This window comes from Pseudarthrobacter sp. NIBRBAC000502771 (assembly GCF_006517215.1).
Taxonomy (GTDB): domain Bacteria; phylum Actinomycetota; class Actinomycetes; order Actinomycetales; family Micrococcaceae; genus Arthrobacter; species Arthrobacter niigatensis.
Genome location: NZ_CP041187.1, coordinates 1,235,498 through 1,291,342, shown reverse-complemented (window position 1 = coordinate 1,291,342; position 55,845 = coordinate 1,235,498). Strand labels below are relative to the sequence as shown.

Annotated in this window: 55 protein-coding genes (2 of these 55 only partly in view); 23 read left to right on the top strand and 32 right to left on the bottom strand. The window is 66.4% G+C overall.

Going from position 1 to position 55,845, the window contains the following annotated elements; translation table 11 throughout:
- Both NIBR502771_RS06150 and gluQRS read right to left on the bottom strand, forming a co-directional pair.
- On the bottom strand, positions 1-275 hold the beginning of the coding sequence (locus NIBR502771_RS06150) for an HD domain-containing protein (protein ID WP_141158965.1). The gene continues 340 nt to the left of window position 1, outside the view; the window shows 275 of its 615 coding nt (coding positions 1-275); the start codon lies at positions 273-275; its stop codon lies off the left edge, out of view.
- Between the two features lie 9 nt (positions 276-284).
- Positions 285-1,181, bottom strand: coding sequence for a tRNA glutamyl-Q(34) synthetase GluQRS (gene gluQRS, locus NIBR502771_RS06145; RefSeq protein WP_141158964.1), 897 nt, complete (start codon positions 1,179-1,181; stop codon positions 285-287).
- Between the two features lie 326 nt (positions 1,182-1,507).
- On the opposite strand from gluQRS, the gene NIBR502771_RS06140 reads away from it, so the two are divergent.
- The gene (locus tag NIBR502771_RS06140) at positions 1,508-1,966 is read left to right on the top strand and encodes an Lrp/AsnC family transcriptional regulator (protein WP_210411392.1); all 459 of its coding nucleotides are present in this window, start codon (positions 1,508-1,510) and stop codon (positions 1,964-1,966) included.
- 14 nt (positions 1,967-1,980) lie between these two features.
- Here NIBR502771_RS06140 and NIBR502771_RS06135 read toward each other — a convergent pair whose 3' ends face one another.
- Positions 1,981-2,436: an Lrp/AsnC family transcriptional regulator gene (locus NIBR502771_RS06135; RefSeq protein ID WP_141158962.1), complete on the bottom strand. Its 456-nt coding sequence runs from the start codon at positions 2,434-2,436 to the stop codon at positions 1,981-1,983.
- Positions 2,437-2,543: 107 nt separating this feature from the next.
- Between NIBR502771_RS06135 and NIBR502771_RS06130 the strand changes: the two genes are divergently transcribed.
- Positions 2,544-3,185 (top strand): LysE family translocator, encoded by a 642-nt coding sequence (locus NIBR502771_RS06130; protein ID WP_141158961.1) that lies wholly within the window; start codon positions 2,544-2,546, stop codon positions 3,183-3,185.
- 19 nt (positions 3,186-3,204) lie between these two features.
- Here NIBR502771_RS06130 and NIBR502771_RS06125 read toward each other — a convergent pair whose 3' ends face one another.
- From NIBR502771_RS06125 to NIBR502771_RS06105, 5 genes are all read right to left on the bottom strand, one after another.
- A complete protein-coding gene (locus NIBR502771_RS06125; RefSeq protein WP_141158960.1) occupies positions 3,205-4,182 on the bottom strand; it encodes a hypothetical protein in 978 nt (325 codons plus the stop codon).
- A gap of 76 nt (positions 4,183-4,258) precedes the next feature.
- Positions 4,259-4,762, bottom strand: coding sequence for a DUF456 domain-containing protein (locus tag NIBR502771_RS06120; protein WP_141158959.1), 504 nt, complete (start codon positions 4,760-4,762; stop codon positions 4,259-4,261).
- A 93-nt stretch (positions 4,763-4,855) separates the two neighbouring features.
- Entirely contained in the window at positions 4,856-6,055 is a 1,200-nt protein-coding gene (locus NIBR502771_RS06115; protein ID WP_141158958.1) for an NADP-dependent malic enzyme, read from the bottom strand.
- A gap of 289 nt (positions 6,056-6,344) precedes the next feature.
- Positions 6,345-6,953 (bottom strand): TetR/AcrR family transcriptional regulator, encoded by a 609-nt coding sequence (locus NIBR502771_RS06110; protein ID WP_141158957.1) that lies wholly within the window; start codon positions 6,951-6,953, stop codon positions 6,345-6,347.
- 137 nt (positions 6,954-7,090) lie between these two features.
- Positions 7,091-8,377 carry an MFS transporter gene (locus NIBR502771_RS06105; protein ID WP_141158956.1) on the bottom strand — a complete coding sequence of 429 codons (1,287 nt, stop codon included), beginning with the start codon at positions 8,375-8,377 and terminating at the stop codon, positions 7,091-7,093.
- A 119-nt stretch (positions 8,378-8,496) separates the two neighbouring features.
- On the opposite strand from NIBR502771_RS06105, the gene rraA reads away from it, so the two are divergent.
- From rraA to NIBR502771_RS06090, 3 genes are all read left to right on the top strand, one after another.
- Positions 8,497-8,994: a ribonuclease E activity regulator RraA gene (gene rraA, locus NIBR502771_RS06100; RefSeq protein ID WP_210411338.1), complete on the top strand. Its 498-nt coding sequence runs from the start codon at positions 8,497-8,499 to the stop codon at positions 8,992-8,994.
- A gap of 119 nt (positions 8,995-9,113) precedes the next feature.
- Positions 9,114-10,778 (top strand): MDR family MFS transporter, encoded by a 1,665-nt coding sequence (locus NIBR502771_RS06095; protein WP_141158955.1) that lies wholly within the window; start codon positions 9,114-9,116, stop codon positions 10,776-10,778.
- A gap of 224 nt (positions 10,779-11,002) precedes the next feature.
- On the top strand, positions 11,003-12,445 hold the full coding sequence (locus NIBR502771_RS06090) for a sugar porter family MFS transporter (RefSeq protein ID WP_141158954.1): 1,443 nt from the start codon (positions 11,003-11,005) through the stop codon (positions 12,443-12,445).
- Positions 12,446-12,556: 111 nt separating this feature from the next.
- Here the strand turns inward: NIBR502771_RS06090 and NIBR502771_RS06085 are convergent, their stop codons facing one another.
- The 6 genes from NIBR502771_RS06085 to NIBR502771_RS06060 all read right to left on the bottom strand — a co-directional run bounded on the left by NIBR502771_RS06085 (position 12,557) and on the right by NIBR502771_RS06060 (position 19,022).
- On the bottom strand, positions 12,557-13,783 hold the full coding sequence (locus NIBR502771_RS06085; RefSeq protein WP_141158953.1) for an MFS transporter: 1,227 nt from the start codon (positions 13,781-13,783) through the stop codon (positions 12,557-12,559).
- A gap of 46 nt (positions 13,784-13,829) precedes the next feature.
- A complete protein-coding gene (locus NIBR502771_RS06080; RefSeq protein WP_141158952.1) occupies positions 13,830-14,270 on the bottom strand; it encodes a MarR family winged helix-turn-helix transcriptional regulator in 441 nt (146 codons plus the stop codon).
- Positions 14,271-14,312: 42 nt separating this feature from the next.
- Positions 14,313-14,834, bottom strand: a complete 522-nt coding sequence (locus NIBR502771_RS06075; protein WP_168225722.1) for a GNAT family N-acetyltransferase — start codon at positions 14,832-14,834, stop codon at positions 14,313-14,315.
- 147 nt (positions 14,835-14,981) lie between these two features.
- Positions 14,982-16,145 (bottom strand): mannitol-1-phosphate 5-dehydrogenase, encoded by a 1,164-nt coding sequence (locus NIBR502771_RS06070; RefSeq protein ID WP_141158951.1) that lies wholly within the window; start codon positions 16,143-16,145, stop codon positions 14,982-14,984.
- On the bottom strand, positions 16,145-18,205 hold the full coding sequence (locus tag NIBR502771_RS06065) for a PTS mannitol transporter subunit IICBA (protein ID WP_141158950.1): 2,061 nt from the start codon (positions 18,203-18,205) through the stop codon (positions 16,145-16,147). Before NIBR502771_RS06065 ends, NIBR502771_RS06070 begins: the two co-directional genes overlap by 1 nt.
- An 88-nt stretch (positions 18,206-18,293) precedes the next feature.
- Positions 18,294-19,022, bottom strand: a complete 729-nt coding sequence (locus NIBR502771_RS06060) for a TetR/AcrR family transcriptional regulator (RefSeq protein ID WP_141158949.1) — start codon at positions 19,020-19,022, stop codon at positions 18,294-18,296.
- Between the two features lie 160 nt (positions 19,023-19,182).
- On the opposite strand from NIBR502771_RS06060, the gene ptsP reads away from it, so the two are divergent.
- Genes ptsP through NIBR502771_RS06045 form a run of 3 tightly spaced genes read left to right on the top strand, consistent with a single transcriptional unit; the run spans position 19,183 to position 22,164 of the window.
- Complete coding sequence (ptsP, locus tag NIBR502771_RS06055; protein WP_141158948.1) at positions 19,183-20,868, top strand: phosphoenolpyruvate--protein phosphotransferase; 1,686 nt, start codon at positions 19,183-19,185, stop codon at positions 20,866-20,868.
- A gap of 43 nt (positions 20,869-20,911) precedes the next feature.
- Complete coding sequence (locus NIBR502771_RS06050; protein WP_141158947.1) at positions 20,912-21,334, top strand: helix-turn-helix domain-containing protein; 423 nt, start codon at positions 20,912-20,914, stop codon at positions 21,332-21,334.
- Between the two features lie 59 nt (positions 21,335-21,393).
- Positions 21,394-22,164: an alpha/beta fold hydrolase gene (locus NIBR502771_RS06045; protein WP_141161431.1), complete on the top strand. Its 771-nt coding sequence runs from the start codon at positions 21,394-21,396 to the stop codon at positions 22,162-22,164.
- Here the strand turns inward: NIBR502771_RS06045 and NIBR502771_RS06040 are convergent.
- Positions 22,127-23,347, bottom strand: a complete 1,221-nt coding sequence (locus NIBR502771_RS06040; protein ID WP_141158946.1) for a CdaR family transcriptional regulator — start codon at positions 23,345-23,347, stop codon at positions 22,127-22,129. The genes NIBR502771_RS06045 and NIBR502771_RS06040 overlap by 38 nt on opposite strands.
- 235 nt (positions 23,348-23,582) lie before the next feature.
- Between NIBR502771_RS06040 and ald the strand changes: the two genes are divergently transcribed.
- Entirely contained in the window at positions 23,583-24,701 is a 1,119-nt protein-coding gene (gene ald, locus NIBR502771_RS06035; protein WP_141158945.1) for an alanine dehydrogenase, read from the top strand.
- Between the two features lie 72 nt (positions 24,702-24,773).
- Here ald and NIBR502771_RS06030 read toward each other — a convergent pair whose 3' ends face one another.
- The 6 genes from NIBR502771_RS06030 to NIBR502771_RS06005 form a co-directional block, all read right to left on the bottom strand.
- The gene (locus tag NIBR502771_RS06030) at positions 24,774-25,838 is read right to left on the bottom strand and encodes a Gfo/Idh/MocA family oxidoreductase (protein WP_141158944.1); all 1,065 of its coding nucleotides are present in this window, start codon (positions 25,836-25,838) and stop codon (positions 24,774-24,776) included.
- Positions 25,839-25,944: 106 nt separating this feature from the next.
- Positions 25,945-27,660, bottom strand: a complete 1,716-nt coding sequence (locus NIBR502771_RS06025) for an ABC transporter family substrate-binding protein (protein ID WP_141158943.1) — start codon at positions 27,658-27,660, stop codon at positions 25,945-25,947.
- 50 nt (positions 27,661-27,710) lie between these two features.
- Positions 27,711-29,909: an ABC transporter ATP-binding protein gene (locus NIBR502771_RS06020; RefSeq protein ID WP_141158942.1), complete on the bottom strand. Its 2,199-nt coding sequence runs from the start codon at positions 29,907-29,909 to the stop codon at positions 27,711-27,713.
- Positions 29,906-30,895, bottom strand: coding sequence for an ABC transporter permease (locus NIBR502771_RS06015; protein WP_141158941.1), 990 nt, complete (start codon positions 30,893-30,895; stop codon positions 29,906-29,908). Before NIBR502771_RS06015 ends, NIBR502771_RS06020 begins: the two co-directional genes overlap by 4 nt.
- 2 nt (positions 30,896-30,897) lie before the next feature.
- The gene (locus NIBR502771_RS06010; protein WP_141158940.1) at positions 30,898-31,881 is read right to left on the bottom strand and encodes an ABC transporter permease; all 984 of its coding nucleotides are present in this window, start codon (positions 31,879-31,881) and stop codon (positions 30,898-30,900) included.
- 257 nt (positions 31,882-32,138) lie between these two features.
- Positions 32,139-32,762, bottom strand: coding sequence for a TetR/AcrR family transcriptional regulator (locus tag NIBR502771_RS06005; RefSeq protein ID WP_141158939.1), 624 nt, complete (start codon positions 32,760-32,762; stop codon positions 32,139-32,141).
- Between the two features lie 120 nt (positions 32,763-32,882).
- On the opposite strand from NIBR502771_RS06005, the gene NIBR502771_RS06000 reads away from it, so the two are divergent.
- The 4 genes from NIBR502771_RS06000 (at position 32,883) to NIBR502771_RS05985 (ending at position 35,844) form a co-directional block, all read left to right on the top strand.
- Entirely contained in the window at positions 32,883-33,440 is a 558-nt protein-coding gene (locus NIBR502771_RS06000) for an NAD(P)H-dependent oxidoreductase (protein WP_141158938.1), read from the top strand.
- 126 nt (positions 33,441-33,566) lie between these two features.
- On the top strand, positions 33,567-34,859 hold the full coding sequence (locus NIBR502771_RS05995; protein ID WP_141158937.1) for a PLP-dependent aminotransferase family protein: 1,293 nt from the start codon (positions 33,567-33,569) through the stop codon (positions 34,857-34,859).
- Between the two features lie 44 nt (positions 34,860-34,903).
- Positions 34,904-35,332: a universal stress protein gene (locus NIBR502771_RS05990; RefSeq protein ID WP_141158936.1), complete on the top strand. Its 429-nt coding sequence runs from the start codon at positions 34,904-34,906 to the stop codon at positions 35,330-35,332.
- A gap of 176 nt (positions 35,333-35,508) precedes the next feature.
- Positions 35,509-35,844, top strand: a complete 336-nt coding sequence (locus NIBR502771_RS05985; protein WP_141158935.1) for a hypothetical protein — start codon at positions 35,509-35,511, stop codon at positions 35,842-35,844.
- Between the two features lie 29 nt (positions 35,845-35,873).
- Here NIBR502771_RS05985 and NIBR502771_RS05980 read toward each other — a convergent pair whose 3' ends face one another.
- From NIBR502771_RS05980 to NIBR502771_RS05960, 5 genes are all read right to left on the bottom strand, one after another.
- Entirely contained in the window at positions 35,874-36,491 is a 618-nt protein-coding gene (locus NIBR502771_RS05980) for a phosphatase PAP2 family protein (protein ID WP_141158934.1), read from the bottom strand.
- Between the two features lie 16 nt (positions 36,492-36,507).
- The gene (locus NIBR502771_RS05975; RefSeq protein ID WP_141158933.1) at positions 36,508-37,965 is read right to left on the bottom strand and encodes a dihydrolipoamide acetyltransferase family protein; all 1,458 of its coding nucleotides are present in this window, start codon (positions 37,963-37,965) and stop codon (positions 36,508-36,510) included.
- Positions 37,966-37,972: 7 nt separating this feature from the next.
- Complete coding sequence (locus tag NIBR502771_RS05970) at positions 37,973-38,953, bottom strand: alpha-ketoacid dehydrogenase subunit beta (RefSeq protein WP_141158932.1); 981 nt, start codon at positions 38,951-38,953, stop codon at positions 37,973-37,975.
- Positions 38,953-40,185 carry a pyruvate dehydrogenase (acetyl-transferring) E1 component subunit alpha gene (gene pdhA / locus NIBR502771_RS05965; RefSeq protein ID WP_141158931.1) on the bottom strand — a complete coding sequence of 411 codons (1,233 nt, stop codon included), beginning with the start codon at positions 40,183-40,185 and terminating at the stop codon, positions 38,953-38,955. The genes NIBR502771_RS05970 and pdhA overlap by 1 nt, the downstream gene beginning before the upstream one ends.
- 149 nt (positions 40,186-40,334) lie before the next feature.
- Complete coding sequence (locus NIBR502771_RS05960) at positions 40,335-41,453, bottom strand: histidinol-phosphate transaminase (RefSeq protein WP_141158930.1); 1,119 nt, start codon at positions 41,451-41,453, stop codon at positions 40,335-40,337.
- Positions 41,454-41,558: 105 nt separating this feature from the next.
- On the opposite strand from NIBR502771_RS05960, the gene NIBR502771_RS05955 reads away from it, so the two are divergent.
- Together NIBR502771_RS05955 and NIBR502771_RS05950 are read left to right on the top strand one after the other, a co-directional pair.
- On the top strand, positions 41,559-41,984 hold the full coding sequence (locus tag NIBR502771_RS05955) for a phage holin family protein (protein WP_141158929.1): 426 nt from the start codon (positions 41,559-41,561) through the stop codon (positions 41,982-41,984).
- Between the two features lie 216 nt (positions 41,985-42,200).
- Complete coding sequence (locus NIBR502771_RS05950) at positions 42,201-43,100, top strand: hypothetical protein (RefSeq protein ID WP_141158928.1); 900 nt, start codon at positions 42,201-42,203, stop codon at positions 43,098-43,100.
- Positions 43,101-43,127: 27 nt separating this feature from the next.
- Here the strand turns inward: NIBR502771_RS05950 and NIBR502771_RS05945 are convergent, their stop codons facing one another.
- Both NIBR502771_RS05945 and NIBR502771_RS05940 read right to left on the bottom strand, forming a co-directional pair.
- Positions 43,128-44,504: a hypothetical protein gene (locus tag NIBR502771_RS05945; RefSeq protein WP_141158927.1), complete on the bottom strand. Its 1,377-nt coding sequence runs from the start codon at positions 44,502-44,504 to the stop codon at positions 43,128-43,130.
- Entirely contained in the window at positions 44,501-44,791 is a 291-nt protein-coding gene (locus NIBR502771_RS05940; RefSeq protein WP_141158926.1) for a hypothetical protein, read from the bottom strand. Before NIBR502771_RS05940 ends, NIBR502771_RS05945 begins: the two co-directional genes overlap by 4 nt.
- A 178-nt stretch (positions 44,792-44,969) precedes the next feature.
- Between NIBR502771_RS05940 and purB the strand changes: the two genes are divergently transcribed.
- Together purB and NIBR502771_RS05930 are read left to right on the top strand one after the other, a co-directional pair.
- Positions 44,970-46,412, top strand: coding sequence for an adenylosuccinate lyase (gene purB, locus NIBR502771_RS05935; protein ID WP_141158925.1), 1,443 nt, complete (start codon positions 44,970-44,972; stop codon positions 46,410-46,412).
- 140 nt (positions 46,413-46,552) lie between these two features.
- Positions 46,553-47,227, top strand: a complete 675-nt coding sequence (locus NIBR502771_RS05930) for a histidine phosphatase family protein (RefSeq protein ID WP_141158924.1) — start codon at positions 46,553-46,555, stop codon at positions 47,225-47,227.
- Here NIBR502771_RS05930 and NIBR502771_RS05925 read toward each other — a convergent pair.
- The 3 genes from NIBR502771_RS05925 to NIBR502771_RS05915 all read right to left on the bottom strand — a co-directional run bounded on the left by NIBR502771_RS05925 (position 47,224) and on the right by NIBR502771_RS05915 (position 49,086).
- Complete coding sequence (locus NIBR502771_RS05925; protein ID WP_141158923.1) at positions 47,224-48,183, bottom strand: serine/threonine-protein kinase; 960 nt, start codon at positions 48,181-48,183, stop codon at positions 47,224-47,226. The two genes, NIBR502771_RS05930 and NIBR502771_RS05925, sit on opposite strands and share 4 nt — an antisense overlap.
- Complete coding sequence (locus NIBR502771_RS05920) at positions 48,180-48,455, bottom strand: hypothetical protein (RefSeq protein WP_246839825.1); 276 nt, start codon at positions 48,453-48,455, stop codon at positions 48,180-48,182. Before NIBR502771_RS05920 ends, NIBR502771_RS05925 begins: the two co-directional genes overlap by 4 nt.
- Before the next feature lie 118 nt (positions 48,456-48,573).
- Positions 48,574-49,086, bottom strand: coding sequence for a MarR family winged helix-turn-helix transcriptional regulator (locus NIBR502771_RS05915; protein ID WP_141158921.1), 513 nt, complete (start codon positions 49,084-49,086; stop codon positions 48,574-48,576).
- Between the two features lie 154 nt (positions 49,087-49,240).
- Here NIBR502771_RS05915 and NIBR502771_RS05910 point away from each other — a divergent pair, with 154 nt between their 5' ends.
- The 5 genes from NIBR502771_RS05910 to NIBR502771_RS05890 all read left to right on the top strand — a co-directional run bounded on the left by NIBR502771_RS05910 (position 49,241) and on the right by NIBR502771_RS05890 (position 54,425).
- Positions 49,241-49,744 carry a GNAT family N-acetyltransferase gene (locus tag NIBR502771_RS05910; protein WP_141158920.1) on the top strand — a complete coding sequence of 168 codons (504 nt, stop codon included), beginning with the start codon at positions 49,241-49,243 and terminating at the stop codon, positions 49,742-49,744.
- A gap of 67 nt (positions 49,745-49,811) precedes the next feature.
- The gene (locus NIBR502771_RS05905) at positions 49,812-50,246 is read left to right on the top strand and encodes an acyl-CoA thioesterase (RefSeq protein WP_141158919.1); all 435 of its coding nucleotides are present in this window, start codon (positions 49,812-49,814) and stop codon (positions 50,244-50,246) included.
- 170 nt (positions 50,247-50,416) lie between these two features.
- On the top strand, positions 50,417-51,493 hold the full coding sequence (locus NIBR502771_RS05900; RefSeq protein ID WP_141158918.1) for an extracellular solute-binding protein: 1,077 nt from the start codon (positions 50,417-50,419) through the stop codon (positions 51,491-51,493).
- Between the two features lie 47 nt (positions 51,494-51,540).
- The gene (locus NIBR502771_RS05895; RefSeq protein WP_141158917.1) at positions 51,541-52,605 is read left to right on the top strand and encodes an ABC transporter ATP-binding protein; all 1,065 of its coding nucleotides are present in this window, start codon (positions 51,541-51,543) and stop codon (positions 52,603-52,605) included.
- Entirely contained in the window at positions 52,602-54,425 is a 1,824-nt protein-coding gene (locus tag NIBR502771_RS05890; protein ID WP_141158916.1) for an iron ABC transporter permease, read from the top strand. Before NIBR502771_RS05895 ends, NIBR502771_RS05890 begins: the two co-directional genes overlap by 4 nt.
- On the opposite strand, the gene NIBR502771_RS05885 is transcribed toward NIBR502771_RS05890, so the two are convergent.
- Positions 54,426-55,481, bottom strand: a complete 1,056-nt coding sequence (locus NIBR502771_RS05885; protein WP_141158915.1) for an FAD-dependent monooxygenase — start codon at positions 55,479-55,481, stop codon at positions 54,426-54,428.
- A 57-nt stretch (positions 55,482-55,538) separates the two neighbouring features.
- Between NIBR502771_RS05885 and NIBR502771_RS05880 the strand changes: the two genes are divergently transcribed.
- Positions 55,539-55,845, top strand: the 5' portion of a protein-coding gene (locus NIBR502771_RS05880) for a TetR/AcrR family transcriptional regulator (RefSeq protein ID WP_141158914.1). 233 nt of this gene lie beyond the right edge of the window; only the first 307 of its 540 coding nucleotides appear in the window; its start codon is at positions 55,539-55,541; its stop codon lies off the right edge, out of view.

Genomic DNA, 55,845 nt, shown 5'->3' with positions numbered 1-55,845 from the left:
CGCTCGATGATGTCCACCGAACGCTCCGGGACCCCCATGTCCAGCAGTGCCTGGCGGGTGATAGGTGTGTCCTCGGCGATGTCGTGGAGATACCCGGCGATCCGGATCTCGTCGTCGAAGTCCGCCAGGGCATCGCCCACGGCAAGGACGTGCTCCCGGTACGGGCGCTTCAGCTTGTCCTTTTGCCTGTTGTGGGCCACTTCGGCCAGGACCTTGGCTGTTTCCACCGTAAACCTGGGTGCGGGGTTCTGCTCCGGAAAGTGCTCGCGTGACATGCACTAAGCCTAGGGCGTGGTTGCCGCCTTGGGTGTCCACACCCAAGGTTCCCGGGGCAGGGCTCCGGGGCGGAAGGCCGGCAACGCCTGCCCCAGCGTCCCGCCCGGCAGTCCGACGGACGCCAGCAGCCTGTCCCGGACCTCCCCTGCCGCCACCCCGGTCTTCGCCAGGTCAGCGAGCGTGACCGCACCGTCACGCTTGGCCAGCCGCACGCCGTCTTGGTTCACCACAAGGGGAACATGCGCATATTCCGGTATTCGAATATTCAACAGGCTTGCGAGATACGCCTGGCGGGGGGTGGACGGGAGCAAGTCATCACCGCGGACCACCTGGTCTATGCCCTGTTCGGCATCGTCCACCACCACGGCAAGGTTATAGGCCGTGACGCCGTCGTTGCGCCGCAGCACAAAGTCGTCCACCACCCCCGTGAACTGTCCGCGGAGGACATCCGTCACGGTGAACTCCGCGACGCCGGCCCGCAGGCGGAGGGCGGCGGGCCGGACGGAACGCTTGAACTCCAGCTCCGCGCGGTCCAGGTTTCGGCAGGTTCCCGGGTAGGCGCCCTGCGGGGCATGCGGCGCGGACGCCGCCTCCTGGATCTCCCGGCGGGTGCAAAAACACTCGTACGTGAGGCCCGCCCGCGTGAGCCGGGTGATTGCCTCGGCATAGAGGGGCCCCCGGGCCGTCTGCCTCACCACGTCGCCGTCCCAGGTGACGCCGATGGCGGCCAAGTCCCGTAACTGCTCCGCCTCCGCCCCCGCGCGGGCACGGTCGAGGTCCTCCACCCGCAACAGGAAGGCCCGGCCGGTGGAGCGGGCGAAGAGCCAGGCGAGCATGGCGGTGCGGAGGTTCCCGATATGTAGTTCGCCGGAGGGGCTGGGGGCGAAGCGGCCGGCGGACGTCATGAACCAACCCTAGACCGAACGACACAAGAGCCCCTCAGCTACCGATGACAGCGGAATTCCGACGTCGGTAACCCAGGGGCTCTTGCCGTGTTTGCAGAGTGAGCATGGTGTGAACAAGCCTCATTCAGCGGCGGCCTCCTTGCGGGAAGCGGTGTCCAGGGTGCGGGTGGTGTGCCGGGAAACCTGTAAGCCTGCGGGTTCGAGCGGTAGCTCTTGCCCTTATTGCCACCATTCCAGCAGACCACCTACAGTTGGTACAACAAGCAGGACTTTGGTTAGTCATACTGATCAATTCCTTACGCGGAAGCAGGCAGGAAGTGATCAGATTGCAGGAACTGGACGCAACAGACAAGCGGATCCTGAATGCACTGGATCAGGACCCGCGGATCCCGGTCATGGTGCTCGCCCAAAAGCTGGGCCTGGCACGCGGAACCGTGCAGTCACGGATGGAGCGGATGGCGGCGTCGGGCGCCCTCCGGCCCAACAGCAGCCGCGTCCTGCCATCGGCCCTGGGGCGCGGCGTCGCGGCGGCCGTGAGCGCAGAACTTGACCAAAGCCACTTGAATGAGGCCATCGATGCACTGCGGCGGATCCCCGAAGTCCTGGAGTGCCACGCGCCGGCCGGGGACACCGACCTCCTCATCCGCGTGGTGGCCAAAAGCCCTGACGACCTCTACCGCGTCTCCGAGGAAATCCGTCTCTGCCCCGGCATCGTCAGGACGTCCACGAGCATGTTCCTGCGCGAGGTCATCCCGTACCGCACCACCGGATTGCTCGAAGGGTAGCCGTTGCCCAGCTGCTACACCGGCGGCCCGGCGTTGGATTTCAGGTTCTTCATGACCAGCGTTGACGTCAGCCGCTCCACCCCGGGCAGGGACGTGAGCTCGGTGTCGTAGAAACGCTGGTAGGCCGGCAGGTCTTCGGCGATGATCTTCAGCAGGTAGTCAGGCGAGCCGAACAGCCGCTGGGCCTCGATGATGTTCGGGTTCCCTGCCACCCGGTTCTCAAAAATCTCCATCGTGGACCTGTCCACCTGGCGGAGCGTGACGAACACGATCGCCTCGAACCCCAGGCCCACCGCAGCCGGGTCGACGTCCGCCTTGTAGCCGCGGATGACTCCGGACTGTTCCAGTTCCCTCAGTCTCCGGTGGCATGGTGCCACCGTCAGCCCCACCTTGGCAGCAAGCGCCGTGGCCGTCATCCTGCCATCCTCCTGGAGGTGGCGCAAAATATTCCTGTCGATACTGTCGATCACGCAATAAACATATCGGTTCGGCGGTGAGTCGGGCGAAAACCGGACAGCACTTTTGGCTGAATTCTCCCTATGGTTGCTCCTGAGAGTATTCCCGACAGGAGAAAACCATGAATCCGCAGCTGTTCCTGGCCTTTTTGGTGGTGGCCGCCGCCCTGGCGTGCACGCCGGGAGTGGACTGGGCCTACACCATCGCAGCGGGACTGAGGCAGCGCAGTTTCGTTCCGGCGGTGGCAGGACTATGCGGCGGATATATCCTGCACACGGTCCTGCTGGTGGCAGGACTGGCCGCGGTGCTGGCCGGGTTGCCCGGCGTCCTGGGCTGGATCACCCTGGCAGGTGCCGGCTACCTGCTGTGGCTCGGGGTGGGAACCCTCCGGTCCTGGCGGAGGGCCACCTTCAGCGCCCATGCCGACGGCGGCTCCGGCACCCAGCTGCGCACCTTCCTGCAGGGCATGGGCACCAGCGGGATCAACCCCAAGGGCCTGCTCTTCTACGTGGCGCTCATCCCACAGTTCATCAGCGCCGATGCTTCCCTGCCCGTGCCAGTGCAGTCCGGACTGCTCGGCATGACGTTCGTTGTCCTGGTGGGCGTGGTCTACACCGTGGTGGCCCTGCTCTCACGCACGCTGCTGCGAAGCAGGCCCGGCGCCGCCCGGGCGGTGACCCTCGCCAGTGGCATCATCATGGTGGTGCTGGGGGCCGTGCTGCTCGGTGAGCAGCTGGTGCCGTTTCTGGCCGCCCGGGCGTAGCACCGGGTCAGGGGGGCTCCTAGTCCCCGTTGAGTTCCTTCCAGTCCTGCTCCCAGATCCGCCGCATCTCCTCGTCCTTGCGGATGGGTACCGGCGCCCCAAGCTCGCGCTGCGGTTCCGGGTCCGGGCGCCGGCGGCCCCAGTCACGCGGGTTCAGCGTCCGGCGGCTTGATTCCAGCACCAGCAGCGCCCGGTCAGTCAACGCATCATTGCGGAGCGTCAGGTGGGTCTTGCGACGGCGGAGTACCTCAGCGATGGCTTGGTGTGCGGCGTCCAGTCGGCCCTCCCTGCGCAAGGCACGGGCGCGGACCAGCAGCAGGGCGGCGGAAAGATCGTCCGCGTTCAGCAGTCCGTCGGTCCAGTCGATGACGGTCCGGGTTCGACCCAGCGCAAGGGCCAGAGAGCAGCGCGCCAGGGCCATGGGCAGCGACGGCGGCAGCCCGGTGAGCGCATCGAGAGCAGCTTCCGTGCGGCCCGTCTCGCGGAGCGAGTGGGCGAGGGCCAGGAACACCGATTCCTCACTGAACAGGACGGGGATCTCCACCCGCTCGGCCAGTTCTATCCTGGTGACGATCCGGGTGAGGTAGGTGGAGGAGTAGCGGTTCGCCTCGTCATCGTTCCTGGTGGTGAGGCCGCGCTGGAGGAGCTCGGAAGCCCTCAGGTAGCCGCCATGCTTGTATATCAGCAGTCCGGCCATCAGGTAGCAGAGACCGGCCCAGCCGGGGTAGGCGCGCGCCAGGGTGATCAGGCGTTCCGGTTCGCGGCTCGTGAAGACAGCCTCGTGGACCGCCTTGGCCGGCTTGGGCATCAGCCGCTTGAGCCGGGGCACCTCGCCGTCGACGGACAGCAGGGCGGGATTGCGCCCGCCCAGGACGCCGGTCAGCAGGCCGCCCACACCTCCAGCAAGGTCGTGGACCGGAGTGCGCAGGTATGGCTGGCCGAAGGGAGTGAGGTCGCGGCTGTCCCAGTAGATCGGTGCAGTTTCCCCGGAGCCCATCCTTCCATGCTAACCGCGGCCGGCCGGAGGCGGACGCCCATCCCGGAAGGCGGCGCCGGGCTGGGGGCCTGGGACTCTAAGCGCCGGCCGCGGCTATCCACACCCCGATCACCCAGGTACTGGCAGCCAGGCAGGCGAGCCCGAATTCGGCGAGCATTCCCAGACCCGTGGCCTTCAGTGCCGCCCAGCTGGATCGCGCCGCCGTCGACATGTTCCGGGTGCGGAGGAACTCGCTGGCCAGCAGCCCGGCGGCGAAGCCAACGAAGAGTCCCACTACCGGGATGATGAACATTCCCGCCACACCCGCCACCAAAGCCACCACGACGCTGCGGCTTGGAATGGCGTGCTGCTTCAGTTTCCGGCCGGTGAGGACGGCGCCAGCTGTCATTCCTGCGGCCACAAAGATCATGGCCACTGCGAATACCACCCATCCCGCCGCTCCGGCACCGCCCCAGATGGCCCACGCCAGCAGGCTCACGCCGATCAGGACGCTCCCGGGCAGAACAGGAATGATGGTGCCGGCCACCCCCACCAGGATCGCCAGGCCGCACAGGATGGTCACCACGGTTTCGGAGCTCATGGTGCCCAGTCTAGGGTGCTGCCTTAATGCCCGACGGCGGTACCTCCTTCAGGAAAGGAGGCACCGCCGTCGTGGTTTCCGGGGAAGGAAGCCCTACCCTGCTTCGACCGCTGCGGCGACCGCGGCGGTGACTGCCGGGGCCACGCGGGGGTCCAGGGGGCTGGGCACGATGTAGTCGGCCGACAGCTCCTCTTCGGCGAGCTCGGCGATGGCGCGTGCCGCCGCAAGCTTCATGGCAGGGGTGATGCGGCGGGCGCCGGCGTCGAGGGCACCGCGGAAAATGCCGGGGAACGCCAGGACGTTGTTGATCTGGTTCGGGAAATCACTGCGGCCCGTGGCCACAACGGCGGCGTACTTCACGGCGACCTCAGGCAGGACTTCGGGGTCCGGGTTGGACAGCGCGAACACGATGGCGTCCTTGTTCATGGTGGCCAGGTGCGCCTCGTCCAGCTTGGAGGAGGAGACGCCGATGAAGACGTCGGCACCGGCCAGTGCCTCGGCGGGTCCGCCGGAGATGCCGCGGGGGTTGCTGCGGCCGGCGATGTCCGCTTTCTTGCCCGCGGGGCTGGCGGCGAGGTCGGCCCGGTTGCTGTTGATGACACCGCGGGAATCGAGCAGCACCACGTCGGAGATGCCGGCTGCCAGCAGGATTTCGGCGACGGCGATTCCGGCCGCGCCTGCACCAGACACCACGACCTTGAGCCCTTCGAGGCCGCGGCCGGTTACCTTCGCGGCGTTGGTGAGGGCAGCAAGGGCCACCACGGCGGTGCCGTGCTGGTCGTCGTGCATGACCGGGCAGTCCAGGGCTTCGATGAGCTTTTCCTCAAGCTCGAAGCAGCGCGGTGCCGAGATGTCCTCAAGGTTCACGGCGCCGAAGCTGGGGCGGAGGCGGACCAGGGTCTCCACGATCTCGTCCACATCGGTGGTGTTGAGGACCAGCGGGATGGAGTCGAGGTCGCCAAAGGTCTTGAAGAGGGCGGACTTGCCTTCCATCACCGGAAGCGAGGCGCTGGCGCCAATGTTGCCCAGGCCCAGGACGGCGGTGCCATCGCTGACCACGACCACCAGGCGTTCCGCCCAGGTCAGTGTGCGGGCGAGTTCGGGCTTGGCATGGATGGCACGGCTGACCTCGGCGACACCCGGCGTGTAGGCGATGGACAGGTCCCGCTTGTTGGACAGCGGAACAGTACTGGTGACGGACAGCTTGCCGCCCTGGTGGGCGCCGAAGATCTCTTCTTCGGTCAGGGCAGTGGCTGCTGAGTTGTCGGTGGCGGTGATTGCGTCAATGGACACGTCGTTGTCTCCTGGTGCTTGCCGTGGGCGCACGGCACATGGGGCTGGAGCCCGGCAGCGGGCCCAGCATGGAAAGTAGTGCGACAGGAAACCCAGGGGTGGCGGGTCCGTGGGGAACGCCGGGGATGTTTCCGCCCTGCCGCTCCTGTGCCTCCATGGTAGGCAGCCCCAGGGGTGCGGTCCGGCCACCCTTGACACGAAGCAACCCTGCTAAAACGCTTACGCAGGATATCTTGTGGTCCGCATCACGTGATTATGGCGGATTTAATGCCGTTTTGGTCTAGACCAGTTACGCGGTTTTGCCCACTGTGAACCCTGATTCAGCACCGGGGGACAGCCGTCCGCAGGCCTTTTTGAGGTCCTCCTCGGCTTCGAAGAGCGAGAGGCGGCGGTTGCGCACTGACTGGACCAGACCAGTGACGGTCAGGAGCAGGACCCGGGCGCCAACGGCATCACCGCAGGCTCCGGCCACAAGCTTCTCACTGAGCGCGTCGATCTCGCGCAGCAGATCCGTGGTGTCCTTCTCGGGGAGGTAGACGCCCCGGCTGAGGCACTGCTCCACCGCGGGCTGCATGACGCGCATGTGGAAGATCTCCATCAGCAGGCCGGAAAGCGCCCGGCCGCGGAAGCGCGGGGACGAGCCGCGGGACCCTGCCTGCAGCTCATCCAGCTGCTGGCGGTACAAGGCGAGCATCAGGTGCGTTGGGGAGGGAAAGTACCGGTAGAGCGTGCCGAGCGGAACGTCCGCTTTTTCCGCGACCTCGGAGAGTTCCACGGCGTCAAGCCCGGTCCGGGCAAACCCTGCAGCGGTGTCGAGGATCCGTGCATAGCGGAGCCGCTGGCGCGGAGCGGAAGGCCTGGCGGCCATGGGCGGATGGTCTGAAAAAGTCTCGGGCATCAGCATTCCGGGGTTGTGTTTTAGCGACTGCGGCCAGGAGCGCCCCCACTTCCGTACCGCCCTGCAGCCGGTTCAACTATACGGCACAGGTCCGTGCCCTAATTCGTCAGCCACCCTTACTATCAAGGGCCGCAAGGTCAGTCGACGCCCTTGATCTTCACCACGAAGACGGCGCCCAACAGTCCGATGACCGCCGCCGTGAGGAACAGTGTCCGGTAGCCGCCGCAGTAGGCCACGGCCAGCAGCGCCAGCCCCGGGGCAACCACCTGCGGCAGCGAGTTGGCCACGTTGATGACCCCCATGTCCTTGCCGCGGCTGACCGCGAAGGGCAGGACCTGGGTCAACAGTGCGAAGTCAACGGCAAGGTAGGCGCCAAACCCAATGCCCAGGACGGCGGCACCGGCCAGGGCTCCGGGCCACACGGGAAAGAACGCCATGATGGCACCCGCCATCGCGATGGTGGCGGAGGAGGCGATGACGAAGGGCTTCCGGCGCCCCACCCGGTCGCTCCAGGGCCCAGCGGCCACGGCGGTGATCATCACCATGACGGCGTAAATGCCCGTCAGGACCAGCACTCCCGCGGCGGGGTCCTCATGGTGGATGACGTCCCGCAGGAAGAAGAGCAGGTAGACGATGGTCAGTTGGTTGCCAACGTTCACCAGGAACCGTGTCAGCCAGGCCCAGGCGAAGTCCGGGTGGCGCCGGGGGCTGATCCAGAAGCCCCTGATGAATACCCGGGGGCGGAAAGCCTCCAGTTCCGACTTGGGCAGAGCGGGGTCATTGCGGTGGAACAGGTACGGCAGAACGGACAGCAGCAGGGCCCCTGCGCAGAGCCAATAGCCCACCAGGAAGTTTCCCGAGACCACGGCTCCGAAAACCGCCCCGGTGAGGATGCCGAGGGTCTGGCCCATCGCTGCGAGGCCGCCCACTCCTCCGCGCTGGACCACGGGGACCCGGTCGGGGACCGCAGCGGTGATCGCTGCGTAGGCGGCATTTGCGCCCAGCTGCACCAGGCACCAGAAGAGGACCATCAGGGCCACGGCGCCCGAGAAGGACATAGCCACAAGCGCCGCAGCAGCAAGCACTGCCCCGGCCAGCACCCACGGAGCCCGGCGGCCGAAGCGCGACGTTGTCCGGTCCGAGAACGCGCCGGCCAGGGGATTGGCCACCAGGGAAACAGCCGCGCCGCAGGCCGTGACCAGCGAGAGGATGGCTTCCTTGCTGGGCGCGTCGATGCTGATGGCCTGTTGGCCGATGAAAACGTTAATCGGCCCGAAAAATGCCGCGTTGATACCCACGTTCACCAGCACCAGGCCGGTCACCCAGCGGGCGGTGACCTTTCGCACCGGCTCGGCGAGCGCCGCCCCGGTGCTCTCCTCTTCCGCGGGCGGCCCCGAGGGCGCGGGAGTGTTGGACAGGCTCATTGCGTGGCTCCCCCCGGTGCGGCCGTTTGGCAGTGGGATCAGACTATCGTGGGCGGTATCGCGCCGCCCGTCCCAAGGCGCCGCATGTGCATAATCCACCACCAGGCGAGGAGAGCCACGTGACCACACCAGCAGGAACCGGATCCGCCCCGGCCGTGAACACCGCCGATCTTTATGATGAGCGCGGCGACGGGCTGGCGTCCGTCTCGCTGCAGTTCCAGTCCCTGGGCGGCCGCTCCCACTTCAGCGGCCCGGTCCGGACCATCCGCTGTTACCAGGACAACGCCCTGGTGAAGTCCACGCTCGGCTCCCCGGGGAACGGTGCGGTCCTGGTGGTGGACGGCGGCGGCTCGCTGGGGACTGCCCTGATGGGGGACATGATTGCCGAAAGCGCCGTGGCCAACGGCTGGGCCGGCGTCGTCATTAATGGCGCCATCCGCGACCGGCTGGCCATCGCGGAACTGGATCTTGGCGTCAAGGCGCTCGGCAGCAACCCCCGCAAAAGCCAGAAGGCCGGAGCCGGCGAGGTTGACGTGGATGTAGTGATCGACGGCGTGACCTTCCGCCCCGGAGCCACCGTCTGGTGCGACCCGGACGGCATCCTCGTGGAGCCGTGAGGAAGGGCGGGCAAAACTTCTTCGGTAAAAATCCGAGGACGGGGAATAGAAAGAACCGGTAAGATAGTTACTGAAAGCAACTATCGCTGCTTATATCCTTTTCTTTCCTTGGAGCACCCATGTCCAAAGCCCCTTCCGCGCCCCGTGCCGGAGAAGCACTGACGCAACGACAGATCGTCACGGTAATGGTGGGCCTGATGCTGGGCATGTTCCTGGCGTCGCTTGACCAGACCATCGTCTCCACGTCCATCTACACCATCGCCAACGACCTCGATGGGCTCTCGCTGCAGGCCTGGGCCACCACCGCGTACCTCATCACGTCCACCGTCAGCACGCCGCTGTACGGCAAGTTGAGCGACATCTTCGGGCGTCGGCCGCTGTACCTGACGGCGATCCTCATCTTCCTGGTGGGCTCGCTGTACGCCGGCTCGGTCCACTCGATGACCGAACTCGCAGCTGCCCGCGGCATCCAGGGCCTGGGCGCCGGCGGCCTGCTGGCCCTGGCGCTGACCATCATCGGCGACATCGTCTCGCTCAAGGACCGCGCCAAGTTCCAGGGCTACTTCATGTCGGTGTTCGGCATCTCCTCCGTCCTGGGCCCGGTGGTGGGCGGCGCGTTCGCCGGTTCCGCCAACATCCTCGGTTTTGACGGCTGGCGCTGGGTGTTCTTCATCAACATCCCCATTGGCCTCGCCGCGCTCACGGTGGTCTTCCTGTTCCTGCACCTGCCCGCCAAGCACCTGAAGCAGAAGATCGACTACTGGGGCGCAGCCGCGATCACCGTCGCCATCGTTCCGCTCCTGCTGGTGGCCGAACAGGGCCGCACCTGGGGCTGGACGTCGCTGAACTCCTTCCTTTGCTATGGCCTGGGCGTGGTGGGCATTGCGTGGTTCCTGCTGGCGGAAAAGCGTGCCGGCGACTACGCCCTGATCCCGCTCCGGCTCTTCCACAACGTCACGTTCGGGCTGTCTTCCCTGCTGAACTTCATCATCGGCATCGGGATGTTCGGCGCCATCGCGATGCTCCCCATGTACCTCCAGCTCGTGAAGGGCCTCACCCCCACCGAGGCCGGCCTGATGATGATCACCTTCACCGTGGGCATCCTGTTCGGTTCCATCACCGCCGGCCGCACCATCTCCGCCTCCGGGACGTTCCGCATCTTCCCCATCATGGGCACCGGCATCCTGACCGCGGCCGCCCTGGTGATGGGCTTCTCCCTGGGCGTTGACACCGGGCTCTGGGTGCCGGGCGTCATCGCGGTCTTCTTCGGCGTCGGCCTGGGCTTCTGCATGCAGCCGCTCACCCTGGCCATGCAGACCTCGGTACCGCCGCGGGACATGGGCGTGGGAACCTCCTCCGCAGCGTTCTTCCGCTCCATGGGCGGCGCCGTGGGCACCGCCGTCTTCATCTCCATGCTCTTCAGCCTGGCGGCCAGCCGCATTGCCGACGGCATGAAGGCCGCCACCACGGACCCCGCCTACCTGGCCGTCCTGAAGGATCCCGCCGTCGCGTCGGACCCCGCCAATGCCAAGCTGTACGACTTCTTCAAGAACGGCGCGTCCAACGACTCCCTGAACGACACCAGCTGGCTCCATACCGCCAACAGCACGCTCACCAGGCCCATTACCGAAGGCTTCGCCACGTCCATTGACACGGTGATGCTGACGGCCGCGGCCCTGACTGGCCTGGCATTCCTCATCAGTTTCGCCCTTCCCCGCAAGAAGCTGACGGACCAGAAAGCATCCCCGCAGGACGACGACAGCATGCAGATCCCGGCGCACTGACGCCGGGCACCCTGCCGGGGTGAGCGGGACAGTGGGATGAGACGACGACGGCGGCACGGCCCGCCGTCGTCGTCGTTCCTTAAGGCCCGGGCAGACCCTGCCAAGTGGAACCTGCGGCGGTGACGTGCCACACTGTTTAGCGCGTGTGCGCCGGCCCCTCCGGCCGGTACCGCAGCCGACGACGTCCGCACCGCATCCATAAACCCCCAAACCCAGGGAGAACCATGCCCACTGCACAGGAGCAGACCAATACCGGGATACCGCGGCGGGTGATCTGGCTGGCACTTGCGGGGGCGGTGGGCGGATTCCTCTTCGGCTTCGACTCGTCCGTGGTCAACGGGGCCGTGGACGCCATGAAGGAAGAATTTGCCCTGTCCGAGGCAGTGACCGGCTTTGCCGTGGCCATCGCCTTGCTGGGCTGCGCGGCCGGAGCCTTCTTGGCCGGCAAAGTGGCTGACCGCTACGGCCGCATTCCGGCCATGAAGCTGGGCGCGCTGCTGTTCCTGGTCAGCGCCATCGGTACCGGGTTCGCGTTCGGCGTCTGGGACCTGGTCTTCTGGCGCCTGGTAGGCGGCCTGGGCATCGGCCTGGCGTCCGTAATCGCACCGGCATACATATCCGAGATTTCACCGCGAAAGGTCCGCGGCCGCCTCGCATCCCTGCAGCAGCTTGCCATCACCACGGGTATCTTCGCTGCCCTCCTCTCCGACGCGCTCTTCGCCACCAGCGCAGGGGGCGCAGACCAGGCCTTCTGGCTGGGCATTGAGGCGTGGCGGTGGATGTTCCTCGGTGCTGCGGTGCCGGCCATCGTGTACGGCTGGGTTGCCTTCACCCTGCCCGAATCCCCGCGGTTCCTGGTCTTCCAGGGCAAGGAGGACGAGGCCCGGACGATCTTCGACTCGATCGCACCCGCGGAGGACACGGAGCGCCATATCCGCGATATCCGCGAAGCCATCGAGGAGGACAAGGTGGCCGGCCAGAAGGGATCGCTGCGCGGCAAGACCCTGGGCCTGCAGGCAGTGGTCTGGGTGGGCATCATCCTCTCCGTGCTGCAGCAGTTTGTTGGGATCAACGTGATCTTCTACTACTCCACCACCCTGTGGAAGGCTGTGGGGTTCCAGGAGAAGGACTCCCTGGCCATCTCGGTGGCAACGTCCATCACCAACATCCTGGTCACCCTGGTGGCCATTGCGCTGGTGGACCGTGTGGGCCGCAGGCCCATCCTGCTGGCCGGCTCCGTAGGCATGGCCGTGTCCCTGGGCGCCATGGCCCTGGCCTTCTCCTCCGCCACCGGCTCGGGCGAGGACATCAGCCTCCCCGGCGCATGGGGTCCGGTTGCCCTCGTGGCCGCCAACATCTTCGTCATCAGCTTCGGCGCCTCCTGGGGTCCGCTGGTATGGGTGCTCCTGGGCGAGATCTTCCCGTCCCGGATCCGCGCCCGCGCGCTGGGCCTCGCTGCGGCGGCGCAGTGGGTGGCCAACTTCGCGATCACGCTCAGCTTCCCGGTCATGGCCTCGGCGTCCCTGCCGCTGACGTATGCCATGTACGCCCTGTTCGCTGCCGCGTCCTTCTTCTTCGTCATGTTCAAGGTGCCGGAGACCAACGGCATGTCCCTGGAGCAGGCAGAGACGCTGTTCGTGCCGAAGGGTTCAGCGAAAGCCAAATAACACCCCATCACATCCTGCGGCCTTTCCGGGGACGCCCCATCGGCTTTCGCCGGAAAACAACAAACCCTCCATCACCTGGTGTGATGGAGGGTTTGTTCGTTGTCCGGATATCTACACGACGTGCGGTTCGTGCGAGGACAGGTAGGCCCGGCCACCGAAGGCGATCAGGATGGCAATCACCATGGCCACGGCACCGGCGAAGAACGGAACCTGCGGACCGAAGTGTTCACCGAGCTGGGCTGCCAGGAAGGGGGCCAAGGCTCCGCCCATCCAGCGGACGAAGTTGTAGCCGGAGGACGCCACGGGCCGGGGCGAATCGGAAACGCCCATGGCCAGTTCGGTGTAGATGGTGTTGTTGACGCCCAGCAGGGCACCGGCAACGATCACCAGGACGACGACGGCCGGAACCGAGTGCCCGGCGGCCAGTCCCAGCCCGGCCAGGTCCAGCATGAGCAGGAACAGGGTGCCGGTCAGGACCTTGACGGCACCGAAGCGGGCCTGCAGGGGCGGGGCAACGAAGACGGAGAAGACCGCCACGGCTACGCCCCAGCCGAAGAACACGCCGCCGATGCCGTAGGCGTTCATGCCCAGGATGAAGGGGGTGAAAGCCAGGATGGTGAAGAAGCCGTAGTTGTAGAACAAGCCGCTTGCCGCCGTCGTACGGAGGCCCTTGTGGCCCAGCGCCAGCAGCGGGTCGCGCAGCCGCACCTTGCGTTCGGGCAGCGGCGTTTTAGGCAGCAGGGCGATCAGGGCGATGAAGGCGGCCGCCATCAGGACCGCAGTGCCGAAGAACGGTGCGCGCCACTGCCAGCCGCCCAGAAGGGCTCCCAGGAGCGGGCCCAGGGAGATGCCAAGGCCCAGGGCGGCTTCGTAGAGGATGATGGCGGTGCCGGCACCGCCGCTGGCCACGCCCACGATTACAGCGAGGGCGGTGGCCACGAACAGGGCGTTGCCCAGGCCCCAGCCGGCGCGGAAGCCCACCAATTCACCGACGCTCGCGGACAGGCCGGACAATGACGAGAAGACGACGATGACGGCCAGGCCGATCAGCAGGGTCTTCTTGCCCCCGATCCTGGAGGAAACAAAGCCGGTGATCAGCATGGCGAGTGCGGTGACCAGGAAGTAGCTGGTGAAGAGCAGCGATACCTGGCTGGGGCTGGCATTGAGGTTGGTGGCGATTGCCGGGAGGATGGGGTCCACCAGCCCGATCCCCATGAAAGCGAACACTGCGGCGAGGGCGGTAGCCCACACTGCCTTGGGCTGCTTCAGGAACGAGGCCTTTTCGGCCTGCAGGGTGGATTCTGGTGCCGGCAGGGTTTCTGCGAGCTGGCCGTCCATGGAGGGTACTCCTAAGTTCGTGGCTGTTTCAGTGCGGGTGGGTGGTTCAGTTCTGGAGTGACGCATTGATTTTGTCGATCACCGGAAGGGCTTCCGCCAGGGCTTTGCGGTCCCGGTCGGTAAGGCCGCTGAGGATGTCTGCCATCACCTGGTTGCGGCGCTTGTTCGCGGCGTCGACGGCGGCGCGGCCTTCGGGGGTGAGGATCACCCGGACGGCGCGGGAGTCTGCCGGGTCAGGTTCGCGGCGCGCAAGGCCTGCGCGTTCAAGCTTGATGATCTGCTCGGTGGCGCTGGGCACGCGGACCCCGAGGTTCCGCGCGATCTCGCCGACGCGCTGGCCATCGCCGAGCAGCATCTTGAGGGTGCTGAGCTGGGCGGCGCTGAGTTCACCGTCCGCGTCGAGCCGCCGGACCAGGTAAACGCTGTGGCGGAGGGCTTCGCGGAACCCGCCGGCGAGTTCCTCCAACTGGGGATCTATGTCATTCATCGTTAGGTAGCCTAACATTTAGGGCACCTAACGGTCAAGGCCCTAGAGGGTCAACTTCATCCCGACGTGGCTGGCCTCGAAACCCAGCTGTTCGTAAAACCGATGCGCGGCCGTGCGGCTCTGGTGCGTTGTCAGCTGCATCAGGTTGCAGCTCCGCCTGCGGGACTCCGCGATGGCCCAGCCCACCATCAGCTTCCCGATCCCCTGGCTGCGGAGGGACGCGTCCACCCGGACGCCCTCGAGCTGCGAGCGCCATGCCCCGTGCCTGGAAATGCCGGGGAGAAAGCTCAGCTGGAACGTGGCCACCACCGCTGGAGAATTTTCGCCGGGCCGCACCAATTCGCCCACCACCAGCAAGTGGGAGGGGTCGGCCGCGATCGCTTCAAAAGCCAGTTCGTAGGGTTCCATGTCCGCGCCGTACTCCCGTCCGGCCCCCATGGCGTCGTCGGCCAGCAGCCGCACTATGGCGGGCAGGTCGGCGCGGGTGGCGTGGCGGAGTCTGAACGTCCCGCCGTCGACGTCGGCGGTAAACAGGGCAGGAACGGCATCTTCAGCAGGGGTCACCTGCCCAGCTTTGCACAGGAACCGAACGACGCCGGCACTTGGGGAAGTGCCGGCGTCGTTGTGATGGGGCGTTGCCGGAATTCCTGCAGGATCGGATGGCGCGTTGCGTTAAAAGCCGCAGGAAGTGATGGCGCGTGCCGGGGGGCGTCAGGCCGGGGTGCGGGCCAGCTCCGCCTGCCGCTCCTCCACCAGGGTGGCGACGGCGTTGAACAGTGGATGGTCCTTCCCCAGCCCGGTGATCTTCTCCGTGGCATCCGCCGGACTTTCCGAGCCCAGGATGGCCGCCAGCTCGGTGGCCTCGCTATCCGCAGGATCGGTAAAGCGCAGGGCGGCGGCAATGGCACCCAGCAGGGCTTCCGGCACCACGCCGCGTTCCGCCAGTTCCGCAGCCGGGCCGATGAACCGTTCATGCCGGCTCAGCTTCCGCAGCGGTGCACGACCCACCCGGTTCACGGTGTCAGGCAGGTACGGGTTGGAGAACCGGACCAGGATCTTCTGGACGTAGGCCTCCTGTTCGTCGTTGCTGAACCCATGCTTGGCCACCAGGAGCTGCTTGGTTTCCTCAAGCACCGCCCGCACGTCCTCGGCCACGTCCTGGTCCGCCATGGCGTCGGAAATCTTCTCCACGCCGGCTTGGAACCCGAGGTACGCCGCCGAGGCATGTCCGGTATTGACGGTGAACAGCTTCCGCTCGATGTACGGCGACAGGTCATCCACGAACGTGGCACCAGGGATCTCCGGGGCCGCGTCGCCGAAGGCGGTGCGGTCGATGACCCACTCGTAGAAGGTCTCCACGGTCACGTCCAGGCCCTGCCCGGCCTCCTGGTTGGGCACGATCCGGTCCACGGCTGTGTTGGCGAACACCGCCTTGCCGTCAAGGACTGCGGCGGTGACTCCCGGCTGGGACGCCACCTCCCTGGCCAGGATGTCCGTGGCGTTGATGGCGTTCTCGCAGGCCATCACCTGCAGGGGCGCCAGGCCCGGTTCCCTGGCAACAATGCCCTTGGCGATCACGGGTGCCACGAACTTCAGGATGTGCGGGCCCACCGCCGTGGTGACGATGTCCGCGGTCGAGATTTCCTGGACCAGCTCAGCCTCCTGGGCGTTGGAGTTCAGCGCCCGGAAGTTGTCCACCGTCCGCACGGCGGGGTTCTCACCCACCTCGTGCACCGCGTAGCTCTCGGCCTGCGAGAGCCGGGTGATGAGTTCGTCGGCCACGTCCGCGAACACCACCTCGTAGCCTGCGTCATGCAGGAGCAGGCCCACGAAGCCGCGGCCGATATTGCCGGCACCGAAATGTACTGCCTTCACTATGCGTTGACCTTTCCGAAGAGCTCCAGGACTTCATCCTCGGACGTGGCAGCCTCGAGCCGGGCCACCTGCTCCTTGTTGGTGAAGACCTTGGCGATGGAGGACAGGATGTGCAGGTGCTCGTTGTTGATGCCTGCCACGCCCACCACGAACTTGACCTGCTTGCCGTTCCAGTCGATGCCTTCCGGGTAGCGGATGACGGACACCGCCGATTTGCGGATGTGGTCCTTGGCGGCGTTGGTGCCGTGCGGGATGGCCAGGAAGCTGCCCATGTAGGTGGACACGGATTCCTCGCGTTCGTGCATGGCGGCAATGTAGCCCTCGTCCACGGCTCCGCGCGCCAGCAGGAGCCGGCCGGCTTCGTCGATGGCGGCGTCACGGGTGGTGGCCTTACCGGTCAGCACCACACTCTCGCGGGCCAGGATTTCGGAGGTTCCGTTGGCGGAGGCGCCGGACGCCGCAGCTGTTCCCGCGGCAGCGGGCGCTGCGTCAACGGGGGCGTCGGCGGCGTGCGCACCGTGGGTGGTGCCGGCGTCGGACTTTTCCCCCTCGGTGTTGCTCTCACGGACCAGCTCGACGATCTCGTCATAGCGCGGGCTGCTCATGAAGTTGTCCACGGAGTAGTGGACGGCGCTGGACGTGGCCGGCTTGGCGCGTTCGGTGAGGTCCTGGTGGGTGACCACCACATCGTAGGTGTCCGTGAGGTTGGCAATCGAGGCATTGGTGACCTTGACGTCCGGGAAGCCTGCCGCCTTGATCTTGTTCCGCAGCACCGAGGCGCCCATGGCGCTGGAGCCCATACCGGCGTCGCAGGCGAACACGACGTTCCGCACGGGGCCCGCCAGGACGCCCACCCCGCCGCGGCCGGCGGCTGCACCAGCGGCAGTTCCTGCACCGGCACCGGTGAGGGTTGAGGCAACGGAGCTCTTCTTGCCCTTCATGGCTTCCATGCGGGCGGTAGCGTCACCCAGGTCGGCCTCGTCGCTGTGCTTGGTGGTGCGCAGGATGACCGAGGACACCAGGAAGGAGACGGCCGCCGCGAGCACCACGGACAGGATTACGCCGAAGTAGCTGTCACGCGAGGTCTGCGCCAGCACGGCGAAGATGGAACCCGGGGCGGCCGGCGCGACCAGGCCGGAGTTGGTGACGGCCAGGGTGGCGATGCCGGTCATGCCGCCGGCGATGGTACCCAGGATCAGCAGCGGACGCATCAGGACGTACGGGAAGTAGATCTCGTGGATGCCGCCGAGGAACTGGATGATGGCTGCGCCGGGGGCCGATGCCTTGGCGGCGCCGCGGCCGAAGAACGCGTAGGCGAGCAGGAGGCCCAGGCCGGGACCGGGGTTGGCCTCCAGCAGGAACAGGATGGACTTGCCCTGCTCCAGCGACTGCTGCACGCCCAGCGGGGTGAGCACACCGTGGTTGATGGCGTTGTTCAGGAACAGGACCTTGGCGGGCTCGATAAAGATGCTGGTCAGCGGCAGGAGGCCGTTGTGGACCAGGAACTGCACGAAGTTGCCTGCGGCAGTACTGAACGCCGTGACCAGCGGCGATATGCCGTAGAAGCCCAGCAGCGCCAGCAGGGCGCCCCAGATGCCTGCGGAGAAGTTGTTGACCAGCATCTCGAAGCCGGGGCGGATCTTGCCGTCCCAGATCGAGTCGATCTTCTTCACGGTCCAGCCGCCCAGCGGGCCCATGATCATGGCGCCGATGAACATCGGGATGCCGGCACCGACGATCACGCCCATGGTGCCGATTGCCCCCACCACGCCGCCGCGGACGTCGTAGACCATCTTGCCGCCGGTGTAGCCGATCAGCAGCGGCAAGAGGTAGGTGATCATGGGGCCTACCAGGCCAATGTTGGGCTTCCCGTCGGTCTCGCCGAAACCACCGAGCTGCGGTACGGGCAGCCACCCCTTCTCAATGAAGAGGGCGGTGATGATGCCCCAGGCGATGAACGCCCCGATGTTGGGCATGATCATGCCGGACAGGAATGTCCCGAACTTTTGGACGTGCACGCGCGCGCTGGTGCGGGGTTTTGCAACTGTCTCTGTTGCCATGTGATTTCCTAACCGTCATTCCTGCTGCTCCGCAGGATTGGTCCGATGATTACGACGACGTACTGCTGGGTAATGCGTGGTTGTGGGGCTACCCGGCCGGGCTGGTGGAGATCCGGTGGAGCCATTCGAGGAAAAGCTTGAGTTCCGAGCTGGAAAGCTGGTCAGAGTGCGAGGCCTGAAGTGCGGCGTTCAGGGCGATCGCTGCCACCACCACCGAGGACTTTCCGGCGCCGCCCGGGGCCGGGCCGCTGGCGGGCTCGGCGGACACCGCGAAAATCATGGCGTCCCGGGTCATGGTGGACAGTTCGAGGTTGCGTTCGGTGGCGGGCTCCGCAATCAGCATCAGCGTCACGCCCACGTTGGCCGCCAGGATGGACCTGGCCGCTTCCCGGGGCTGGACGTTCAGCTGGCCCGCCGCCGCTGCCTTGTTCAGCATCTCCTCCATCAGCGCCTCGGCGTCCGCCACGATGGCGGGCCGGCTTTCCGGACGGATATTGCCGAACATCACCAGGTACAGCTCGGGCTGGTTGAGCCCGAACTGGACGTGGTTGTCCCACATTCTCCGGATGTCCTCGAGGGGCTGTCCGGAAGGGGCGAAATCCCTTTCGCCCGCGACATATTCTTCAAATCCTGCGGCGACGACGGCGTCGAACAGACCTTCCTTGTCACCGAAGTGGTGGTACAGGGTGGGAGCGGAGACCCCTGCCAGCTGGGTGATCTGGCGGGTGGAAACCGGAGCTCCCGCGGAATTTGCCAGCAGTTCCGCGGCAGCACGGAGCAGCCGCATTTTGGGGGGAAGCTGGCCATCCAAACTCATAACCGCTACCCTAGCACCTATAGCGTTGCTATATGAACTGAATCACATACAATTTTTTCAGGCTCGTTTCCACCTCCTGACGTGGCAGTCCGGCGGTGTTCCGGCACGGCGCCGGAAATGTTTGGCGGGCCTGGCTACCGGCAGAGAATGAGGACCTTCAGTGCAGAACTTCCCAGGAGTAGGCGTCAGTCCAGGCCGCGTCATCGGCACCATCCGCCAGATGCCCAAACCGATCAGTGAGCCTCCTGCCGGTGAGCAGCTGGCGCCGGACACCACGGCGGAAGAAGCCACGGCTGCCCTGAAGGCGGCCTCGCAGGCCGTGCATGACGAGCTGAAGGACCGCGCCGCGCACGCCACCGGAGACGGAAAGGCGGTCCTTGAAGCCACTGCACTGATGGCCAAGGACACCATGCTGATCAAGGGCGCGGCCAAGCTGGTGGCCCGGGGCACCTCCGCCGAGCGCGCCATCTGGGAATCAGGCTCCTCGGTGTCGGAGATGCTGCACAACCTGGGCGGCTACATGGCCGAACGCGCCACCGACGTCCTGGACGTCCGCGCCCGGATCGTCGCTGAGCTGCGGGGCGTCCCCGCGCCCGGCATTCCCGCCTCCAGCACCCCGTTCATCCTGGTGGCAGAAGACCTGGCCCCCGCGGATACCGCCACGCTGGACCCCAACAAGATCCTGGCGCTGGTCACCGCCGGCGGCGGACCCCAGTCCCACACTGCCATCATCGCCCGCTCGCTCGGCCTGCCCGCCGTGGTCGCAGCCGTGGGCGTTGATGAACTTCCGGACGGCACCGAGGTGTACGTGGACGGCGCGGCCGGCAGCATCACCGCCGAACCCGACGAGACCCTCCGTGCCACGGCCGAAGCCTGGGCGGCAACGGCCTCCCTGCTGGCCGAATTCACCGGCACGGGTACGACGGCGGACGGCCACGAGGTGCCGCTCCTCGCCAACGTGGGCGGCGGCAAGGACGCCCAAGCAGCTGCCAAGCTGGGCGCCCAGGGCGTGGGCCTGTTCCGCACCGAGTTCTGCTTCCTGGAACGGGACACGGAACCTTCCGTGGAGGAGCAGGCGGCGGCCTACAAGAGCGTGTTTGATGCATTCCCCGGCAAGAAGGTGGTGCTCCGCACGCTCGACGCCGGCGCCGACAAGCCGCTTCCGTTCCTGACCGACTCCACGGAGCCCAACCCTGCCCTGGGCGTCCGCGGCTACCGCACCGACTTCACCACGCCGGGCGTCCTGGACCGGCAGCTGGAAGCCATTGCCCTGGCCCAGCAGCAGTCCGAAGCCGACGTCTGGGTCATGGCTCCCATGATCTCCACGGCCGAGGAAGCCTCCCGCTTCGCCTCCATGTGCGCGGACGCCGGGATCAAGACCCCCGGCGTCATGGTGGAGGTCCCCTCCGCCGCCCTCACCGCCGAAGCGATCCTCCGCGAAGTGGAATTCGCCAGCCTGGGCACCAACGACCTCACGCAGTACGCCATGGCGGCCGACCGCCAGCTGGGCCCGCTGGCCAACCTGAACACCCCGTGGCAGCCCGCAGTCCTGCGCCTCGTCGGACTGACCGTCGAAGGATCCCGCGCCGAGGGCCACAACAAACCCGTTGGAGTCTGTGGTGAGGCTGCCGCCGATCCTGCCCTCGCCGTCGTCCTTACCGGCCTTGGCGTCAATACACTCTCCATGACCGCGCGTTCGCTGGCCGCAGTGGCCGCGGTCCTGAAGACGGTAACCCTGTCCGAGGCCCAGGAACTGGCCAAGCTGGCCCTCTCCGCCCCGAGTGCCACCGAGGCGCGGGCCTGGGTGCGCGAAAAGCTGCCGGTCCTGGAGGAACTGGGACTCTGACCAGCCGGGGGCCGCCGGGCGGCACCCGGGATAGGCTACGTCCATGGCACTGATAGCCCCCCGGGTCTCGGCCGGCCTGCCCGCCGGCGAGGCCCGCGCCCTGACGCGCGCCCTCGAGGACACCAACGACGTCACCGTGTTCGTGGACGGCACCGTCCACCGGCTGCCCGCGGAGGCCCGCGACGCCGTCGTCGATCTCCTCGCCAGGCTGGGACGCGGCGAAACGGTGACGGTGAGCAGCGTGGAGGAGATGCTGACAACCTCCCAGGCCGCCGAACTGGCCGGGATTTCGCACACCTACCTGCGGAACATGACCGATCGCGGGGAAATCCCGGTGGAGTACCGCGGATCGCACCGCCGGATCCGCACGGCCCACATCATGGCCTGGCTGGAGCAGCAGAAGCTTGCCGAACAGAAGCGCAAGCAAGGCAAGAACGCGGCCGTCGACGCCGGCGCGGGCGAATAGTGCGGGCCCCCCTGTCCTGGCCACGGCGCCAGAAGGATGTTGTGCTCCACTCAGCCGACATGGAAGCGAACGGTTTCACGGGCCGGATCCTCTGGGCTGACGGGACACCAGCCCCTGGACCGGATGCCGCAGGCGCCTCCACGGCACCCGCCTACATCCTCATTCACGGCATCGGCGTTTCACACCGCTACCTTCGCCGCTTGCACGGTGAGCTCGCCGCCGTTGCCCCAACGTACTCCTTGGAACTGCCGGGCTTCGCTGGAACGCCCAGGCCGGAGCGGCAGCTGTCCGTGGCCGACTACGGCGCCTTCATCGCCCAGGCACTCAAGGCAAGCGGCATCGCCTCCTACATCCTGGTGGGGCATTCCATGGGCGTGCAGTTCGCCATCGAGGCAGCGCTCTATGCTCCCGGCCAGGCGCAACGGCTGGTCCTCATGGGTCCGGTGGTGGACTCGCGGCACCGGACCGTCGTGCGGCAGGGCATGGCGCTGTTCCTGGACGCCCTCCTCAGGGAGAGCCCAGGGTCGAACTGGCTCGTGCTCTCGGACTACTTCCGCTGCGGGCCCCGCTGGTATTTCACCGTGCTCCCCGTCATGATGGCCTACCCTACGGAGCGGAGGCTGGCCGGGATCAACGTTCCGGTCCTGGTGCTGCGCGGCGACAACGACCAGGTGGCAGGCGCTGACTGGTCGCTCCAACTCTCCCGGGCAGTGCCGGAGGGAAGCTTCGCGGAGATCCAGCACGCCGGGCACGTGGTCCAGCACCTGCGCCCGCGGCAGGTGGCGGATGCCATCAAATCCTGGGCCGCCCTGCCCAGCGCCGCATCTTGAGGGCCGCGTGCAGCTCCAGCCGGGGCATCCCCTTCAGCGGGTCCACGCCCAGCAGCTGCCTGATCCGTCCGAGCCTGTTGTAGATGCTGCTGCGGTGCAGGTGGAGCCTGGTGGCCACGTCCTGGACCGAGCCGTCGTTGTCATAGAGCAGCTCCAGGACCGGAATGAGCTCACCGTTGCGGTCATGGTCCTCGAGCATGCGGAAGTACACCGATCCGGAGTCCGCCCAAGCACCTACTCCTCCCCCGGCGGAGGCCAGCAGCTGGTACACGCCGGTGGCCCTGCAGTCCACCAGCTCGCCCAGCGGCGGATCCACCGCGGCCGCCTGGGCTGCCATCCGTGACTGCCGGTACGCCTCCGAGAGCTGCCGGGTCTTCGCGAAGCCTTCACTGATGCCAAGGATGATCCGGTGCACCGGGCGGCCGGAACGCTTGGCCAGCTCCAGCTGGTAGTGCACCAGGACCTGGGCATGGTTTGCCCGGCCGGTCGATTCGCGGAACAGCACCACCGAATGCGTCTCCGTCCCCGCGCTGAAGAGGGCGGCATCCACGCCCACCGTGGCCTGCAGCGCGGTGGACCGGTGGATCAGAGTGGAGGCGATGGGGTCCGGGCCGCTGGCCCAGCCGTCTGCGTCCAGGACCGTGACCATCTGCCACGGCCCCCTCCCCTGGACTTCCTTCCAGCCGGCCACCGCAGCCACCGCATTGGGCTCCCCGGCACAGGCGGCCAGGAACTCCCGCTCGCGGCCCCGCCGGAATTCGGATTCAGCCGTGTTCGAGTCGAGCAGGAGCCCTGACAGCAGCTCAAGCTCGTGGTTGACGCCCGGCAGCTGGGTGAGGATCGCCGTCGGGCTTTCCTCCGCCGAGTCCTGCTGCACCCAGAGATAGCCCACCCGGAAACCGCGCACCATCAGCGGGACGCACACGCGGCCCAGCATGCCCAGGTCCGGGTTGGCCGGCACCACAACAGGCCGTACGGCGGTGGCGATCCCGTGCGCGAGCTGCCACGCGCTCACGTCCGCCGGGACCTTCTTGCTCAGCAGGAAGTTGACCCGGACGCGGTCAGCGTGGGACTGGTTGGAACTGTAGGCGAGCAGCAGCCCGTCCAAATCCTCCAGGGACAGCCCCCGGCCCAGCTTCTGCGCCACCTGTTCGACGAGCTGTTCCACACCCTGCTGCTGCATGGGCCAACAGTACTGCCCCGGCGGCCCCGCGGACGAACGGACACGAGGCGACACCTGACGCTCCAAGGCTCGACGGATGTCGAGGCTAAGGATCCAAAAACCGCGGAATCCCGCGGTTCCGGCCAGCCCGAGGGCACGGGATCATGTCGCCTGGCTCACAGCGGGATTTATCGTTTAAACACGAAAATCCTTCCACCTGTACGGCCTACCGGCCCCCCAAAAACTGGAGCAGACGATGATCATCGGCGTCCCCAAAGAAATCAAGAACAACGAATTCCGGGTGGCCATCACCGCGGCCGGCGTCCACGAGTTCCTCACCCACGGGCACACCGTCCTGGTGGAGCGCGGCGCAGGCCTGGGCTCGGGAATCACCGACGAGGAATACTCGATCGCCGGCGCCGAGATCGTCAACGAGGCGGACGACGTCTGGGCCCGCGCCGACATGGTGATGAAGGTCAAGGAACCGATCAAGTCCGAATACCACCGCTTCCGCAAGGGCCTGATCCTCTTCACCTACCTGCACCTCGCGGCAGAGCCGGAACTGACACAGGAACTCATCAACTCAGGCGTCACCGCCATCGCCTACGAGACCGTGCAGGAAGGCCGCACGCTGCCGCTGCTGGCTCCGATGTCCGAAGTTGCCGGCCGCCTGTCCGTCCAGGTGGGCGCCACCTCGCTGATGGCACCGGCCGGCGGCAAGGGCGTGCTGCTGGGCGGCGTGCCCGGCGTGCGCCCCGCGAAGGTGGTTGTCCTGGGCGCCGGCGTGGCCGGAACCAACGCCGCTGCCATGGCCCTGGGCCTGGGTGCCGACGTCACCATCCTGGACATCAACATCAACCGCCTGCGCGAACTTGATGCCCAGTACCAGGGACGGCTGAAGACCGTTGCCTCCAACAAGTACGAGATCGAGAAGTCAGTGGTGGACGCCGACCTGGTGATTGGTTCCGTCCTGATCCCCGGCGCCAAGGCTCCCAAGCTGGTCACCAACGACCTCGTGGCCCGCATGAAGCCCGGATCGGTCCTGGTGGACATCGCCGTGGACCAGGGCGGCTGCTTCGAGGACACCCACCCCACCACCCACCAGGAGCCCACGTACAAGGTGCATAACACCATCTTCTACTGCGTGGCCAACATGCCTGGCGCCGTGCCCAACACCTCCACGTACGCGCTGACCAACGTCACCCTGCGCTACGCGGTGTCCCTGGCAAACCTGGGCGTCAAGGCCGCCTTCGACCGCGACCCCGCCCTTGCCGCCGGCCTTAACATCGCCGCAGGCCACGTGGCGCACCACTCCGTGTCCGAGGCCCACAACCTGCCCCTCGTCGCCGACTGGCACGAGCTGGTCTCCGCCTAAGCCCTCTCCATCGGTTGCTCCGTAATCGTCCTTTTGAACCCTCAGAACGGCGCTTACGGAGCAATCGATGAGTCATTTAACCAGTTCCCTGGCCCTCTCGATGATTTTGAGGACCTCGACGGCGTCCTCCGGGTTTACGGGGAGGGGCAGGGATGACTCTGCTCCGCCGTCGAGGATCTTGTCCCCCAGCAGGCGGTAGAACTCCGGGTAGTTCCCGCGTTCGGTGGCGAGGCGGTCCAGGTGCCCGTCGCGGCCCAGGAGCCCGGCCCATTCCGGTGCCTCCACGCCATAGTCCGCATCCCGCGGACTGCCGCCGGCCGCCATGTAAGGCTCCTGCGGGTCCACCCCGTTCTTGGTGAAGCCGCCGATCGAACCCAACACCCGGAAGCGCGGCCCCTGCTGGGCGCACAGCATGTTCATGGCCAGGTGGCTGGTCACACCGGACTGGTGCCGCAGGGCCAGGAAGGCGTCATCATCCGCCCGCTCGTCGGACCGGCGCGCCTGCAGCTCCGCGTGGAGGACGGTGGCCGGGCCGAACAGCTGCAGGGCCTGGTCGATCAGGTGGGTGCCCAGGTCGAACAGGACGCCTCCGCCGTCGGCAGCAGTGGCCCGCGCCTTCCAGGCCTTGGCAATGGAGGGGGACCACCGCTCGAACGTCGACTCGAACCGGGCCACCTTGCCCAGGGACTGGGTTGCCAGCAACTTCCGGAGCGTGAGGAAATCCCCATCCCACCGGCGGTTGTGGAACACCGTCAGCACGCGTCCCTCCGCCCGTGCCAGCGCAACGAGTTCCTGTCCCTGGGTGCTGGTGACCGCGAACGGCTTGTCCACCACCACGTCCAGCCCCGCTTCCAGCGCGGCCTTGGCCAGCGGGTAATGGGTCAGCGGCGGGGTCGCCAGGACCACAAGGTCAAGGTCTGCGGCCCGCTGCAGGACGGCGGCGCCGTCGCGCACCACCGCCACCCCCGGAAGCCGGGACGAGGCAGCTCCCTGCCGCCCGGCGTCGGACGTTGCAATGACGTCCAGCGAGTAGCTGGCGTTGGCTGCCAGCAGCGGCGCGTGGAAAACGCTGCCGGCGAGTCCGTATCCGACGACGGCGGCGCGGATGGTGCGGGGGTCCGCTGCAGTTCCGGTCATGGAAGCAACGCTACCCCCGGTCCCGTGTGGATAAGGCGCCGGGTTAAAGGAAGCCGGCACCCCTGGAAGACCAGGGGTGCCGGCTACTCGACAGGGCTGGGGGTGGTTACTTCTTTACCCAGCCGATGGTGGTCCAGTCCGGGACCTGCGAGGTGCTCTGGAAGAGCGACGGGCCGTAGTTGGCCAGTCCGGTGCGGACGAAGGAGATCTGCGGGCCGTTGAAGACCACGCCCATGGAGTAGTACTTGGCCATGTGCTCCTTCTCCACGTCCATGGCTGCCTTGTTGCGGGCTGCGTTGTCCTCGATGGAGGCGAGGTCGGCGATCTTCTTGTCCAGGTCGGCGTCGCCCAGCTTGTTCTCGTTGACCTTGGAGTCGTAGTACTGCTTGACGGCGTCGGTGGCATCCGGGCCCACGGTGTAGCCGGAGATGCTCAGGTCGAACTCGCGGCTGCCCAGCACCTTGCCGAAGTCGGCGGAGGCGCGCTGGTCGATGCCCACATCCATGCCACCGGCCTGGAGCTGCTTCTGCAGGGTCTGGGCCACTGCCAGGGTGGTGGGGTCGTCGCCGAAGTTGCTGATCTTGAAGGCGGCGGGCTTGCCGTCCTTCTCCATGATGCCGTTGGCGTTGGCCGTGTAGCCGGCGTCCGTGAGGACCTTCTTGGCCGCATCGGCTCCGGTTTCCTTCACCGGGTAGTTGTCCTGGTAGTACTCGGAGAACGGCAGCAGCATCATGGAACCGGAGCTGGGCTCTTCCCAGTTCAGTCCATTGAAGCGGACCTTGCGGAGGGCTTCGCGGTCCACGGCAGCGAAGATGGCCTTGCGGACGTTGACGTCGGTGATGCGCTGGGCGTTAAGGTTCAGGCCACCGGCGAAGAGGCGCTGGCCGCGGCGGATGTCCGAATCCTTGGTGCCGTCCAACTGCTTATACAGCGAGATGGTGTTGGCGGACATCGCGTCGATTTCACCGTTCTTGAAGGCGGCGATCTGTGCGCTGGTTTCCAGCTGGCGGAACGTCACGTTGGCCAGGACCGGCTTCTGGCCCCACCACTTGTCGTTCGGCACCATGGTTACCGTCTTGGCGGCGGTGTCGTACTGGTCAAGCTTGAAGGGGCCAGCCATCCACTCCGGGTGCATGTTGCCGTTGAAGCCCTCGTTGAAGATCTCGGGGGTGTTGACGGCGGGGTGGATGAGTCCGAAGAAGAGCGAATCCACGGGGAAGACCGGGCGGCTGGTCTTGACGATGACTTCCTTGTCGTTGCTGCCGGCCTCGACGGAGTCAACGAACTCGTAGGCGCCCGAGCTGACGATGTCGTAGCCGGCGTCCGGGCTCTTGAGGATGTTCCAGGTGTTCTTGAAGGCCTTGACGTCGATGGGCGTGCCGTCGTTGTAGGTGGCCTTGGGGTTGACCTTGATGGTGATGGTCTGCTTGCCGTCCTTGACCTCGCTGTCCACTGATTCGCAGAAGTCAGGGTTTGGCGTGACCTTGCCCTTGAAGTCCACCTTCCAGCAGCCGCCGATGCCGCCGCTGTTCATGGCAACCGGGTTCATGGGGATCTGCAGGGCGGAGTTGTCCGCACTGTTGCCGTTGTTGGAGAACCCGTTGAAGTCCGGGCCAATGTTGCCCAGCGGCAGGGTGACCTTGCCGCCCTGCTGGAGGTCGGACGCCGGCTTCTCGTTGATGCTGATCAGCTTGGACAGATCGCTCCCGGATTCCTGTCCTTTGGCTGTTTCGGGGCCGCTGGCACCGCCACCGCCGCAGGCCGTCAGCGCCAGGGCGGCAGCAATGGCTGCAGCTCCGCCGATCCTGTTCAGTTTCCTCATGGTTTTCCCTTCATTTGGTGCGAGTGGTGGTGCTTGGGGTCGAAAAGTCCTTAGGGCGCATGGTGGTCCGCCGGTTCGTGGACCACCAGCATGTCCTCATCCAGTTCCCCGTCCGGGAAGAAGCAGGCGAACTGCTGGTCCGTGGCAGTGGACGCCGTTTCCAGGGGCGGCTCAACGGTGAGGCACTTCTCCTGCTTGGCAGGCGGAAGTGCGGCGAAGACTGGACAGCGGGTGGCGAAGTTGCAGCCTTTGGGGGCCTGCAGCGGCGAGGGCAGGTCGCCCTGGAGGATGATGCGTTCGCGGGTGCGTTCCAGCCGGGGATCGGGCACCGGGATCGCGGAGAGGAGGGCGCGGGTGTAGGGGTGCCGCGGGTTGTCGAACACCCGGTCCACGGCGCCCACCTCCACGATCTTGCCGAGGTACATGACGGCCACCCGGTTGGAGATGTGGCGCACCACCGAGAGGTCGTGTGCCACCAGCAGGTAGCTCAGGCCCAGCTCTGCGCGCAGCTGGTCCAGGAGGTTGATGACCCCGGCCTGGACCGAGACATCCAGGGCCGAGACCGGCTCGTCGAGGACCACCAGCTTGGGGTTCACGGCCAGTGCCCGGGCGATCCCGATCCGCTGGCGCTGGCCGCCGGAGAACTGGTTGGGGAAGCGGTTGACGTGGTCCGGCTGCAGGCCCACGAGCTTCATCAGCTCCATGATCCGCTTCCTGGTCGCGGCCCGGTCCATGCCCGCGTTCTGCAGGGGTTCGGCCAGGACTTCGTACACCGTGAAGCGCGGATCAAGGGCGCCGGTAGGGTCCTGGAACACCATTTGGAGTTCGCGCCGCATCTTGCCCTTGGTCTTGGCATCAGCCGCCTGCTTGTTGCTCAGGCCGCCGATCACCACCTCGCCGTCCTGGTCCGGATGGAACTCCATGATTTCCAGGAGCGTCGTGGTCTTTCCCGAACCCGATTCGCCCACGATCGAAAAGCATTCGCCTTCGCGGATGTCGAAGCTCAGGCCGTCCACCGCCTTGACGGTGCCGATCCTGCGTTTGATGAGGGCTCCCCTGGTCAGGGGGAAGTGCTTGCGCACGTCCTTGAGCTGCAGGACGGTGGACCGCTCCTCCCGGGGAATCGCGTCGAAGCGGGACACCGCCACCGGCGGGGCGGCGAACACGTCGTGCACATCCACGGAGCCGCCCAGGGACCCTGCTTTGATGCAGGCGGCGCGGTGCTGGGCGTCGCCGTCAACGGATGCCAGCGCAGGTTCGCCGTCCAGGCACGCCTCCGAGGCCAGGGGGCAGCGGGGAGCGAACGAGCAGCCGGTGGGGGCCTGCAGCAGGTTCGGCGGCATGCCTTCGATGGGAACGAGCGAGGACTTCTCGGCCACATCCACGCGGGGCACCGCGCCCAGCAGGCCCATGGTGTAGGGCATCCGCGGGTTGTAGTAGATGTCCTCCACGGCCCCGGTTTCCACTGGTTTTCCTGCGTACATGACCATGATGTCGTCTGCCATCCCCGCCACCACGCCAAGATCGTGGGTGATCATGACCACGGCCGCGCCCGTCTCCTCCTGGGCCGTGTGGAGCACCTCGAGGACCTGGGCCTGGATGGTGACGTCCAGGGCCGTGGTGGGCTCATCCGCAACCAAAACGCGGGGGTTGTTGGCAATGGCGATGGCGATCATGACGCGTTGGCGCATGCCGCCGGAAAATTCATGCGGGAAGGCCTTCAGCCTGTCCTTGGGGCTGGGGATCCCCACCATGGCCAGCAGTTCGACGGCGCGGGCCTCCTTGGCCGTCCTGCTCATGGTGGGGTGGTGGATGGTGAGCGCTTCGATGATCTGGGTGCCCACGGTGAACACCGGGGTGAGGGACGACAACGGGTCCTGGAAGACCATGGCAAGGTCGTTGCCGCGGTACTTGCACATGTCCTTGTCGCTGAGCCCCAGCAGCTCCCGGCCCTTGAGCCGGACAGAGCCGGAGACCTGGGCGGTGGGCGGGAGGAGCCCCATGACGGCCAGGGAGGTGACGGACTTGCCGGACCCCGATTCGCCAACGATCCCGAGTGTCTTGCCCGGCATCAGGTCGAAGTCGACGCCCCTGACGGCGTGCACAACGCCGTTCTCCGTATTGAAGCGGACGTTCAGGTCGCGGACCGACAAGACGGCGTCGCCGGGGGCGTGCAGGCCTGCCACATGCAGGCGTTCCACGGTTGAACGTGATGGGTCCGTGGCTCCGGTGGTGGTTTCGCTGCTCATGCCGCCTTCTTTTCCGCGGTGGTTTTCCGGGCTTTGGCTTTCTTGGCCCTGCCGCTGGAGGTGGAGCTGGGGTCAAAGGCGTCGCGCAGGCCGTCGTTCATCATGGCCAGGGAACCGGTCAGCAGGAACATCACGGTGAGCGGCACCCAGAACATCCAGGGGAAGGTTTGCACCTGGGAGGTGGCCTGGCCGATCAGGACGCCCAGGCTCACGTCCGGAACCTTGATGCCGATGCCGATGAAGGAGAAGGCGACCTCGGCCAGGATGGCGGCGGTGACGCCGCGGGTGATGTCGAGGATCAGCAGTGAGCCGATGTTCGGTACCAGGTGCCGCCAGACGATCCGGCGCGGCGGGACGCCCATGTACTGGGCCGCCTTGACGAAGTCACGCTGCATCAGCGACATCGACATGGACCGGATCAGGCGGGCGGTGCCCATCCAGCTGAACACCAGCAGGACGATGATGAGGAGCAGCCAGGAGGGAAGGTCGCGCTTCAGCCCGGCCCCGCCGCCGCTCGTGGCGACAGCGACCACCAGGAGCGCCGGCATCATGATCAGCGCTTCGAGGATGAACAGCATGACCTTGTCCACCTTGCCGCCGAAGTAGGCCATGGTGCAGCCGTAGACGGCGGCGATCAGGACCGACACCAGTCCCACCACCAGGCCGATCAGGATGGAGATCCTGGTGCCCTCCACGGTCATGGCGTAAAGGTCGATGCCTGCCTGCGAGGTTCCGAGGTAGTGGTCGGCCGACGGGGGCATGCCGATATTGAAAGGATCGATGGTTTCCTTGTCCCACTGGGTGAAGAATCCGCCGATGAACGAGAAAACGGTCAGGGCCAGGAAGATGGCCAGGCCCGCAACGGCCGTCTTGTTCCGCAGGAAGCGGCGGAAGATGATGGTGGTTTTGCCGATGACGACGTCGGCGCTTTCCAGGTGCGCATCCTGCGCCACTGCTGCCGGGTCCACCGCGTTCAGGTTGGTCATGGCTACTGCACCCGTACTCTCGGGTCGACAAGCGTGGTGGCGAAGTCCGCCAGGATGGCGCCCAGGGCGAAGATCACGGAGCCGTAGGCCAGTGTGGCCGTGGCCGCGTTGACGTCCTGCAGCGAGATGGCGTCGATGCTCCAGGACCCGACGCCCGGCCACGCGAAGATCTTTTCGGCGAAGAAGCCGCCGGCGAAGATGGCAGGGATGGTGAAGGCGATGCTCTGGGCCACCGGGATGAAGGACACGCGAAGCGCGTGCCGGGCAATCGCCTGGTTCCGGGTCAACCCCTTGGCCCGTGCGGTGCGGACAAAATCCGCGTTGACGTTGTCCAGCAGGTATTGCCGCTGGGCGATCTGGTAGGCACCCCAGCCAACCAGGGTGATGGCCACGGTGGGCACCACGTAGTGGCCCAGCATGTCAACGAACTGGGCCCAGCCTGGGGCGAGGCCGGGGGTGGAGATGCCGGTGACGAAGAAGATCCGGTCGCCCACGGACTCGTTGATGTTGATGGCGCCCAGCTGGACCAGGAAGTAGGCGATGGGCGCCGGCACGATATAGGCGAGGTAGCTGTAGGACGTGATGACCCGGTCCTGGAACTTGTACTGGCGTGCCGCCGAATAAACGCCGAGCGCGACGCCGATCACCAGGGTCAGGATGATGGACGCCAGGAACAGCCGGGTGGAGATCCAGACACGGTCCCCGAACTCGGCGTTGATATAGGCGCCGTTGGGGCTGCGGCCCCAGTCCCAACGGGTGACGATGCCGGTGAGCCAGTCAACGTAGCGCTCCCAAGGGCTGAGCGCCGGGTCCAGGCCTTTGAGCCGCATGGAATTCGCCACCTGCTCGGGGGTGGGCCGCGGGATGCGCTCCTGTTCGAGCAGTGCCGGCTTGAGCGAGCTGACGGCCAGGAAGTAGCCGGCGGATGTGGTGAGGAAGATCATGACCACATACGTGATGCCGCGCTTGGCGAGGTACTTGAGCATGGGCGCTGCTGGATCCTTCCGTCCTCCCCGGACAAGCACGGATGGTGCCGCCTCACCGGGTCCCCTGTACCAGCGGGTAGCTGGCTTCCCGCAGCCCCTGGGGCAGGTCCTGGTGGACTATGTTGCGGGTCACATTCCAGAGGAAACTATCACAAGCCTCGAGCCGAAAAGCCGGGGAATCCCCGGAAACCAGGCGCGCCGTATCAGATCGTTATGAATAGTTCTGTGAAGCCCGCGTGACTGGACGCAGGGTCCGCTCAGCGCGTACCATACGCGCTTGTGACAACCCGTGTCACAAGCTCTCGCCACGATGCAGCCAGCCGTTCGCATGTGACTCCATGTTCACGGATCAGGTGTAGAAGCCTCTCGGGGTCCAGAGTCGCGTTGAGGGATCCCGCCATCAGCCAGGGCTCCGGGGATTCTGCGCCGGCTTCACGCAGCAGCATCTCCACGTGGCGGTCCCAGAGGGCGGCAGCAGGGACTTCAAATCTTCCCCTCGAAGCATTTCCGGCTGCGAGCACCAACTCCCCGAATTCCAAGACGTACGCGATCCGCCCGGCTCCAAAGGCGATGAGCCGGTCCAGTGGCGGTGCGCCCGGACCCAGGGGTGGCGGGCCGAACAGGAAGCGGGCCTGGAACGCGGCCTCCGAGTCGTTCAGCAGGGTGAGCATCAGCCCGGCCCGGCTCCCGAAGCGGCGGAAGACGGTGCCCTTGCCCACGCCGGCCTGCTCGGCCAGCCTGTCCATGGTGAGCGCGGCGGCCCCGCCTTGTTCGATCAACTCCCGGGCAGCCAGCAGGAGGCGTTCACGGTTCCGGGCGGCGTCGCTGCGTTCCGCGGCCGTCACGGGGGCCACGACCGGCCGCACTGGGATGGACCTCACACAGACAGTGTAGCCATGCGGAATATAAACGGACTGCGGTCCGTTTAGTCTGGTGAAGGCTCCATGAGCCGGAAGTTTGACCGAATGCGGCCCCCGCCGCTCCCCTAGCCAGGAGTTCCCATGACCAAGAGCACAGTCCTTACCCTTGTCGGCAGCCTCCGCGCCGAGTCCACCAACCAAAAGCTGGCCGAGGCCATCCAGCTCAATGCGCCGGAGCAGGTGGACGTGGTGATCCACGAGAGCCTGGGCAACATCCCGTTCTACAACGAGGACCTCGACGTCGAGGGCCAGGTCCCTGCAGCCGCCGCAGCCCTGCGGGCCGCTGCCGAAGAGGCGGACGCCGTCCTTTTGGTTACCCCCGAGCACAACGGCACCGTGCCCGCCGCACTGAAGAATGCCATCGACTGGCTGTCCCGCCCCTTCGGCGCCGGCGCCCTTGCCGGCAAGCCCACCGCCGTCGTCGGTACCGCGTTTGGCCAGTACGGTGGCGTCTGGGCCCAGGATGAAGCCCGCAAGGCCGCCGGCATCGCCGGTGCGCAGATCCTGGAAGACGTCAAGCTCGCCGTCCCCGGTTCCATGGTGCGCTTCGCTGAAGTCCACCCCAAGGACGACGCCGAGGTCGTGGAGCAGATCAAGGGCGTTTTCGATGCCCTTGCCGCAGCAGCACCGGCGGCCTAGCCCGACCAGCAACGCGCCCGGCACGCTATGTCGCGTGCCGGGCGCTCTCATGTCCACGGAACGTCTCGCTCGTCCGGGATAAACAGGTGTTGCCCTGCAAGCAACATCGGGCTGTATCCTGACTCTGTGACCCACGAAACACTGGATGCCTCCGCCGGAACGCTGCCTGCCGAAGCCATCGATGCGATCGAGCGCGCAGCCACCTCGGCCCACCGCCACGAGGAACTGTTCTCGGAGCGGGCGGCGAACATCCGCCAGTCCGCCGTCAGGGACGTTTTCGACATTTCCATGCGGCCCGGACTGGTCTCCCTCGCGGGCGGAAGCCCGTATCTCCAGTCGCTGCCCCTTGACCGCCTGTCAGCGACGGCAGCGGACATCATTGCCAAGGATGGACTTACTGCCCTGCAGTACGGCGCCGGACAGGGTACCCCCGAGCTCCGGGAGCAGATCTGCGAGGTCATGGCCGCCGAAGGCATCCTGGACGCCCGCCCCCAGAACGTAGTGGTCACCGCGGGATCACAGTCGGCCCAGGATGTGGCCACCAAGCTCTTCTGCAATCCGGGAGACGTGGTCCTGGTGGAGGACCCCACCTACGTCGGCGCACTGAACACCTTCGAGGCATACCAGGTCCAGGTGGAAACGGTGGAGATGGACCAGTTCGGCTTGGTCCCGGAACTGCTGGAGGCGCGGATTGCCGCGCTCCAGCTCGCCGGCAGGAGCATCAAGTTCCTTTACACCATCCCGAACTTCAATAACCCCTCCGGCATCACCCTGGCCCGGGAACGGCGGCAGCAGGTGGTCGATATATGCCGCAGGGCGAATATCCTGGTCCTGGAGGACAACCCGTACGGACTCCTCCGCTTCGAAGGTGAGCCGCTGCCCCCACTGCGCGCCGCCAACCCGGACGACGTCATCTACCTCGGCTCCTTCTCCAAGATCTTCGCGCCCGGCCTCCGGATCGGCTGGGCCCTGGTTCCGGAACCCCTGCAGCGCCGCTACTACCTCGCCGCGGAATCGGTCACGCTCTGCCCGCCCGCCCTGAACCAGATGCTGGTTTCCGCCTACCTGCGCGACTACGACTGGCAGGGCCAGATCGAAACCTACCGCGGACTGTACGCCGAGCGGTGCCGGGCCATGCTCGCCGCCCTCAAGGAATACATGCCCGCCGGGACCACCTGGACCAGCCCACAGGGCGGCTTCTTCGTCTGGGTGACGCTGCCGGAGGGCATTGACACCTACCCACTGCTGCGCAAGGCGATCGATGCCGGCGTCGTGTTTATCCCCGGCGCAGCGTTCACGCCGTCGGACGAGCCGTCCAACAAGCTCAGGCTCGCCTTCAGCGCCGTCCCTCCCGAAGCCATCGCCGAGGGAGTGCGCCGGTTGGCGCCGGTGCTGCAGGAAGCCATCGCGGCGCTGTAGCGTAAGCCACACGAACGCCGAAAACCGAGCAAAGGAGCATGCATATGGGTGGAATCATCGTTGTAGGGGTCGACGGCAGCGAAACCGCAAAGAGGGCAGCGGAATCGGCCAAGAACCTGGCGGCGGGACTGGACGCCTCGCTGCACGTCGTGTCGGCCTTTGACAGCGACCGGACCGAGGTGTTCGGCAGCGGCAGCGACCGCTGGATCGTCTCCGACGCCGACGCCGCAGAACAGGTGGCCCGGACCGTGGCGGAATCCCTGGGCCGCGACGTCGCGGTCACCTATTCGGCGGCCCGCGGGCGGCCCGCCGATGCCCTCATCAAGGAAGCCGTCCGAATGGATGCCCGCATCATCGTGGTGGGAAACCGCCGCATGCACGGCATCGGCCGGGTCCTGGGCAGCGTGGCAAACAGTGTGGCCCACAACGCCCCTTGCGACGTTTACATCGCCAACACCTACGACGCCGACTAGAGCCAGGAACCCCCTTGGGGTAACGCAGGACACCACCCGTGGTGGCGGATATCGCTGCGGGTGGTGTCCGTTCTCACCGCATTATCATCATTTAAGCTGCTGGCGCAACGATAAAATTGGATGGGCCCCCAACGGCGTGGACACTGACGAATCCACCCACCAGCGAAGGGCTCCCCTTGATCACCATGCAGCGCCGCCAGCTTGTTGGCCACGACATCCTCCTTGCCCGCCACGGCAACCACATCAGCTCCATGCGGGTGGACCGCAGCAACGACCGTGTGGTTGCGCTGCTGGACGACGGCAGCCTGGACAGTGCGCCCAACCTCATTACCCCGGGACTCCAGCTCCCCGCCACCGTGCGCAGCGTCCTGCGCGAGGACTGGAAGCTCCTGAGCGCCTGGGCCGGCGCGGCCGCGCTCATGGGCGGCCTGATGACCGCCGCCGCAGTAGTGCTGGGAACCACCGCGGATCCGGCCATACTCGAAGCCTTCACCGCATACGCCGCCTACTAGGCTGGCAATTCCCCCGGCCGCGTAGAAGGTCAGCCCACCAGCCAACCCTGCAGCAGCCACCAGATCCCGGCCATCACCAGGCCGCCGAAGAGCGATCCTGCCACCACCTGTGCCAGGGAATGGGCCCGCAGCACCACCCGCGACCAGCTGACCGCCGGGACCAGGAGCAGCAGCGGTGACCACGCAGCGCCGAGCATCAGCACCGACACGACGGCCGCGCAGGACACGGCAGCGGCGTGGCCGCTCATCTTCCAGAACGGGCTGACCACGGCCAGGACCGCCACGCCGCCCACTACCGCCAGCACCATCGCAATGACGCTTTGGGGCGCATCCACGGCGCCCAGCACCAGCAGCCCCAGAGCGATGCAGCCCAGCGCCATCAGCAGCACGGGTGCACGCTGCTTCCGGTCGCTGACGTGGTGGTCCGTGACTTTGCCCAGCCTGACCAGGACCAGCAGCACCACCAGCGGAAGCACGCACACGAAGAGGGCCGCCAGCGCGCCGTAGCCGATGGTTCCCGGGAATCCCGGCTGGGCCAGTGGGCTGACCAGCAGCTGCAGGGAAACCACCACCGGCGGCTGGAAGACCTCCGTCAGCCATTTGGCTGTGCGGTTCCTGGCCCGGATCGCCCCGTTGCCTGCTGCCATGTCCTGGGCCGGTGCCCTAGTCCAGGAGGAGCGCGGGCTCCTCCAGGATGGCTGCGACGTCGGCCATGAAGCGGGCGGACAGGTCACCATCGACCACGCGGTGGTCGAAGGATCCGCCCAGGGTGGTGATCCAGCGGGGAATCACCTCTCCATCCAGGACCCATGGCTTCTGCTTGATGGTTCCGAAGGCAACAATGGCCACCTCCCCCGGATTGATGATCGGCGTACCGGTGTCGATGCCCAGGGCCCCGATGTTGGTGATGGTCAGCGTCCCGCCCTGCATCTGCGCCGGCTGCGTCTTCCCGGCCCTGGCCGTGGTGGCAAGGTCGTTCAGCGCCAGGGCCAGCTCCTTCAAGGACAGGTCCTGCGCATTCTTGATGTTGGGCACCATGAGGCCGCGCGGAGTGGCCGCGGCAATGCCCAGGTTCATGAAGTGCTTGACCTGGATCTCGGCGCTGCCGTCTTCGTTGTCCACCCAGGCTGCGTTCACGCTGGGATTCCTTGCGGCGGCCCAGATGACGGCCTTGGCCAGGATGAGCAGCGGCGAGACCTTGATTCCCTCGAAGTCCCGGGAGGCCTTGAGCCGCTTGACGAATTCCATGGTGCGGCTCGCGTCGACGTCCACGAAAATGCTGACGTGCGGTGCCGCGAAGGCAGATTCCACCATCGCCTTGGCCGTGGCCTTGCGGACGCCCTTGACCGGAATGCTCTCCACGCGCTGGTCCTGCGGCTTTCCGGCCGCGCCCCAGAAGCCGTCCGCCTTGTCCAGCTCGGCGTCGCGCTGCGCCTGGTAGCTGACCAGGTCTTCGCGGGTCACCTCGCCGCGCGAACCCGTTGCGACGACGTCGGCGAGGTCGATGCCAAGGTCGCGGGCAATTTTGCGGACCGGCGGCTTGGCCAGTACCCGGTTGACAAGGCCCGTGATGGTGCCGCCGAGGGTCGGCCGGGTGTCGACGGCGGAAGGTGCGCCGGCGGAAACTTCGGCCGGCGTACGGGGCTGGACCGGTTCGACCTCGGGCGCGTTCACTGTCATGGCGGCCGACGGTGCGGTCTTCCGGGGCCGGCGCTTGACGGCGTCGGCCTTCGGCCCGGAACCCACCAGGGGTGCGGCGGAGGTCTCGCCCGCCTCCCCTGCGTCTGCGGGCAGCGTGCCGTAGAGCGGCTGGGTGGAGGCACCGGAAGCGACGGTGGCCTGGGGTGCGCGGACGTCGGCGGGGGTGGGGTCGCCGGAGACTTCGTCGCTGACACTGATGATGGCGGTCCCGACGTCGACCGTCACCCCTTCCTCCACCAGCAGTTCGGTGACGGTGCCGGCGAACGGGGACGGCAGTTCCACGATCGACTTCGCGGTTTCGATCTCGCAGATGACGTCGTTGATGGCCACGGTGTCGCCGGGCTTGACCTTCCAGGAGACGATTTCCGCCTCCGTGAGGCCCTCGCCGACGTCGGGCAGGTTGAACTTATTAAGGGTCATGGTGTCCTCAGTAGGAGAGGGCGCGGTCCAGCGCCTCGAGGATGCGGTCGATGTCCGGAAGGTAGTCTTCCTCCACCTTGGCAACGGGGTAGGGCATGTGGAAGCCGCCGACGCGGATCACCGGCGCCTCGAGGGAGTGGAATGCCCGCTCGCTGATCCGGGCGGCGATTTCGCCTCCGATTCCGCCGAATGTGGGGGCCTCGTGGGTCACGATCAGACGGCCGGTTTTTTGGACGGAGGCGGTGACGGTGTCGAAGTCGATGGGGGAAATGGACCGGAGGTCGATGACCTCCAGGCTCCGGCCGTCCTCCTCCGCTGCGTTGGCGGCCGCCAATGCCACGGGCACCAGGGGTCCGTAAGCCACCACGGTGGCGTCGGTACCCTCGCGAAGAACGTGGGCCTTGAACGGATCCTCCGACGGCCCGGGCGCCTCGACGTCTACCTCCCCTTTGAGCCAGTAGCGGCGCTTGGGTTCGAAAACGATGACGGGGTCCTGGCACTCCACGGCCTGCTGGATCATCCAGTAGGCGTCATGCGGGTTGGACGGGGTGATGATGCGCAGGCCGGCCGTATGGGCGAACAGGGCCTCCGGGGATTCGGAGTGGTGCTCAATGGAGCCGATGCCGCCGCCGTAGGGGATGCGGATGACCACGGGGACGGTGAGGTTGCCGTTGCTGCGTGAGTGGATTTTGGCCAGCTGGGTGGTGATCTGGTTGAAGCCGGGGAAGACGAACCCGTCGAACTGGATCTCGCAGACCGGGCTGTACCCCCTCAGCGCCAGGCCGATGGCGGTGCCGATGATTCCGGACTCGGCCAGCGGGGTGTCCACCACGCGGTCCGGGCCGAACTCGCCGATCAGTCCGTCAGTGACGCGGTAGACGCCGCCGAGGGGTCCGATGTCCTCGCCCATCAGCAACGACTTGGGGTTGGCGGCCAGGGTGGCGCGGAGGCCTTCGTTGATGGCCTTCGCGATGGTCATGGTGGTCATCAGTGGCCTGCCTTTGCTGCGTGCCCGGCGGATTCTTCCCCGCCGGCGAATCCTGCGCTGTATTCCTCGAACCACGCCAGTTCCTCGGCCACCAGCGGGTGGGCCTCCCTGTAGACGCTGGCGAAGGCCTGCCGGATGTCCGGGTTCTGAAGATCGTGGGCGGTGCGCCTGACATAAGCGGCCAGGTCGTCACCGTCGGCCTTCACCTTGGCGAAGTAGGCGTCATCTGCCAGGCCTTCGGCGCGCAGGTACTTCTCCAGCCGGGCCAGCGGATCCTTGGCCCGCCAGGCATCCTCCTCCTCGGACTGCCGGTACTTGGTGGGATCGTCCGCCGTGGTATGCGCCCCCACCCGGTACGTGAAGGCCTCAATGAGGACTGGCCCCTTGCCCTGGCGGGCATGCTCCAGCGCCCACTCGGTGACGGCGTGGACCGCGATCACGTCGTTGCCGTCCACCCGGATGCCGGGGAAGCCGTATCCCTTGGCACGGTTCGAGAGCGGAACGCGGGTCTGGACGTTGGTGGGCACGGAGATGGCCCAGTGGTTGTTCTGGCAGAAGAACACCACGGGGGCCTTGTAGGAGGAGGCAAACACCATGGACTCGTGGACGTCGCCTTCCGAGCTGGCGCCGTCGCCGAAGTACGCGATGACGGCGGCGTCAGGCTCCCTGCCTGCGGTATTGGACGCGGCGGCGAGCTTCTGGTCCCGCTGGATCCCCATGGCGTATCCCACGGCGTGCAGGGTCTGCGCCGCCAGGACCAGGGTGTAAAGGTGGAAATTGGTGTCCTTGGGGTTCCATCCGCCGTTGGAGACTCCGCGGAACTGGCGCAGGAGTTCGGCAAGGTCCACGTTCCGGGTAAGCGCCACGCCGTGTTCCCGGTAAGTGGGGAAGATGTAGTCCTGCGGCTGGCTGGCGCGGCCTGAACCGATCTGCGCCGCTTCCTGGCCTGTCAGCGGCACCCACAGGGCCAGCTGGCCCTGGCGCTGGAGGGCGGTCGCTTCGACGTCGAACCGCCGGATCGCGGCCATGTCGGCGTACAGGCCCCGCAGGTCGCCGGCGGTGAGCTTGTCCGCGTAGGCACTGTAGACGGGATCGGTGCCCAGCTTCCCGTCAGGACCGAGAAGCTGAACCATTTGTGCCGCGGGCTCGCCCATGACGGCTTCAGCATCGGCTTCCCGCTGGTCGTCTACCGCTGTTCCGTCGAACTCGGTGGAAGGCAGATGAGTGCCCATACCGTCTCCTTGCTTGCCGCATCCGGATGCAATGCAATGTCGCTGGGATATATGCCGCGCACGGAATACATTCCCGGCATGGCATATATATTGGCTTACTGATCCTAACTTTATCTTCGGTAAGTAGCCGGAGGGCTACTTGTTAAGTGCTAGGAAGTTGCAGGCGCCTTTGTATAGTCGGCACACAATTGGAGGAACCGCGTGTTGGCCTCGGGCTCCCCGATGCTGACCCTCACGCCTTCTCCGGCGAAGGCCCGCACCGAGAGAGCCCGCGTCCCCGCCAACTCTGCGAAGGCGGCACTTTCGGCGCCAAGCGCGAGCCAGACGAAGTTGCCCTGGGCGTCAGGGACGCTCCAGCCGAGGTCCTTGAGGCCGTTGACCACCCGGTCCCTCTCGTCAACGAGTTTTTGTACCCTTTCCACAACCTGGCCAAAATTTGCCAGGGAGACAACCGCTGCCTGCTCGGCAATTTGGGAGACAGCGAATGGAGTCGCAGCCACCCTCAAATACTGCGTCAGCCCGGGATGGGAGACGCTGTAGCCCACACGGAGCCCGGCCAGGCCGTGCGCCTTGGAGAAGGTCCGGAGCACCACCACATTGGGATATTTCCGGTATAGCGCGATTCCGTCCACGGCGCCTTCCGCCCTGACAAACTCCTGGTACGCCTCATCGATCACCACCACCACGTCAGCCGGAACGGACCGGATGAAGGCTTCGGTTTCGGCCGCGTCCAGGGCCGGGCCGGTGGGGTTGTTGGGCGTGCAGAGAAGGATGACTTTGGTGCGGGCACTTACGGCCGCCGCCATGGCTGCGAGGTCGTGCCGGCCGTCGGCCGTGACGGGAACCTGGACACTTTCGGCGCCTGCCAGGCCAACGCTGATGGGGTAAGCCTCAAAAGAGCGCCATGCATAGATGACCTCGTCCGCTTTCCCGTCCTCGTTCTGGCCGGCAAAGGCGGCCAGGATCTGGTTCAGCGCGCCAAGGCTTCCCGCTCCGGTCACAATGTCGTCGGCGGGCACACCGAGAAATTCCGCAAGGGCAGCGCGAAGCTTGCTGCTCAGGGGATCCGGATACCGGTTGAAGTCGGACTGGTTGGCGATGGCTTCCAGCACTGCCGGGATCGGCGGTAACGGGTTTTCATTGGAGGACAGCTTGAAGCTGGCCAGACCGCTGACCGCGGCCGGCGGTTTTCCTGCCGCGTAGCGGGGCAGCCGGTCCAGCACCGGGCGCGGCGCAATTCCGCCCGCCCGGGTCTCAGGTGAAGTCATGGCCTCTAGCCTACGTCCCGCTCCCGCGAGGACCCGGGGTATGCGGGGCACAAATTCCTTGCCGTTCCCCAGGTTCCCATGGGAACGGTATGGAAGCATGGGGGCATGGGTTCCTTCATCCTTCGGGTCGTCGTTAACGCCGCTGCGCTCTGGGTGGCCAGCTGGATCCTGCCGGGCATGGACATCTCGAGCACGGCGGCATCCGACGCCGTCGCCAGAACCGGGATTTCACAGGACACCGAGACCATTGGGATTGTCCTGGCCTACCTGTTCATCGGCCTCATCTTCGGCGTCGTCAATGCCTTCGTACGGCCGCTGGTGCGCCTCCTCGCGCTGCCCATCACCATCCTGACGCTTGGCCTGTTCGCCATCGTCATCAACGCGGCCATGCTGTACCTGACGGCCTGGATCAGCAGCTATACGCCAGTGCACCTCACCATTGATTCCTTCTTCTGGACGGCGCTGCTCGCCGCCATCATCATCTCGCTGGTGTCCCTGGTGGCGGGGCTCCTGCCGGGAGGCCGGCGCTGACCCGGACCGCCTCCGACGTGAAGAAGCCCCCACGGTGCCCTGCCGCCAAGTAGCAGGGCGGCCGGCGAGCAGGTACCCATCAGGTGCCATTCCCCGAATCAGCAGCACAAACTCCAGTACCAGCCACCCATGACCCCTGCGCTGGCGGCCGCCTAGGCTGCAATTCAGGCCCGGCACGGCCCGTCGCTGTCGGTTCCGGAACATTGGGGTCAAGCTATGAAGTCCATCAGGATATGTCTCGCTGCCTGCCTGCTCCTGGCATGGCAAGCCGGCCCGGCACGTGCGGAATCCGGCACCGCACCGCACGGCCCCGCGGGGTTGGGCAACGACATCTCCTGGCCGCAATGCGGCGCTGATCTTCCTGCGCCCCCGCCCTTCGCGATCGTCGGGGTGAACGGCGGGCGTCCCGACACCGCCAACCCTTGCCTGGCCGCCCAACTGGCGTGGGCGGGTCAAAGTGCTGAGGCGGCAGGCGGCACCCCGGCTGCAGTGTATGTGAACACTGCCGCGACCGGGCCCGCGGAGTCGTTATGGTGGCCGGCCGGGAACACGTACGGGGAAACCGCTGTCAGCAATCCATATGGTTTGTGCGACGGCACCGCGTCCCCGGCCTGCGCCTACGTGCACGGCTACGCCATGGCCGCCACGTCAGCCGGCATCCTGGCGGCAGCCGGGCAGGACATACACCGCATGTGGTGGCTGGATGTTGAGTTTGGAAACAGCTGGCTGTGGGACAAGGCAGTCAATGCAGCCGAACTGGAAGGCATGACGGCCTACCTGCAGGGGGCCGGGGTGGAAGTGGGGATCTATTCAACCGGATATCAGTTCAACGAGATTGCGGGTGACGTCAGTCCCGGCAGCAACCTCTACAAACTCCAGAACTGGCTGGCGGGCCCCGACTCGGCAGAGTCGGCAGAAGAGTATTGCGGCGCTCCGCCGTTGACGCCGGGCGGAACTGTCACCACAACGCAGTTCACGGAAAACGGCCTCGACTACAACTACCGGTGCCCTGCCGCAGTCCCGGCACCTGCCCCACAGCCGGCTGCCCCCGCCCCGCAACCCGAACAGTTGCGCTCCAGCCGGTACATGGAATTGCACGCCGCCCCAATCTCCTGACGCCTGCCGCGCGTGCGGAGAAACTTCCTAGCGGGCTCCCGGTTGTGGCCGCCCGGAAAGGGGATCCCTGCGGTCCTTGGGGACGGTGGGCGGCGGAGTCCTGGACAGGGAGAATCGCGTAGCCGTGACGGCCCCGCCTGCGCCCAGGACAGCACCCAGCGCCGCGGTGGACTTGACCAGTGCGGGATCTTTGCTGGCGGCAACCAGGCTTGCCGCCTCCCCATAACCGCTGAGTCGGTGCCCTGGCCCCAGCCCCGCGCCTTCCCCCTCCGGAGTGGTTACCGGATTTGTCAGAGTGACCGTTACCCTGTCCCGGGTGTCGGGGTTTGGTGCTCCGTCTGCGCCGGGAACCCAGTCTGCTTCATGCTCCAGGTGCAGCGAACTGACCCCCACTCCAGGTGTAATTCCGGCAACCGGCGATCCAGCGGTAAGCACGTAGCGGACATCGTAGGCGCGGAGGACTTCGGGATCGGCAGCAAGGTTCATGGCATGGATGCCGCCCTGGCTGTACCCCACCGCTACCAGCGGAGCTCCCCGCTTTGCCCCGGCCGCCTCAAGTGCCTCAAGGATTGCCTGGTTCACTTCCGAAGAGCTGTAGAACATCCCCTCGCCGATGCCTGCTTCATCGAAGGGATTGTCGCCCCCTGCCTGGATTCCTGCCGCTTGAGTGCCGGGAATGACCACTACATAAGCTGTTTCCCCTCCTTTTGGCACCTCAAGGACTTCGATGAACCCCGATCCCCGTGCCTCAATCTGCCGTATCCGCTCCAACAGGCCGGCCGGCGAAGCCTCCAGGTCCACTGCCACCTCTTCTTCGCGCTGCACAGCAATGTGCCTTGGCCTGAGGCCCGATGCCATGCCAAATACGGCGTCCCGGACCCAGGGGTTTTGTCCAATGTTGGTTTTCATTACCGAGGCCTGCGCGCCCAGTTGGCTCACCAGCCATTCCATAGTCTTTCCGTCGGCAGCCTTGGAAGTCAGGATCACGATGGCCGAGTGCAGGAGATCCTGATGGCTGCGGTACCCGAAATACTGGCTTGTTTTTGCGTGCTCTTCAGCCTTCTCGTAGTCCCGGATGCAGGTGCGGACCTCGGCACTGATCCGTTGCATCTCTGCCCGGACCGTCCGCAGCGCCCATGCACTGTCGCGCACGCTCGCCACGTAGCCCGCGTCGGACCAGGCTGGCTGGTGGTCCGCCCGGCAAAGCTCGTCCAGGAGGCGGCCGGATTCCTCTTCGGCCCACAACAGATCCTGTGCGAGCCCGTCGAGTTTCTCCGCGCCGGCCATGAGTTCCTCAAGCTGCACGCTGAACCCCGAGACGCCTCCGCTCACGGTGATACTGCCGTTCCGGGACGGGCCATACAGCCCAATGTCGCCCTCCCCCCGTGGAGCCGCGGTGCTCATCCTGGCCAGCCGGACGTGGCGATTGGCACCCCGGTGTCTTCCTGGGCCCGCCGTGCTACCGCGAGCCGCGCCTCCTGCAGACGGTCCAGGGCGCGGCGCAGGCTGGAGGCCTGGAGAGTGACAGCATCCCGGTAAGCGCGCCCGGCCGGAGATTGCCAGTCGAGCAGCTGAATGTCATGGAATCCGCCAAGTACCTGTTCGACCTTGGCGCTGCAGGTTGCAAGGCGGCCCGCGACCGACATCAGCGTGGCATCCAGCTGCTGCCGGCTGTCCCAGCTCCCGTCCATCGGACCGTCCCCCTGCTTTCCGACCCAGCCGCCCCGGCCGGATAATCCGTCCCAACCCTGCTGCTCCCAACGCTAGGCACGCGGCCCCGCCCCCGTAAGCGCCGCCGTCGGCTATGTGGACAAGTAACGTGGACGACCACGCTTAAGGCGGCCCCGGACTTCATGAAAGAATCAGCACATGCCTGAAACTGCCGCCACAGCTGATACCCGTACGCCCTCAGGACGCCTGGCCCTCGCCGCGTCATCGGAAAAGATCGCGCTTGGACCCCTGGACGGCCGTTACCAGTCCGCCGTCGCGCCACTCGTTGACTACCTGTCCGAGGCCGCCCTGAACCGGGACCGCGTGGCGGTCGAAGTGGAATGGCTCATCCACCTGACCAGCAACAACGTCCTTCCCGGCGCCGGTCCCCTGAGCCCGGAACAGCAGGACCAGCTCCGCGCCATCGTCACTGAATTCGACGCCGCGTCCGTCGCCGAACTGGCTGAAATCGAAGCCGTGACCGTGCACGATGTGAAGGCCGTGGAGTACTACATCGGCCGCCGCCTCCCCGCCATCGGCATCGAAAACCTGACCGCCATGGTCCACTTCGGCTGCACCTCCGAGGACATCAACAACCTGTCCTACGCCCTCGGCGTGAAGGGTGCCGTGGAGGACGTGTGGCTCCCCGCTGCCCGCAAGCTCGTGGCGCAGATCAGCAGGATGGCGGAGGAGAACCGGGCAGTTCCCATGCTGTCCCGCACCCACGGCCAGCCGGCCACCCCCACCACCCTGGGCAAGGAACTGGCCGTCATCGCGCACCGCCTGACCCGCCAGCTGGACCGGATCGCCAAGACCGAATACCTGGGCAAGATCAACGGGGCCACCGGCACCTACGCGGCCCATGTGGCGTCCGTCCCCGGCGCCGACTGGCAGCAGGTTTCCGAATCGTTCGTGGAGGGGCTGGGCCTTAACTGGAACCCGCTGACCACGCAGATCGAAAGCCACGACTGGCAGGCTGAGCTCTACGCCGACGTTGCCCGCTTCAACCGCATCCTGCACAACGTCTGCACCGACATCTGGAGCTACATCTCCATCGGCTACTTTGCCCAGATCCCGGTGGCCGGTGCCACGGGTTCGTCCACCATGCCGCACAAGGTCAACCCCATCCGCTTCGAAAACGCCGAGGCAAACCTGGAGATCTCCTCCGGACTGCTCGATGTCCTGGGCTCCACCCTGGTGACCTCCCGCTGGCAGCGCGACCTCACCGATTCCTCCAGCCAGCGCAACATCGGCGTCGCATTCGGGCACTCCCTCCTGGCCATCTCCAACGTTGCCAAGGGCCTGGAGCGCCTGGATGTCGCCGAAGACGTCCTGGCAGCGGACCTGGACACCAACTGGGAGGTCCTGGGCGAGGCCATCCAGATGGTCATGCGCGCCGAGGCGATTGCCGGCGTCGAGGGCATGGAAAACCCTTACGAGCGCCTCAAGGACCTCACCCGCGGCCAGCGCGTGGACGCTGCGCGCATGCAGGAGTTCGTGCAGGGCCTGGGCCTCTCCCCCGACGCTGAGGCCCGCCTCCTGGCCCTCACGCCCGGCAAATACACGGGTATCGCGGACCAGCTGGTGGACCACCTGAAGTAAGCCCCGCAAGGCAGGAACGTACGACGACGGCGCCGGGCCCGGGAGGGTCCGGCGCCTTTCGTTTGTCCAGGCAGGGCGTGCCTCCCGGGCCCGGATGCAGGCGTTTCGGCAGCACTGCGGCGGGGTGGGAAACTGGAGTCATGAAGTTGCTCCTGATCCGCCACGGCGAAACCCCGGGAAACGTGCTGGGCCAGCTGGACACCGACCACCCGGGACCGGGCCTCACCGAACTGGGCGAACGGCAGGCAGAGGCGATGGCGCGGTCCCTGGTCAACGAACCCATCGGCGCCCTGTACGCGTCAACCTTGATCCGCACCCAGATCACCGCGGCACCCCTGGGCAGGCTCCGGGGCCTGGAAACCACGGTCCTGGAGGGGCTGCACGAGATCGAGGCGGGAGCACTGGAGAAGCTCACGGACCACGAGTCGCATAAGCGGTACATGGGAACGGTCATTTCCTGGGCTGCAGGTGAACTGGACAACCGCATGCCCGCAGGACCCGACGGCCACGCGTTCTTCGACCGGTTCGACGCCGCCATCGCCAGGGTGGTCGACAGGGCATCCGGGCAGCACAACACAGTGGCAGTGGTGAGCCATGGTGCGGCGATCAGGACCTGGGCCGGGCTCCGGGCCGACGGCATCGACCACGAATTCGCCGCCAGGCACGTGCTGGCCAATACCGGCATTGTGGCGCTGGAGGGTGACCCGGACACCGGCTGGAAGCTGATCCACTGGGAAGGCAGCCCGGTGGGCGGCCTCGCCCTGGCGGACCCCGCCGCCGGGGACCCGACGGGCCGGGACGCAGCCGCCCCCTAGGCCTGCTGCCGGTGGCGCCGGTGGGGCAGCGCCCGCGCGGCGGGACATGGGCCCACGTCCGCCCGGCTGCGCACGGCCGGTATGCCGCGGCGGGCTGACGGGACCCCGGGAATCAGCTGCGCTGCCATCACCGCGGCATCTGCCGCCGTCGGCCGTTCCCCGGGGTCCATGGCCGTCAGGGACCGCAGCAGGGGGACCCAGCCGCCGAGGTACTCCGGGACGTCGGGGGACCGAAGGGTCCGGGCCACCAGGGATTCAATGGCGGTGCCCGGAAAGGCCTTGTTGCCGGTGAGGAGCTCCAGCAGGACAAGCCCCGTGGAGTACACGTCCCAGGACGGCGCAACGGTGCCGCCGGATGCCTGCTCGGGACTCATATAGTGCACTGTCCCGGACGAAATTCCGGGCTCGGGCGCCGAACCGGTGGCGGCGGCAATGCCGAAATCGATGATCCGGACTGGACTTCTCCGCAGGCCGCTGAGCATCAGGTTCGCGGGTTTGATGTCGCGGTGCACCAGCCCGCCGGCATGCAGGTGGGCGAGGGCACCGAAGAGGCCCCGGGCCCACAGTGCCACATCACCGGACCCAGGGCGGTCCGCGCGGGTGACCTCGGCAAGGCTGGCGCCCAGGGCAAGCTCCTCCACGAGGTACGGGCGCCCGGCACGGGAACCGCTGCCTGCCACCACGCCCTGGTCCACCAGGCTCACAATGGATGGATGGCTGAAGCGGGCCAGGACGGCAGCCTCATTCCGGATCCGCTGGTGCTGCTTCCGGCCGCCGGCCGTCGCGATCTTCACCGCAACGTCCGGGCCGCCCTCCAGGTCCACCGCGCGAAATACTTCGGCCGCGGATCCCCGGCCAAGGCGTTCCCTCAACTGGTACCGGCCGGCAAGGGGCGCCGCCCCGCTGTTCAGCAACGAATGCGGCGGCGCCGCAGCTGCCGTCCCGTTGGCGCTCATGCGGAGAGGTCAGCGGAACGAGGTGCCACGCGGGGTCCGGTGCTCCAGGCGTCCAGCTGGAACCCGCAGGCGCAACGCCACACGGGCGGAAGCTCGCTGTCCCCGGGGGTAGCTGGGGCGAAGGTGTAGCTGGCACGCTCCCACCCAAGTGCCGGCGTCACCAGCTGCATCGGCGTACCGCAGTGGACGGCGGTGTGTCCCTGCGGCGCTGTGGTGCCGTCCAGGGTGGACCGCGTCAGGTCCGTGCGGGCATCCGGAATGGTCACGCCCATGGCGGGTTTACGCGGTGAAACTTCGGTGTAAGGGACCAACACACTCACGACTCCGTTGGGAAGCAACTTCAGGAACAATCGTAAGCTTACATATAACTAGGCGAACTAGCTAGTCAGGCTAGTGAACTTTTAATTCCTCTTCCCGGAGCTGAAGTGAATCGGTCATGCACTGCAGGAAATCGACCACGATCCGCGCCTCTTCGGCACTCAGGCCTTCGGCAACTGCCATCATGCGGCGGTGCATGGCGCCGAGCGTCTCCCGGACCTCCTTGTCCGACTCCACGGTGGGAACCACCACCACCGAACGGCGGTCGGAAGGGTGCGCCTCGCGGCGAACGTGCCCACTGGCCACCAGGCGGTCGATGAGCGATGTGGTGGAAGCGCTAGTAATATTGAGGAACCGGCTGAGGTCCTTGGGGACAACCTGCTTCCCCGATGCCTGGACCCGCAGCAGGTACCGCAGGGCGAGGATGTCCGTTTCGCCCATGCCCATGGAGTCCCTGGTGCTTCGGCGAATCTCGGTTTCGGCCGCGCGGTAGTCGCGCAGGGCCTTCAGCACCGCCGCACTGTAGTCCAGTTGCCCGTCAGGTCCGTACCAGTAGCCGGATCCCTCGTTGCCCATAGAAACCATGACATCATTTTAGACCAACTGGTAACTAGACTGCCAAGTAATCTACTTTATGGTCGCTTGGGGGGTTATCCGGGTGCTAACCCCTTGGAAACACCTGCGTAACTCGCCCCACCTAGCCTTGTCAGGCATACCCCTCCGGCGAATCGAGGCAGATATGCAGACCAACCCCAGGCTCAACATTCGGCAGGTCTCCTGGTCCAACCCCGTGGGCGCGGACCTTCGCCGCGCGCAGCAGGCAGAACTCGACGCCCGCTTCGGCCGGCCCGACCATGAGCCTGGGCCGCCGCCGTCGGGCGCCGACTGCGCCGTCTTCCTGGTGGCGTACGACAAAGGCTCGGGGCAACCGGTGGGTTGCGGCGGGCTCCGGCTCCTGGACGGAACGACGGCCGAAATCAAGCGGCTCTACGTGCTGCCGTACACCCGTGGCTCCGGGGTGGCCAGCTCCATCCTCGCGGCCCTGGAGGCGGAGGCCTTCAGCCAGGGCATAACCAGGATCAAGGCCGAGGCCGGGTCGGCACAACCGGACGGCCGGAACTTCTACGAAAATTCAGGCTTCGAGCCGATCCCGAACTTCGGGCCCTACACGGGCGTGGAGCACTCGTACTGCTATGCCAAACGCATCAACGCCCACAGCGCCGCCCAGACGGCCATGGCCTAGCGTCCGGCCGGCCCGGGAAGCCGTCACACTGGGACCGTGGCGGGCGGCATCAGCTAACCTCGGCCGTATGGAAGCAGCAGACATCACCTTCCGGACCCGCAAATGGGTCCGGCCGGAGGACCTCAACGCCAACGGAACCCTTTTCGGCGGCAGCCTGCTGAAGTGGATCGACGAAGAAGCCGCCATCTACGCCATCCTCCAATTGGGGAACGGCCGCGCGGTCACCAAGTACATCTCTGAAATCAACTTCGTCAGCTCCGCGGTCCAGGGTGACCTCATCGAGATGGGCCTGACGGCAACCCGGTTCGGCCGGACCTCACTGACCATGCGCGCCGAGGTCCGCAACATGATCACCAGGCAGAGCATCCTCACCATCGAGGAGATCGTCTTCGTGAACCTGGGCCGGGACGGAAAGCCGGAACCGCACGGCTATACGGAGATCACCTACGACCGGGACCGAATCCCCACCCACCACCTCGGCGGAACCCCCGACCAGGACTGAAACGTTTCCCGCCGGTTCACGCCGGGGGCCCCAACCGTTTTCCCGACAGGTCCAAAGTGAGAAGCTGGGCTGTTTATCGAATCGATAGCTATAACAGCCCGGTTTTCGTCATGCCCGGCTATAGGCTGTGCGGACATGCTCTGATTCCAGTCCAGAAATGAGTCCTGATCGTGCGTAAATTGCAGACTTTGGTTGCCGCCGCCGTTGCCGCCACCCTCCTCGCCGGCTGCGGCGGGGGCTCCACCCCGCCGGCCTCCACCGGTGAAGCCTCCGGAGCTCCCGCGGGAGCGTCCGGGGACACCCTGGTGATCTACACCAACTCCAACGGGGAGGGCCGGGGCGACTGGTTGGCCGCCAAGGCGGCCGAGGCTGGATTCAAGATCGAGATCGTGGGGGCCGGAGGCGCCGATGCCACCAACAAGCTCATTGCCGAGAAGAACAACCCCATCGCCGACCTCGCGTTCGGCCTGAACAACATGTACTTCTCCCAGGTCAAGAACGAGGGCGCGCTGGAGGCGTACCAGCCCGCGTGGGCGGGCGAGGTGGACAAGGGCCTGGGCGACGGGGAGACGTACTGGCCCCTGGTGAAGCAGGCCATCCTTCTGGGCTACAACTCGGACAAGATCTCCAAGGACGCCGCACCGAAGGACTGGACGGACCTGTGGTCCAAGGACGAGTTCAAGAGCCGCTATGAGCGGGTCACCGGCCTGGGCACCGCAACGGCGCAGCTGGTTTTCGCCGGCATCCTTTCGCGTTACCGGGATGACTCGGGCGATCTTGGGATTTCCGACGACGGGTGGAAGCAGGTTGAGCAGTACTTCAAGAACGGCAGCCCCGCAGTGGCCAAGACCGACCTGTTTGCCCGCATCGCGTCCGGCGAGGTGGACATGGGCCAGATGCCGTCCTCGATCATTGCCGACCGCGAAAAGTCCTTCAAAGTAAACGTGGACACGGTCATTCCCTCCGTGGGGGTCCCGCTTGCCGTGGAGCAGATAGCCCTGGTGAAAGGCACCAAGAAAAAGGAGCAGGCGCAGAAGTTCATCGACTGGTTCGGCAGCGCGGACGTGCAGGGCGAGTTCGCCCAGAAGTTCAATTCCATGCCCGTCAACAAAAGCGCCCAGGCGAAAGCCAACCCGGAGGTGGTGGACTTTTTCGCCAGCCTGAAGCAGCAGGACATCGACTGGAACTTCGTGCAGAAGAACATGGGCGCCTGGGTGGAGAAGATCGAACTCGAATACATGACGTAGCCCGTCCTGCCAGCCGCCGTTTCCGCGTTCCATCAGACAGGGTTGCCATGATCCGCTTGGAAGACATCGAAGTTACTTTTGGCGATTTCACCGCCATTCCGCACTTGGACCTGCAAGTCCAGCCGGGTGAGTTTTTCACCCTCCTGGGGCCCTCCGGCTGTGGGAAGACGACGGCGCTGCGCACCCTGGCCGGCTTCATCCAGCCGGCCAGGGGGACGGTCAGGGTGGACGGGAAGGACGTGACCCGCCTTCCGAGCGACAAGCGTCAGGTGGGCATGGTGTTCCAGAACTATGCCCTGTTCCCGAGCATGAGCGTATGGGAGAACATCGCCTTCGGGCTCCGGGTCCGGAAGGAAAAACCTGCCGACAGCGACCGCCTTGTGCGGGACATTGCGCGGCGCGTGGACCTCAGCGACGAGCAGCTGGCCAAGAACGTGGCCGAGCTGTCCGGCGGCCAGCAGCAGCGCGTGGCCGTGGCCCGCGCCCTGGTGCTGCGGCCCAAGATCCTGCTGCTGGATGAGCCGCTGTCGAACCTCGATGCCAAGCTCCGCCACCAGTTGCGCCAGCAGCTCAAGGACCTGCAGAGCGAGTTCGGCATCACCACCGTGTACGTCACCCACGACCAGGACGAGGCCCTTGCCATGAGTGACCGGGTGGCGGTCTTCAACAGGGGGGTGGTGGAACAGGTTGGGACGCCCCAGGACATCTACGACCATGCTGCTACGGAGTTTGTCTGCAACTTCATCGGTGACAGCTCAGCCCTGACGCCGGACTTCGTGGCGGAGGTCAACCGGCTGTCCGGGGCCGGCCTCAGTACGGATGCCAGGTCCTACCTGCGCGTGGAAAAAGCCTCCCTGGACCGGCCCGCGGACGGAGGGACCGCCGTCGGGCTTCCCGCCACCGTGGTTTCCCGGACCTACCACGGCCTGCACAGCCGCTATGTGGTCCGCAGCCATGGCGCGGACATCCGCCTCCTGGTTCGTGAAGACGGCGCCGCACACCCTGGGGCCGGCACGGCCACGACGGTCTACGTCCAGCCCGGGCATGTCCTCCAGTACCATCCGGGAACCGGCGCCGCACTGGCACAGGACCCGGCGGTTGCCCTGAAATGAGCGTCAACAGCCCGGTGCGCAGCATGGCCCGCTCCCCGTTCGTCCTGGTGGTGGGGGTCATCCTCACCTGGTTCATCGCCGCATTCCTGGTGTGGCCCAACGTCAACATCCTGATCGCCACCTTCTTCCCCGACGGCAGCTTTTCGGGCCGCGCCGCGGAGAAGCTGTTTTCCTCCCAGCGGGCCATGAAGGCACTGGGCAACAGCTTCCTGCTGGCCGTGGCGCTGTCCGTCACCGTGAACCTGGTGGGCGTCTTCATCGTCCTGGTAACGCATTACTTTCGGATCCGCGGCTCGAGGATCCTGTTCCTCGGCTACGCGTCCACGTTCATCTATGGCGGCATCGTGCTGGCGGCGGGGTACAAATTCATCTACGGGGACAGGGGCATTGTCACGTCGCTGCTGGTCCGGATTTTTCCCGGAATGGACCCCGGCTGGTTTTCCGGGTTCTTGGCCGTGCTGGCAGTCATGACCTTTGCCACCACCACTAACCACATGCTGTTCGTTGCCAACGCCCTCAAAGGCATCGACTACCAGACCATCGAGGCCGCGCGGAACCTTGGTGCCTCCACATGGACCATCCTGCGCCGCATCGTCCTGCCGATGCTTAAACCCACGCTGTTCGCTGTCACCATCCTGTCCTTCCTCACCGGCCTGGGCGCCCTCAGCGCCCCACAGGTGCTGGGCGGCCGCGAGTTCCAGACCATCACACCGATGATCCTGACCTTCACCAACAGCCCCACTTCGCGCGACCTGGCCGCGCTGCTGGCCGTGATCCTTGGCCTGGCCACCATGGTGATGCTCGCAGTGATGTCCCGGCTGGAGAAGGGCGGCACCTACTTTTCGGTGTCAAAGGTGTCCTCCGAGCTGCAGAAGCAGGACATTGCCCACCCCGTGGCCAACGTGGCCGTGCACGCCGTGGCCTATCTCCTTTTTGCCGTCTACACGCTGCCCGTGGTGCTGATCGTGCTTTATTCATTTGCCGATGGCGCAGCCATCCAGACCGGACAGCTCTCGCTTTCCAACCTGACCCTCGACAACTATGTCCGCGTCCTCACGCAGCAATCCGGGCTCCGGCCGTTCATCGTCAGTGTGGTGTACAGCGCCCTGGCTGCGGTCATCGCCGTCGGCGGCCTGCTCTTTGTGGCCCGGCTGCTGCAAAAGTACAAAAACTGGCTGTCCTCAACATTTGAATACCTGCTGCACATTCCGTGGATCCTGCCGTCGGCACTGCTGGCCCTGGGCCTGATTGTCAGCTACGACCATCCCAATCCCCTGGTGGGGGGCGCCGTCCTCACCGGGACAACGGTGATCCTGCTCATCGCCTTCGTCACGGTGAAGATCCCGTTCACGCTCCGGATGCTCAAGGCGTCCTTTGCGGCAGTGAACTCTTCCCTGGAGGAGGCCGCCGCCATCATGGGCGCCAAGACGCTGTATGTCTTCCGCCGGATCCTCCTGCCGCTGGTACTTCCGGCAGCTGCAGCCATCACGGCCCTGAACTTCAACAGCCTGCTGGACGACTACGACACCGCGATCTTCCTGGCCCATCCGCTGGTGCAGCCGCTGGGCCTGGTGATCAAAGCCAACACCGACGGGGCAGAAGGCACGGAGGGGATCGCGAACACTTTCGTTTACACGGTGCTCCTCATGGTGATCACCGGCGTGACGATGTATCTGGTGTACGGCAGGTCCGGGCGGCGGAAGGGCAGGAAGCGGCTGCCCGCAGCGCCGGCCGGCCAGCAGGCCTCCGGCGCCGGACTTTCCGGCGCACAGGCACCGGGTGAGGACGACGCCACGCGCCCGGCCGCCGCCGTCCGTTGACTACCGCCCCGAACCGCTGCCGACGGCGGTCCGTGTGTTCCGCCGCCGGGCCAGGTTGAGCAGGCGGTCACGCAGCGGCTGGGCACGGTCTGCCAGCGCGACACGTCCGAGCGCCGAGGAGGCCACGCTCACGGCGCGGGTGCGGAGTCTCCGCTGCCGGTTGTAGGCACGCAGCGCTTGGTCTTCGGGAAGCGTGTTAAGCAGGTCTGCCAGTGTCACCGCGTCCACCAGGGATTCGCACGCACCGCGGCCAAGGGTGGGCAGCATGCCGTGCGCGGCATCGCCGATAAGCACCGTCCCGCCCGTGACGTAGGAGCGCAGGCGTGGAACCGTCCACAGGCGCTGGGCCAGGCATTCCTCCGGCGTGGCTGCTGCCAGGGTTCGACGGATGGCAGCTGCGTGGCCGGCAAAGCGTGCCCGGGCCTGTTCCAGGGCCAATGGAACATCGATTCCATAGGGGCCCAGTCCTGACCGGTAGCTGGCGTACCAGAAGGACCCGCCCCGGGCGGCGGCCATGCCGAACAGGTCGCCGCGGCCCCAGTACTCGCCCACCTCATCCGGGGCGACCGGCGTCGGGAGGGTACCGCGGAGGGCGAGGTAGGGCGTGAGCCGGGCCTCCGTGGCGCTGCCCCATCCCGCACGGCGAACCATGCTGTGGACACCGTCGGCGCCCACGACCAGGCTGCCGTCCGCTGGGACCGACTGCACGGTGTCGGTGACGCGGAGGACGGTGGCGGGCACGGCGCCATCCAGCAGCCGGATCAGGTCGATCCGGGAGATGCCGAACGTCTCCCCCGCCTCGACGGTGACCCACGGTTCACCCTGTGCATTGCGGACCGACCCGCTGCCCAGCACCGGGCTGACGGCCCGAGCCTGGTCCAGGATCCCCAGCCGGGCCAGGGCGCGCTGGGCGTTGGGCCACATTCCGAGGGCGTTGCCGACCGTGGGCAGTTCCGGCCGTTTCTCGTACACCGCCACGTGGAAGCGGCTGGGGTCCAGGGCTGCTGCCAGGGCCAGGCCGGCGATGCCGCCGCCAACGATCGTGATCGTTTCCATGCCTATCAGTTTACTACTTTTGTAGTGACACGGAAGGGGTCCACTTACACTGGATCCATGCCGGACCGACGCACCCTATTGCTCGACGCCGCCCTGGCCGTAGTGGCGGACAAGGGCATGAAGGGCCTCACCCACCGGGCCGTGGACACCGCCGCGGGCCTGTCGGAAGGCACTACGTCCAACTACTACCGGAACCGCGCTGCCCTGGTTGACGCCGTATTGGACCGCCTGCTTGAACTGGACGCCGCGCTCCTCCGGGAGCAGGGTCCTGCCGGTCCGCCGAAGGATGCGGGTGAACTGGCAAGCCAGCTCGCCTCCATGGTGGTAATGCTTGCCGGCCGGCATGCCGGCCTGACCCGGGCCC

Bases quoted from the DNA above. Each gene is read 5' to 3' on its own strand.
- gluQRS (WP_141158964.1), bottom strand. From the start codon at position 1,181: ATGACGTCCGCCGGCCGCTTCGCCCCCAGCCCCTCCGGCGAACTACAT.
- NIBR502771_RS06095 (WP_141158955.1), top strand. From the start codon at position 9,114: ATGTCCAAAGCCCCTTCCGCGCCCCGTGCCGGAGAAGCACTGACGCAA.
- NIBR502771_RS05975 (WP_141158933.1), bottom strand. From the start codon at position 37,965: ATGACCCTTAATAAGTTCAACCTGCCCGACGTCGGCGAGGGCCTCACG.
- NIBR502771_RS06105 (WP_141158956.1), bottom strand. From the start codon at position 8,377: ATGAGCCTGTCCAACACTCCCGCGCCCTCGGGGCCGCCCGCGGAAGAG.
- NIBR502771_RS05910 (WP_141158920.1), top strand. From the start codon at position 49,241: ATGCAGACCAACCCCAGGCTCAACATTCGGCAGGTCTCCTGGTCCAAC.
- NIBR502771_RS06020 (WP_141158942.1), bottom strand. From the start codon at position 29,909: ATGAGCAGCGAAACCACCACCGGAGCCACGGACCCATCACGTTCAACC.
- NIBR502771_RS05955 (WP_141158929.1), top strand. From the start codon at position 41,559: ATGGGTTCCTTCATCCTTCGGGTCGTCGTTAACGCCGCTGCGCTCTGG.
- NIBR502771_RS05915 (WP_141158921.1), bottom strand. From the start codon at position 49,086: ATGGTTTCTATGGGCAACGAGGGATCCGGCTACTGGTACGGACCTGAC.
- NIBR502771_RS06040 (WP_141158946.1), bottom strand. From the start codon at position 23,347: ATGCAGCAGCAGGGTGTGGAACAGCTCGTCGAACAGGTGGCGCAGAAG.
- NIBR502771_RS05945 (WP_141158927.1), bottom strand. From the start codon at position 44,504: ATGAGCACCGCGGCTCCACGGGGGGAGGGCGACATTGGGCTGTATGGC.
- NIBR502771_RS05925 (WP_141158923.1), bottom strand. From the start codon at position 48,183: ATGAGCGCCAACGGGACGGCAGCTGCGGCGCCGCCGCATTCGTTGCTG.
- NIBR502771_RS05990 (WP_141158936.1), top strand. From the start codon at position 34,904: ATGGGTGGAATCATCGTTGTAGGGGTCGACGGCAGCGAAACCGCAAAG.
- NIBR502771_RS06050 (WP_141158947.1), top strand. From the start codon at position 20,912: ATGGCACTGATAGCCCCCCGGGTCTCGGCCGGCCTGCCCGCCGGCGAG.
- ald (WP_141158945.1), top strand. From the start codon at position 23,583: ATGATCATCGGCGTCCCCAAAGAAATCAAGAACAACGAATTCCGGGTG.
- NIBR502771_RS05895 (WP_141158917.1), top strand. From the start codon at position 51,541: ATGATCCGCTTGGAAGACATCGAAGTTACTTTTGGCGATTTCACCGCC.
- NIBR502771_RS05940 (WP_141158926.1), bottom strand. From the start codon at position 44,791: ATGGACGGGAGCTGGGACAGCCGGCAGCAGCTGGATGCCACGCTGATG.
- NIBR502771_RS05905 (WP_141158919.1), top strand. From the start codon at position 49,812: ATGGAAGCAGCAGACATCACCTTCCGGACCCGCAAATGGGTCCGGCCG.
- NIBR502771_RS06065 (WP_141158950.1), bottom strand. From the start codon at position 18,205: ATGGCAACAGAGACAGTTGCAAAACCCCGCACCAGCGCGCGCGTGCAC.
- NIBR502771_RS06125 (WP_141158960.1), bottom strand. From the start codon at position 4,182: ATGGGCTCCGGGGAAACTGCACCGATCTACTGGGACAGCCGCGACCTC.
- NIBR502771_RS06120 (WP_141158959.1), bottom strand. From the start codon at position 4,762: ATGAGCTCCGAAACCGTGGTGACCATCCTGTGCGGCCTGGCGATCCTG.
- NIBR502771_RS05980 (WP_141158934.1), bottom strand. From the start codon at position 36,491: ATGGCAGCAGGCAACGGGGCGATCCGGGCCAGGAACCGCACAGCCAAA.
- NIBR502771_RS06000 (WP_141158938.1), top strand. From the start codon at position 32,883: ATGACCAAGAGCACAGTCCTTACCCTTGTCGGCAGCCTCCGCGCCGAG.
- NIBR502771_RS05890 (WP_141158916.1), top strand. From the start codon at position 52,602: ATGAGCGTCAACAGCCCGGTGCGCAGCATGGCCCGCTCCCCGTTCGTC.
- pdhA (WP_141158931.1), bottom strand. From the start codon at position 40,185: ATGGGCACTCATCTGCCTTCCACCGAGTTCGACGGAACAGCGGTAGAC.
- NIBR502771_RS05885 (WP_141158915.1), bottom strand. From the start codon at position 55,481: ATGGAAACGATCACGATCGTTGGCGGCGGCATCGCCGGCCTGGCCCTG.
- NIBR502771_RS06010 (WP_141158940.1), bottom strand. From the start codon at position 31,881: ATGCTCAAGTACCTCGCCAAGCGCGGCATCACGTATGTGGTCATGATC.
- NIBR502771_RS05930 (WP_141158924.1), top strand. From the start codon at position 46,553: ATGAAGTTGCTCCTGATCCGCCACGGCGAAACCCCGGGAAACGTGCTG.
- NIBR502771_RS06130 (WP_141158961.1), top strand. From the start codon at position 2,544: ATGAATCCGCAGCTGTTCCTGGCCTTTTTGGTGGTGGCCGCCGCCCTG.
- NIBR502771_RS06030 (WP_141158944.1), bottom strand. From the start codon at position 25,838: ATGACCGGAACTGCAGCGGACCCCCGCACCATCCGCGCCGCCGTCGTC.
- NIBR502771_RS06080 (WP_141158952.1), bottom strand. From the start codon at position 14,270: ATGAATGACATAGATCCCCAGTTGGAGGAACTCGCCGGCGGGTTCCGC.
- NIBR502771_RS06045 (WP_141161431.1), top strand. From the start codon at position 21,394: ATGGAAGCGAACGGTTTCACGGGCCGGATCCTCTGGGCTGACGGGACA.
- purB (WP_141158925.1), top strand. From the start codon at position 44,970: ATGCCTGAAACTGCCGCCACAGCTGATACCCGTACGCCCTCAGGACGC.
- NIBR502771_RS05960 (WP_141158930.1), bottom strand. From the start codon at position 41,453: ATGACTTCACCTGAGACCCGGGCGGGCGGAATTGCGCCGCGCCCGGTG.
- NIBR502771_RS06025 (WP_141158943.1), bottom strand. From the start codon at position 27,660: ATGAGGAAACTGAACAGGATCGGCGGAGCTGCAGCCATTGCTGCCGCC.
- NIBR502771_RS06090 (WP_141158954.1), top strand. From the start codon at position 11,003: ATGCCCACTGCACAGGAGCAGACCAATACCGGGATACCGCGGCGGGTG.
- NIBR502771_RS05970 (WP_141158932.1), bottom strand. From the start codon at position 38,953: ATGACCACCATGACCATCGCGAAGGCCATCAACGAAGGCCTCCGCGCC.
- NIBR502771_RS06110 (WP_141158957.1), bottom strand. From the start codon at position 6,953: ATGCCCGAGACTTTTTCAGACCATCCGCCCATGGCCGCCAGGCCTTCC.
- NIBR502771_RS06085 (WP_141158953.1), bottom strand. From the start codon at position 13,783: ATGGACGGCCAGCTCGCAGAAACCCTGCCGGCACCAGAATCCACCCTG.
- NIBR502771_RS06060 (WP_141158949.1), bottom strand. From the start codon at position 19,022: ATGAGTTTGGATGGCCAGCTTCCCCCCAAAATGCGGCTGCTCCGTGCT.
- NIBR502771_RS05950 (WP_141158928.1), top strand. From the start codon at position 42,201: ATGAAGTCCATCAGGATATGTCTCGCTGCCTGCCTGCTCCTGGCATGG.
- NIBR502771_RS05920 (WP_246839825.1), bottom strand. From the start codon at position 48,455: ATGGGCGTGACCATTCCGGATGCCCGCACGGACCTGACGCGGTCCACC.
- NIBR502771_RS06015 (WP_141158941.1), bottom strand. From the start codon at position 30,895: ATGACCAACCTGAACGCGGTGGACCCGGCAGCAGTGGCGCAGGATGCG.